Below are 54,788 nucleotides of genomic sequence, written 5' to 3'. Positions count from 1 at the left end.
TGGAAGTGTCTTCGCCGGGCGTGGATCGCCCGCTGTTCAACCTGGAGCAGTTCGGTCGTCACCTCGGCGAATCGGCCAAGGTCACCCTGAAGCTGCCGCAGGAAAACCGCCGTCGCCTGCAGGGTCGCATCGACGCGATCGACGAGGCGCAGGGCAGCATCACCTTCATTGTCGACAACACCGCACTGGTGGTGTCGGCCGACAACATCGACAAGGCGCGGATCATGCCTGACTGGGTGGCGCTGGGGCTGGCCCCGAGCAAGCCGACCGGTCCGGCACCGAAGCGTCCGAAGCCGAACAAGAATTCTTCTTCCAACGAGCCGGCGGCAAAGAAGCCGCGCGCGGAGTGAGCCAATGAGCAAGGAACTGTTGCTGGTAGTGGACGCGGTCGCCAACGAGAAGGGCGTGCCGCGTGAAGTAATCTTCGATGCCATCGAGGCCGCCCTGGCCTCGGCAGCGAAGAAGCGCTATCCCGACGAGGAAGTGCTGACCCGCGTGGTCATCGACCACAAGGATGGCAACTACGAAACCTACCGCCGCTGGGAAGTGGTGGCCGATGACGTAGTGATGGAATCGCCGGATCGCCAGATCCGCCTGATGGACGCGATCGACGAAGCCGAAGGCGTGGACGTCGGCGATTACATCGAAGAGCAGATCGAGAACCCCGACTTCGGTCGCATCGCCGCCCAGGCCGCCAAGCAGGTGATCGTGCAGCGCGTGCGCGAAGCCGAGCGCCAGCAGGTTGTCGATGCATGGGCCGACCGTGTGGGCGAGCTCATCACCGGTGTGGTCAAGCGCGCCGAGCGCGGCAACATCTATGTCGACCTTGGCGGCAACGCTGAAGGTTTCATTCCGAAGGACAAGGGCATTCCGCGTGATGTCCTGCGTGCCGGCGACCGCGTCCGCGGTTACCTGGCCGAAGTGCGTTCGGAACCGCGTGGCCCGCAGCTGTTCATCAGCCGCGCCGCACCGGAATTCATGATCGAGCTGTTCAAGCTGGAAGTGCCGGAAGTCGGCCAGGGCCTGGTGGAAATCAAGGCCTGTGCCCGCGATCCGGGCGACCGCGCCAAGATCGCCGTGCTCGCCCACGACCAGCGCACCGATCCGATCGGCGCCTGCATCGGCATGCGTGGTTCGCGCGTGCAGGCCGTGTCCAACGAGCTCAATGGCGAGCGCGTGGACATCGTCCTGTGGAACGAGAACCCGGCCAACTTCGTCATCAATGCGATGGCGCCGGCCGAAGTGCAGTCGATCATCGTCGATGAAGACAAGCATTCGATGGACCTGGCCGTTGCTGAAGACCGCCTGGCCCAGGCGATCGGCAAGGGCGGCCAGAACGTGCGCCTGGCCAGCCGCCTGACCGGCTGGCAGCTCAACGTGATGACCCAGGACCAGGTGACCGCCAAGTCGGAAGCCGAGCAGGCTTCGGCCCGCCAGCTGTTCATGGACAAGCTGGAAGTGGACGAGGAAATCGCTGGCATCCTGGTCAGCGAAGGCTTCGGCACGGTCGAGGAAATTGCATACGTACCGGTCGGCGAACTGCTGGCCGTGGAAGGTTTCGACGAAGACATCGTCGAAGAGCTGCGCGCACGTGCCCGCGATGCGCTGCTCAATGAGGCCCTGGCAGTCGAGGAAGGCCTGGAGGACGGCCAGCCGGCACAGGACCTGCTGTCCCTGAAGGGCATGGACGAAGCCACCGCATACGCGTTGGCCGGCCACGGCGTGCGTACCAGCGAGGACTTGTCCGACCTGGCCGCCGACGAGGTCATGGACTTCGGCATTGAAGGGCTGGACCAGGAGCGCGCCGCGGCGCTGATCCTGGCCGCGCGTGCCGAGGAAATCGCCCGACTGGAACGCGGCGAATGAGCCGGCAATGAACAGGGCCCTGAGCCGATCAGGGCGTAGAATCCGCGCCACCTCCAGATGCGGGGGGGCGCCCACAAGATCATAGGATCCGAATGTCGCAGCAAACCACCATCCGCAAGCTTGCTGAACTGGTCAATACACCGGTCGAAAAACTGCTGGAACAGCTGGCTGGTGCCGGCATGAAGTTCAGCGGTCCCGACCAGGTCGTGACCAGCTCCGAGAAAGTGAAGCTCCTGGGCTTCCTTCGTCGCTCGCACGGCAAGCCCGAGCAGGCCCCGGAAGAGACTGATCAGTCTGCCAAGAAGATCACCCTCAACCGTCGCAAGCAACAGGAAGTGACGGTCAGTTCCGGTCGCAGCAAGACAACCGTGAACGTGGAAGTGCGCCAGAAGCGCACCTACGTCAAGGATGGTGCTCGTGCGATGACCCCGGACGAAGAGCGTGCCGACATCCTGCGCAAGCTGGAAGAGTCGCGCGCACGCAACCTTGCCGAGCAGCAGGCCCTGGCCGAGAAGGACCGCCTGCGTGACGAGGCCATCGTCCGTGCACGCGAGGAAGAGGTCGCTGCCAAGGAGCGTGCCGAGGCCGAGAAGAAGGCGGCCGAGGAAGCTGCGGTTGCCGCCAAGGCTGCCGAGGCCCTGGCTGCCAGCAAGCCCAAGGTGCGTGCTCCGATCGACGAAACCGCGCCGCGCCCGCCGCGCGCTCCGGCCGCAGCCCCGGCTGCTCCGCGTAGTGCAGCGCCGCCGCGCAGCGACGACCGCAACAACCGCAACGCGCCGCGCAACGAGCGTGGACCGGGTGACCGCTTTGCCGGTCAGATGCACCTGTCCGCTGCCGATCGTGCGCGCCGTGGCAACAGCAACAACAGCAACAACCGTGGTCGCCCGGGCAGCCGTCCGACGTCCGGCCGTCGCGACATGTCGCGCGGCGGTGGCAACTCCGGCCCGCATGCCTTCGAGCGTCCGACCGCACCGGTCGTGCGTGAAGTGGCGATCGGCGACACCATCACCGTGGCCGACCTGGCGCAGAAGCTCGCGCTGAAGGGCGGCGAGGTGGTGAAGGCGCTGTTCAAGATGGGCGTGATGGCCACCATCACCCAGTCCATCGACCACGACACCGCGGCACTGGTCACCGAAGAGCTGGGCCACAAGGCGATCCGCGCCAGCGACAACGACGCCGAAGACGCGCTGTTGGCATCGGCGGGTGAGAACAAGGGCGAGGCCGTGCAGCGTCCGCCGGTGGTCACCATCATGGGCCACGTCGACCACGGCAAGACCTCGCTGCTGGATTACATCCGTCGCACCAAGGTCGCCACCGGCGAAGCCGGCGGCATCACCCAGCACATCGGTGCGTACCACGTTGAAACGCCGAAGGGCGTCATCAGCTTCCTGGATACCCCGGGCCACGCCGCGTTCACCTCGATGCGTGCCCGCGGTGCCAAGCTGACCGACATCGTGGTGCTGGTCGTGGCTGCCGATGACGGCGTCATGCCGCAGACCAAGGAAGCGATCCAGCACGCCCGTTCGGCGGGTGTGCCGCTGATCGTGGCGATCAACAAGATCGACAAGTCCGGCGCCGACCCGATGCGGGTCAAGAACGAGCTGCTCTCCGAGCAGGTCGTGGCCGAAGACTTCGGTGGCGACACCCAGATGGTGGAGATCTCGGCCAAGACCGGCCTGGGCATCGACGATCTGCTGGAAGCTGTTTCGGTCCAGGCTGAGCTGCTGGAACTGAAGGCGGTCGACGAGGGTCGTGCCAACGGCGTGGTCATCGAATCGTCGCTGGACAAGGGCCGTGGCCCGATCGCGACGGTGCTGGTGCAGCAGGGCCGCCTGAAGAAGGGCGATTACCTGGTGTGCGGTATCCAGTACGGCCGCGTGCGTGCGCTGTTCGACGAAACCGGCAAGCAGCCGGAGTTCGCTGGCCCGTCCATCCCGGTGCAGGTCCTGGGCCTGTCCGGCGTGCCGGAAGCCGGTGACGACTTCGTCGTCGTCGACGACGAGCGTCTGGCCAAGGACGTTGCCCAGCAGCGTGAGACCAAGCGCCGCGAATCGCGCCTGGTCGCCACCGCTGGCAGCCGCATGGAAGACATCATGGCGACCCTGGGCAAGGGCGAGGGCCAGCAGGTCCTCAACCTGGTCATCAAGGCCGACGTGCAGGGTTCGGTGCAGGCGTTGAGCCAGGCCCTGGTGGCGCTGTCCAACGACGACATCCGCATCAACGTGATCCACTCCGGCGTGGGCGGCATCACCGAGTCGGACGCCAATTCGGCCGCCGCTTCGAAGGCCACCGTCATCGGCTTCAACGTGCGTGCGGATGCTTCGGCCCGTCGCATCATCGAATCCAACGGCGTGGACCTGCGTTACTTCTCGATCATCTATGACGTGATCGATCAGGTGAAGCAGGTGGCCTCCGGTCTGCTGGGCGTGGAGATCCGCGAAGAGATCATCGGTATCGCCGAGGTCCGCGACGTCTTCCGCAGCTCCAAGCTGGGTGCGGTCGCCGGCAGCATGGTCATCGAGGGTGTGGTCAAGCGCAACAAGCCGATCCGCGTCCTGCGCGACAGCGTGGTGATCTTCGAAGGCGAGCTGGAATCGCTGCGCCGCTTCAAGGAAAACGTCGAGGAAGTCCGCAACGGTACCGAGTGTGGTATCGCGGTGAAGGCCTACAACGACGTCAAGCCGGGTGACCAGATCGAGTGCTTCGAGCGTATCGAAGTGCCGCGCACCCTGTAATGCTGCAACGGACCGGCCCTCACGGGCCGGTCTCGTTTCATCCCGTAAACTGTAGTGCCTGACCTCGGTTGGGCCACAATCGAATCAAGAGCCTGCCGCGTGCCCAAGACTTTCCATCGAACCGACCGTGTCTCCGCCCAGCTGCGCCGTGAACTCGGCACCCTGGTGCACAACGCCGTGCGTGAGCACGGGTTGCCCTCGGTGAGCGTGTCCGACGTGGAAATCACCCGCGACATGGCCCACGCCAAGGTGTTCGTCACCGCGCTGATGCCGGAACGTTCGGTTGAAGCCATGAAGGGCCTGAAGGAACTGGCCTGGGGCCTGCGCATGGAGCTGGCGCGCGCGATGAAGCTGCGGCATGTGCCGGAGCTGCATTTCCATTACGACGACTCGGTCGATCGTGGCGAGCGCATCGACAACCTGCTGCGCGACCTGCCCGATACCGTGGCCGCCGAAAAGCGCCGCGAAGGCGACGAAGAATAACCGCGCGACGCCGGGCATGCCCGGCGTTGTTGCATTCCGGCTGCGCGATGTCTGATGCAGACCGCGCTGCGCGCTCGCCGGGCATGGCCCGGCGCTACCCGTACCTGTCATGACCCGAATTCAGTTCCGCCGCCTGGATGGCATCCTGCTGCTCGACAAGCCGACCGGCATGAGCTCCAACGCCGCGCTGCAGGTCGCTCGTCGCCTGTTCCGTGCGGAGAAGGGCGGCCACACCGGCAGCCTTGACCCGCTGGCCACCGGCCTGTTGCCGCTGTGCTTCGGCGAGGCCACCAAGATCGCCGGCCTGCTGCTGGGCTCGGCCAAGTCCTACGACGCCGAGATCGTGCTGGGCCAGACCACCGATACCGATGATGCCGAGGGCCAGGTGCTGCTCGAGCGGCCGGTGCCTGCGATCAGTCCCGAGACCCTGCAGGCGGCAATAGCGCCGCTGCTGGGCGACATCCTGCAGCGTGCGCCGATCTATTCCGCGCTCAAGCAGGGCGGGGAACCGCTTTATGTGAAGGCCCGCCGAGGCGACGCCATCGAGGCGCCCGAGCGCCAGGTCAAGGTCCATGCCATTGAGATACTGGAGCAGCAGCCCGAGCGGCTGCGGCTGCGGGTCACCTGCGGCTCGGGCACCTATATCCGCAGTCTGGCCCGTGACCTTGGTGAAACGCTGGGCTGCGGGGCGCACATCAGTGCCCTGCGTCGCTTGTGGGTGGAGCCGTTCCACGAGCCGGCGATGGTCACCCTGGAGCAGCTGAGGGCCCTGGTGGAAGCGCAGGACGAGACCGCCATGGACGCGCTGCTGCTACCGCTTGCAGCCGGTCTGTCCGAGTATCCCCGGGTCGATCTGGACGCCGAGCAGGTCCAGCGTTTCTGCGTAGGCCAGCGCCAGCGCAACCCTTCCTGGCCACGCGGTCTGGTGGCCGTATTTGGTCCCGGATCGGTGGCGCAGGGCCTGGGCCAGGTCGATGATGGCGGTCTGCTGGCCCCGCAGCGCCGCTTCAACCTCTGAACGGGGAGGCCCGGTTCAGCCCCGGACCTTGTTCCAAAGCCCCCTGGCCGTTACAATTTCGCGGCCGTTTTACGGCAGCCTGCCGAAGGCGGGTTTCATCCATTTGTTGGTTCACGGCGAGCCAGGCGGTGCGCGAAAGCGCGTTCCTGCCGGCCACGCATCACAGAGAAAAAAAGACATGTCGATCGACACCCAGAAGGTCATTGAAGACAACAAGCGCAGCTCGGCTGACACCGGCTCCCCGGAAGTCCAGGTTGCACTGCTGACCGCCCGCATCGAACTGCTGACCGGCCACTTCAAGACCCACAAGAAGGATCACCACAGCCGCCGTGGTCTGCTGCAGATGGTCAACCGCCGCCGCAGCCTGCTCGACTACCTGAAGAAGAAGGACGTCGAGCGTTACAAGGCCCTGATCGAGAAGCTTGGCCTGCGTCGCTAAGCAACGAATCCCCCGCGGCGCAGCGATGCGCCGCGGTTTTGTTTTGTAGCACAGCAATACCTTTTTCAGATCGGAACGACCGGTCATCCGTTGGCGGCAAGGGTCGCCCTCGGTCCATTCGCAGACAGCATCCCCAAGGACACCCTCCGTGGCAAAAATCACCAAAACCTTCCAGTACGGCAAGCACACCGTCACGCTTGAGACCGGCGAAATCGCCCGCCAGGCCGGTGGCGCCGTCATCGTCAAGTTCGACGACACCGTGCTGCTGGTCTCCGCCGTTGCCGCCAAGAGCGCGCGTGAGGGCCAGGACTTCTTCCCCCTGACCTGTGACTATCAGGAGAAGTTCTACGCCGGTGGCCGTATCCCGGGTGGCTTCTTCAAGCGCGAAGGCCGCGCGACCGAGAAGGAAACCCTGATCTCGCGTCTGATCGATCGTCCGATCCGTCCGCTGTTCCCGGAAGACTACAAGAACGAAGTCCAGATCATCGCCACGGTGATGTCGCTGAACCCGGACATCGATGGTGACATCGCTGCCCTGATCGGTGCCTCGGCTGCGCTGTCGCTGGCCGGCACCCCGTTCAAGGGTCCGATCGCCGCCGCCAAGGTGGGTTACAAGAACGGTGAGTACATCCTCAACCCGACCGTGACCGAACTGAAGGATTCGGAGCTGGAGCTGGTCGTTGCCGGTACCGCCAACGCTGTGCTGATGGTGGAATCCGAAGCCGCGCTGCTGTCCGAAGACGTGATGCTGGGCGCCGTGACCTTCGGTCACCGCGAAATGCAGAAGGTCATCAACGCGATCAACGAACTGACCGTGGAAGCCGGCACCAAGCCGTCGACCTGGGTCGCCCCGGCCAAGAACGACGTGCTGATCAGCGCCCTGCAGGAATCCATCGGCCCGCGTCTGGGCGAAGCCTTCCAGGTGCGCGACAAGCTGCAGCGCCGCGACGCCATCTCGGCGATCAAGAAGGACGTGGTCGAGTCGCTGGCTGGTCGCGTGGCCGCTGAAGGCTGGAACCCGGCCGAGCTGTCGAAGGAATTCGGCGAGCTGGAATACAGCACCATGCGCAACTCGGTGCTGGACACCAAGGTCCGCATCGACGGCCGTGCGCTGGACACCGTCCGCCCGATCGCAGTGAAGACCGGCATCCTGCCGCGTACCCACGGTTCCTCGCTGTTCACCCGCGGCGAAACGCAGGCCATCGTGACCATCACCCTGGGCACCGCCCGTGATGGCCAGGTCATCGATGCCGTCTCCGGTGAGTACAAAGAGAACTTCCTGTTCCATTACAACTTCCCCCCCTACTCGGTGGGTGAGACCGGCCGCATGATGGGCCCGAAGCGTCGCGAGATCGGCCACGGCCGTCTGGCCAAGCGCGGCGTGCTGGCAGTGATGCCGTCGCTGGAATCCTTCCCGTACACCATCCGTGTCGTGTCGGAAATCACCGAATCCAACGGCTCCTCGTCGATGGCATCGGTCTGCGGCTCGTCGCTGGCCCTGATGGACGCCGGCGTGCCGGTGAAGGCACCGGTTGCCGGTATCGCCATGGGTCTGGTGAAGGAAGGCGATCGCTTCGTCGTCCTGTCCGACATCCTGGGTGACGAAGATCACCTGGGTGACATGGACTTCAAGGTTGCCGGTACCGCTGAGGGCATCTCCGCCCTGCAGATGGACATCAAGATCGAAGGCATCACCGAAGAGATCATGAAGCAGGCTCTGCAGCAGGCCAAGGCTGGCCGTCTGCACATCCTGGGCGAAATGGCCCACGGCCTGACCGCTCCGCGCGAAGAGCTGTCGGACTACGCGCCGCGTCTGCTGACCATCAAGATCCACCCGGACAAGATCCGCGAAGTGATCGGCAAGGGTGGTTCGACCATCCAGGCCATCACCAAGGAAACCGGCACCCAGATCGACATCCAGGATGACGGCACCATCGTCATCGCTTCGGTCAATGCCATCGCTGCGCAGGCTGCCAAGGCCCGCATCGAGCAGATCACCTCGGACGTCGAGCCGGGCCGCATCTACGAAGGCAAGGTCGCCAAGATCATGGACTTCGGTGCATTCGTCACCATCCTGCCGGGCAAGGACGGCCTGGTGCACGTGTCGCAGATCTCCAGCGACCGCGTCGAGAAGGTCGGCGACGTGCTGAAGGAAGGCGACGTGGTCAAGGTCAAGGTGCTGGAAGTCGACAAGCAGGGCCGTATCCGCCTGTCGATGAAGGCCGTCGAGGAAGGCGAAGGCGCCACCGCCGAGTAATCGACGGTGGGTGTCAACCTTGGTTGGCACGCCTCGATTCCGGTAGGTGTCAACCTTGGTTGACACGCCGAAATGAAAAAGCGGGCTTCGGCCCGCTTTTTCTTTGCCTGTCGTCCCGCAGGCCGCACCGGCCGCTATGCTTCGCGCATGGACAGCCTGCGTCTGCTCGACCTTGAAATAGATTTCCCTGCACAGCGGGTCACCCGCGCAGGTGTCGCGTTGCCGCTCCATGGCCTGAGCTGGCGCCTGTTCGAAGTGCTGCTGGAGCGTGGTACCGACATCGTCGATTTCGACACCTTGGCCGAACAGGTCTGGGCACCAGCGGTCGTGGGCGAAGATGCGATCAGCCAGCGGGTGAAGCTGCTGCGCAAGGCGCTGGGCGACGACAGCCGCCGCCCGCGGTATATCCGCTCGGTACGTGGGCGTGGCTACCAGCTGTGCGCTGCGCCGGTCGCGCTGGAGCGGACCTCGCCGCCAGCTGCACGCCGCAAGTGGCCTTGGCTGGCCGGCGGTGCCGCCGCCGTTGTCGTACTGGCCACTGTTCTACTGTGGCCCGCTACGCCATCGCCGCCGGCCGCGCAGGCCTTGCTGCAGCGCGCCGAGTACTACGCCAGCATCGGCCAGGCCGGCAACAACGAGCGTGCCATTGCCCTGTACCGGCAGGCACTGCAGGTGGATCCCGAATCCAGCAGCGCACGACGCGGGCTGTCACGTGCCTTGTCCGCGCAAGGGTGCCTGTTCAATGGCCCGGCTGCGCAGGTAGACGAAGCCCTTGCCCTGGCGGACGCCGAACTCCGTCGCGCTTTCGATGACGGTGCGGCGCACGCATTGCGCGGCTATGCCTACGACTGCCTGGGGCGGATGGGCGATGCCATTGCCGATTACCAGCGCGCCATCCAGCTGGATCCCGCTGATGAGCGCACGCGCGCATCGCTGGCCTATCTGCACCAGGAGCAGGGCCATCTTGTTCTTGCGCTGCGCGACAATCTCGCGCTGAAGGCGCCTGAGCGCCTGCGTTTCCGCGACGTGCAGGTGGCACGTGAACTGGAGCTGCTGGGCTTCACCCAAGCGGCGGAACAACGGCACGCGCGGAACTTCCAGCTGTACCCCGACAACGTCTTTGCCAACATCGCCTGGCCGCGCAGCCTGTTTGCAGCCGGTGCATCCGGGCCAGCCAGACAGGCGCTGTCCGAAGCGCTGTCGCGCGGCACTCCGCATCCACAACTGCTGCGGCTGCAGGGCGAATTGGCGCTGCAGGCCGGGGATCGCGCCGCCGCCGCCGCTGCCTTCGAGCAGGGGCGCCAACTGCGTCCGCAGCAGTCGTTCGGGCAGACCCTGGCCATGCTGTACGCAGTGCCGGGCCCATCACCGGAAGGGATTGGCAACCGCCTCGCATCGCTGCAGGTACAGGCCGGTGATGGCTGGTCCGACGCCGCTCTGGAGCGGGCCCTGCTGCTGCAGGCGTCAGGCAACACCGCTGCCGCGATGGGGGCGCTGCAACAGGCGGTCAACGACGGCTTCCGCGATGCGGCGTGGCTGCGCGCCACGCCGCTGTTCGCGCCCTTGCACAACACTTCGGGATGGGCGGCTCTGCTGGCGCGCATCGATGCCGACATCGCACGCCAACGCAGCCGGGTGCTGGCTGCCGACTGGCGTCCCGCCGATCTCTCGGGCCTCAGCGCAGCGCCGGCAACAGGAACTCGGTGAGAATCCGTCGCGACTGTGGGTGGGCCAGGCTGCGGTTGTAGGCCTGGCTGGTGATCACCGCCACGGCGCGATGCTGCGGTAGCACGAAGACATAGTTGCCACCATTGCCGGACATTGCCCACACCGTCTGTGGCTTGCCGTCAACCGCCAGTTTCAATCCCCACCATTGATAACCGTAGTCACTGCCATCGCCGGCCTGTGCCTGCGGTTGGATCATGGCGGCGATGTAGTCGGGCGGCAGAAGTTGTCGGCCCTGCCAGCGGCCGCCATCGAGTACCAGTTGGCCCAGCCTGGCCAGATCGCGGCTGCGGTAGCGCGTCCCGCCACCGCCCATGCCGATGCCCTCGGGCGACCGGTTCCAGTGGCTTGCCGTGATTCCCAGTGGTCGCTCCAGCACGCGTGCTGCGTAGTCTGCCAACGGCTGGCCGGTCGCCTGTTCCAGCACCGCGCCGAGTACGAAGGAATTGGCGGTGCAGTAGGCGAAGGCGCGCCCGTGCGGGCTGTCCGCCGGACGCTGCATCCATGGTGCAAATCCTTTGACCGGCAACCCCAGGGTGAAATCGAGCCAGCGTTCGGTCACGTACATGCGCTCTTCGTTGCCTGCCGAGAACGCATTCTCGTCATCACACTCCCACAGGGAACTCATGGTCAGCAGGTCTTCCACTGTGGTCTGGCGCAGACGCGGATCCACCGGGTGGAGCGCGGTGTAGGCGGGGAAGTAGTCATAGATGCGGGCGTGCACACCCGGCAGCTTGCCCTCGCCGATGGCGGCCCCCACCAGCAGGGCGGTCACGCTCTTGCTGGCCGAACGCACGTCGTGCAGGGTCTGCGCATCGGCGCCGTTGAAGTAGCCCTCGTAGACGACCTTGCCGTCCACCCGCAGCAGCACGCTGCGGATCTGCTTCAGTTCATCGCTGGCAATGGCGTGTTCCAGTGCCTGCAGGCGCGCAGGGTGGGGTGGGGCGGCGGTGCAGGGCAGGCTGAGAAGAGATGCCAGCAGGCCGGAAATGGCCAGGAGTGAACGCATGATCGGGCTCCATCGAAAGGAGCCCGATTGGGCCAGAGCACCGGCTGAAGTGCTGGAAATTTCCCTGAAGAATTCTGAAAGCCTTGCGCTGCAAGGCTCGGCGCTACACGGGCTGTTCTTCTTCTTGCCCCAGCCACCACACCTGACCGGGCTCCGGATCCGGAAGCGGATGCTCGCGCTGTTCAATCGCCTCCAGCACGCGCCCCCTGCCGGCTGCCGTCCATACCGCCATCAGCTTCTCCACCGCGGTCCGGCCCTGTGCGGCGATACCGAGGTTGCGTTCGCTTTCCCAGCGATCGTCATCATCACGGGTCTCGTCATCGCCACGGTCGTCATCGTGCTGGTGCGGCGTGCCATAGCTGCAGCGCAGGCACAGGTGACGCACCGACTCGGTCCAGTCCTCGACCAGGCCGATGCCCGGCAAAGTCAGCGCACGCAGCGCGGCAATGTCCTCCGGTCCATCGCACTGCACGAACACGGCATGGGTTGCCATGTCCGACGGCTGCAGACGCTGCATGGCGTTGAACACCGGTACCTGACGCTCACCATGGCTGCGATGCCCGGTGGATGCGCCGTCATGCAGCACGATGTCGCCGAAGCGGAACCCGCTCTCAGGCAGCGGTACGTTCTCCACCCGTGCACGCACCGGATCCAATCGGCGCATGTACACGGTCTCGCCGCTGGACCATGGATTCAGGCGGACACAGGCAACGCCGAAATTGCCGTCGATCGGGCCTTCGCCTTCGGGGACTGCGATGCCGCAACGGGTCCATTGCCGGCGCGCCTCGGCCCAGTCACCGGTGCCGGTGGCAGCAATGCCGGCATTCCATGCGGTGGCCTCGTCGAATGCATCGCGCAGCTGTTCCGAGCGCAGGTTGTCCTGCAGCGATGCCGGCCAGTCGCGCAGGTACTTGTGCGCCAACCCGCGCATGTAGTGCAGATTGGGCAGTTCGGGTGTGAGTTCGATCAGCTCGCCGAACAGGGCAGTGGCTTCCGCCAGGTCGCCAGCGTCGAACGCCGCATAGGCACGCGCTTCCATTGCCTGCAGCTTTTCGAGGGTTTCGTCGTCCAGCAGTTCGTCGTCTGCGTCGTGGTCTGCGGTCATGTCCGTGTGCCATTGAAGATCCAGCGCCACCTTAGCTCAGGCAGGTCGTGTGTTGTCCTGCAGCGAAGTGCTTTCGACGTTGCGCAGCCACGACCGTGTCAGCTTCCAGTGGCCGGCCACTGTCCAGCGGACGACTTGCACGGACATCCGCACCCTGGGCCGATCTGTTTGCTAACGTGGCTGCGCCTTCGACCCGGGAGTTTCCATGTTCCGCCAGACCTTGGCCGTACTTGCAGTGCTGATCGCCGGTACCCTGCCCATTGCCGCACAGGCGCAACCCGCGCAACCGCCGATCTTCGGTGCGTACTACCCCGGCGGTTCGGCCGAGCGCTATCCGGTATCGAGCATCCCGGCCGAACGGCTCACCCATCTGTTCTATGCGTTTTCCACCATCAAGGACGGGCGCTGTGCGATCGGAGCCGAGGCGCCTGCCAACTTCGCCGCATTGGCCGCGCTCAAGCGCCGTCATCCGCATCTGCGCACGTTGATTTCGATCGGTGGCTGGGGCGCGGGCGGATTCTCCGACGCTGCGCTGACCGAGGCCAGCCGCAGGCGCCTGGTCGACTCGTGCATGGCGTTGTTCTTCGAGCGTCATGCCGGCAGCTTCGATGGCGTGGACATCGACTGGGAGTTCCCGGTCAGCGGTGGCCCGAAGGAACTGGCGCACCGTCCGCAGGACCGTGCCAACCTGACCAAGCTTGCGCAGGCCTTCCGCGTGGCGCTGGATGCTCGCGGCAGAAAAGCGGGGCAGCCGATGCTGCTGACTGCGGCGCTGGCGGCAGGTCGTCTGCAGACCGACGGTCCGTACGATCCCGTCGCCAGCTACGATCTGCCGGCGCTGGCCAAGGTGTTCGATTTCATCAACCTGATGAGCTACGACATGGGCACTGGCTTCTCGTCGGTCTCGACCTTCAATGCCCCCCTGCATGAAATGCCTGCCGACCCGTTGGCGCCGGAGCTGCGGCGCTGGAACAACGTCGCCGGTGCCGTGCAGTACTACCGCGAGCATGGCGTACCCGCGAGCAAGCTGGTGCTGGGTGTGCCGTTCTATGGGCGCGGTTTCAAGGTCACCGGCGAGTCGGCAGATGGCCTGTACCAGGCCTACAGCGCTCCGGCCGATGCCGGTGACTGGCGGGTGATCAAGGCGCGCTATCTCGACCAGCCGGGCTGGAACAAACACTGGCAGCCGCAGGCGCAGAGCCCTTGGCTGTACAACCCGACCGAGAAGATCTTCATCAGCTATGAAGACCCGCGTTCGATCGGGTTGCGGGCGCAGTTCGCGCGCGAGCAGGGCCTGGCCGGTGTCTTCATGTGGGAGCTGACCGGTGACGACGAGCAGGCCAGCCTGCTCAACGCCATGCTGGCTCCGTGGCAGAAGGCCCGCGTCGGCGACTGAGCGTGCTGTCAGCGCCGGGCAAGGGCCGGCGCTGCAATCCGATCATCGATGGCGGGTGGTCAGTTCGCCCACACGCTGTTGGGGTCACCGTTGCGGGCCCGCCGCTGGCTCGCATACGCCAGGCGGGCAAAGCCAAAGGCCATCGCCAGTGCCATCGCATCGATCCAGAACAACGGCCAGTGGCCGCGTGCGGCGGCCAACCACAGCCAGTCACCGTTGAGGGCGCCGTGTGCCACCGGCACCAGCGCGGTGCTGATCGCTGCGGCCCACAGCAGCTCGCGCGCCGCCTGTGCCGGGCGGCGCAGGGCTGCCCACAGCGCACACGCCGCCCAGGTCACGAAGCAGGCCCAGCGGATGCCGTGGTCGACCTGGGCAGGGGCGACCCGCTCCAGCACCAGTGCGGCTACGAAGGCCACCGAGATCGCCACGCACAGGCCGATGCAGACACCCACCGTGGCCCGCGCCATGTTGACGGCCGCGCGTGACTGCTGCGGCTGACGGCGCTTGCGGCGCGACTCGATCCACAGCAGGTTGCCCGAATAGAACAGGAAGGCGCCGCCGAGGCCGAGCAGGAAATACAGCCAGACCACCACGCCGTTGCCGAACTCGCCGAAGTGCAGGGCATAGGCCGCACTGAGCGTGGCGTGGTTGGCATCGCGTTGGCCGGGCAGCTGGCTGGCCAGCACGCGGCCGCTTTCGACATCCAGCGCGACAGCGCCGAGCGGGCCGAGCGTGCCGCTGGCCTCGCCGGTGATCTCGATGGTCGCGTTGGCATCACCGCCATTGGCCAGTTTCAGGTAGGCCGGTTCGAAGTTGGCCACGCCCTGCGCACGCGCCACTTCCAGCGCCCGTGCATGAAGTTCGCGCAGGCTGCCCGGTGCAGCAGGGATACCACTGGCCTCGCGCAGCGGCGCGGTGTCCATCGCCGTCGGTACCGCCTGCAGTGCCTTGCCGTCGTAGATCAGGGGATTGAGTACGGCCATCTGCATGAACACCAGGCAGAGCAGGGCGCCGGTCACCGCGAACATCAGATGGAACGGCAGGCTGAGCACGCCGATCACGTTGTGCGCGTCCTGCCATTGCTGCTTCAGATTGCGGCCCGGGCGCAGCGCGAACAGATCGCCCAGCAGCTTGGGCAGGTGGATTACCAGGCCGCTGAGCAGGGCCATGCCGTACAGCAGGCTGACGATGCCCATCACGTAGATGCCGGCCACCGGCAGGCCCAGGCTGTAATGCAGCTCGTTGACCAGTTCGGCCAGCCCGGTCTGCGGTGGCGTCGGGCTGCCGCCGGTCTGTCCCGGCCATGCATAGCGCCAGCTGCCGTCTTCGGCCTGCCAGTAGGCCAGCGGCTGCGGATGATCGGCGCCGGGGAAGGTCATGCCAACGTGGCGACGCGCTTCGGCGTGGGTGGCCAGTACATCGTCGAGCAGGTACTGCGCGTCATCCAGGCCGGCCGGCAACGCGGTTGCTGCACCAGGCGTCTGCCACAGCGGGAGATCGTGGTGGAACAGGGTCAGCGCGCCGGCATAGAACGCCACGAACAGCCCGAAGCCGGCGACCAGGCCAACCCAGGTGTGCAGGGTGGTGAACGTGCGCAGGGTCTGTGAACTGAATTTCATGCGGTCGATCTCATTGCACCGCGCCGGTCAGGCGCAGCAGGCCGAGTACGGCGAAGCCGAGGGCCGCGCAACCGGCCAGGGTCAGCCAGGCGCGCAACGGGCTGCGGAAGCTGAAGGCCCACAGCGCGGCCAGCATCCACAACGGGACGAATGCGATCAGGCTCGGCACGAGGGCCTTCTGCCAGGGGCCCGGCGGCAGCCATGCCACCAGGCCGGTTGCCGCAGCGGCAAGGAAGAAGCCGGCGAAGATGCCGGCCAGTGCGCGCGGCCACATCAGCGCGGCTCCACATCGGGACGGTGCCACGCTGCCAGTGCCGGCAGCAGCATGGCGGCCAGCATCCAGGTGCACAGCATTGCCACCAGGCCGGCGGCAAAGCCCAGTTCGGCCATCCACAGCCACAGCGCGGCCACGGCAGCGACCAGGCCGATCTGGCGGCCCAGGCGCCCGGCACGGCGCAGGCGTGGCCAACGGCAGTGCGGGGAGGCGGCATAGAAGGCCAGCGCGGAGAACATCGCCGACAGCATGCCGAGGCTGCAGAAGCCAAGGGTCGACAGGCCAACGGTGATCATTGCGGGCTCCGAGCCCGGCACTCGGCCGGTGAACGCGGGGCACGGGCGGGACCGGCAGGCGCCGGTCGGGGCGGGTGGCGCATTGCAGGGTCCTGGGGGAAGCGGGCAGGTCGGCACGGAGGCTGGCTGCGCGCACATGGTAATCATTGCGTTTTCACGCCGCCAGCGAGCGCCATTCAGGCGCCGCTTGGGCTTTGTCGGCCACTGGTTTAAGATCGTGGGCAACCACATCCTGGAAACCAAGGTGGCCCGCGCACTGCGCCGGCCGAGCGTGCGACATGAGCACTACCACCGCCCACTGTTGACCTGCCCCGAAGGCCCTGCATTCCAGGCGCCCTCGTGGCGCTTTTTTATTGCCCGGGCGTTGGCCCGGGAGCGCTTTCCAGCCCGCCCGGCGGGCCCCGCATGAAGCCATTGCAATGATCACGATTACCCTTCCCGACGGCAGCCGCCGCGAATTCGAACATCCCGTCAGCGTCATGGACGTCGCCCAGTCGATCGGCGCCGGCCTGGCCAAGGCCACCATCGCCGGTTCGGTGGATGGCGTGCTGGTCGATGCCAGTGACGTCATCGACCACGACGCCTCCCTGCGCATCATCACCGCCAAGGACGAGGAGGGCGTGGAAATCATCCGCCACTCCAGCGCCCATCTGGTCGGCCATGCGGTCAAGCAGCTGTACCCGGACGTGAAGATGGTCATCGGCCCGGTGATCGCCGAGGGCTTCTACTACGACATCTATTCCGAGCGCCCGTTCACCCCCGAAGACATGGCGGCGATCGAAAAGCGCATGGGCGAGCTGATCGCGCAGGATTACGACGTCATCAAGAAAGTGACGCCGCGCGCGGAAGTCATCGAGATCTTCAAGGCCCGTGGCGAGGACTACAAGCTGCGCCTGATCGAGGACATGTCGCCTGACATCCAGGCGATGGGCATGTACTACCACCAGGAATACGTGGACATGTGCCGCGGCCCGCACGTGCCGAACACGCGCTTCCTGAAGGCCTTCAAGCTGACCCGCATTTCCGGCGCCTATTGGCGCGGCGACGCGCAGAACGAGCAGCTGCAGCGCGTCTACGGCACCGCCTGGGCCGACAAGAAGCAGCTCGATGCGTACATCAAGCGCATCGAAGAAGCGGAGATGCGCGACCACCGTCGCATCGGCAAGCAGCAGGACCTGTTCCACCTGCAGGAAGAGGCCCCGGGCCTGGTGTTCTGGCACCCGAAGGGCTGGGCGCTGTGGCAGGTGGTCGAGCAGTACATGCGCAAGGTGTACCGCAGCACCGGCTACGGCGAAGTGCGCTGCCCGCAGATCCTGGACGTGTCGCTGTGGCAGAAGTCGGGCCACTGGGACAACTACCAGGACGCGATGTTCTTCACCGAGTCGGAGAAGCGTACCTACGCGCTCAAGCCGATGAACTGCCCGGGCCACGTGCAGGTGTTCAACCAGGGGCTGCACAGCTACCGCGATCTGCCGATCCGCTACGGTGAGTTTGGCGCCTGCCACCGCAACGAGCCCTCCGGCGCGCTGCACGGCATCCTGCGCGTGCGTGGCTTCACCCAGGACGACGGTCACGTGTTCTGCACCGAAGACCAGGTCGAGGCGGAAGTGACCGCGTTCCACCAGCAGGCGCTGGCGGTGTACCAGCACTTCGGCTTCGAGGAGATCCAGGTCAAGATCGCGCTGCGCCCCGAATCGCGCCTGGGCGATGACGCCACCTGGGACAAGGCGGAGGGCGCGCTGCGCTCGGCACTGTCCAGCTGCGGAGTGGAATGGCAGGAACTGCCGGGCGAGGGCGCCTTCTATGGCCCGAAGATCGAGTACCACCTGAAGGACGCCATCGGCCGCACCTGGCAGCTGGGCACCATGCAGGTCGATTTCATGATGCCTGGCCGTCTGGGCGCTGAATACGTGGACGAAAACAGCCAGAAGAAGCATCCGGTGATGCTGCACCGGGCCATCGTCGGCTCGATGGAGCGTTTCCTGGGCATCCTGATCGAGCACCATGCCGGCCAGTTCCCGGCCTGGCTGGCGCCGACCCAGGTGGTGGTGGCCAATATCACCGATGCGCAGGCTGAATACGTGTCTGCCGTGACCAAAAGCCTTGCGGATCAAGGCTTCCGCGTCAGCGCCGATTTGCGTAACGAGAAGATCGGCTATAAGATTCGCGAGCACACGCTGCAGCGCGTGCCGTACCTGCTGGTCATTGGTGACCGCGAGAAGGAAAACGGCGCTGTGGCGGTGCGTACGCGTTCTGGCGAAGATCTCGGCAGCATGAGCCTCCAGGCTTTCACCGAGCGGCTCCAGGCCGAGGGCGCGTAAATAAAGGTCCGGCCCGTGCGCATTGGCGCCCGGGCCGGGTTCGACACCCTTGGGAGATCGCAATATCAGTACCCCTGACAACAAACAGAACCGCAAGAATCAGGAAATCCGTGTGCCGCGCGTCCGCGTGATCGGCAGTGACGGAGAAATGATCGGCGTGTTGACGCGAGACGAAGCGTTGTCCATGGCCGAAGATGAAGGCCTGGACCTGGTCGAGATCCAGCCGCAGGCAGACCCGCCGGTGTGCAAGATCATGGACTTCGGCAAGTTCAAGTTCGAAGCCCAGAAGAAGGCCAGCGAGGCCAAGAAGAAGACCAAGCAGGTCGAGATCAAGGAAGTGAAGTTCCGTCCGGTTACGGACGAGGGCGACTACCAGATCAAGCTGCGCAAGATGCGCGGTTTCCTTGAAGAAGGCGACAAGATCAAGGTCAACATCCGTTTCCGTGGCCGTGAAATGAGCCACCAGGAACTGGGTCGCGAGATGGCCAGCCGGATCGAGGGTGATCTGGGCGAGGACATCGTCATCGAATCCCGTCCGCGCCTGGAAGGGCGTCAGATGGTGATGATGATCGCGCCGAAGAAGAAGACCTGAGGCCTGACGGGCTGCCTCGCGGGGCGCCTGGCGGCTGAATGGATGAAGGTGAAGGGGCGCCGCTGGCGTCCTTTTGCTTTTCCGGGACCGGCGCAGCCGGGTTGCGGATGAAAAGCTGTATGGGGGCTGGTTACAGGGCGGTTTTGCCTGTATCATGCCCGGCTCGACCCACCCAGGACGGGTCGTACGCCGATCATGGCAGGACGGAAAGAGCGGCCCAGGCCGCCGCCAGATCAGTCAGAAACCAGGGTCATATCCCATCAAGGACATTGCAATGCCCAAGATCAAGACCAACCGGGCGGCGGCCAAGCGTTTCCGCAAGACCGCCTCGGGCAAGTACAAGTGCGGCCACGCCAACCGTAGCCACATCCTCACGAAGAAAGCGACCAAGCGTAAGCGTAACCTGCGTCAGACGAATCACGTCCGCGCAGAAGACGCAGGCCGTCTGGACCGCATGCTCCCTTACCTCTGAGGAACTGAAAAATGGCACGAGTTAAGCGTGGCGTACAGGCGCGTCGCCGCCACAAGAAAATCCTTGATCTGGCGAAGGGCTACTACAATGCCCGTCGCAAGGTCTTCCGCGTCGCCAAGCAGGCGGTCATCAAGGCACAGCAGTACGCCTACATCGGCCGTAAGCAGAAGAAGCGCAACTTCCGTTCGCTGTGGATCACCCGCATCAACGCGGCTGCCCGCATCAACGGCCTGAGCTACAGCCGTTTCATGAACGGCCTGCTGAAGGCTGGCATCACCCTGGACCGTAAGGTTCTGGCTGACATCGCCGTGCACGACGCAGCTGGCTTTGCTGCACTGGCCGAAAAGGCCAAGGGCGCACTGGCGGCATAAGTCCTTCCCGATGCCGTTGCCGTTCACGGAGAACGGTGTCAGGTAGAGGCAATGCATGGGGAAGGGCGCAAGTCCTTCCCCATTCTTTTTTGTGCCGGGCGCAGCCGTGCAGAAGGCGGGCGACCGGCAAGCGGTTGCGACGGCGCGGCCCTTCGTGCATCGCGATGGCAGACCGACTGGAGTTCCGGCTACCCATGAGCGACATCCAATCCCTCACTTCCCAGGCGCTGGCCGACGTGGCCGCCGCGCAGAGCCCGGACGCGCTGGAACAGCTGCGCGTGGCCCTGCTTGGCAAGAGCGGCAGCATCACCTCGCAGCTCAAGCAGCTCGGTGCGCTGCCGGCCGACGAACGCAAGGCGGCCGGTGAGGCCATCAACCAGGCCCGCGATGCGCTGAGCAGCGCGCTGGGCGAGCGCAAGGCAGTGCTGGAAGATGCCGCACTCGATGCGCGCCTGGCCGCCGAGGCGATCGACATCACGTTGCCCGGCCGCAGCGGCGAACGCGCCGGCCTGCACCCGATCACCCGCACCCTCGAGCGCATCACCGGCATCTTCGGCCGGCTGGGCTATGAGTTGTCCGAAGGGCCGGAGATCGAGGACGACTGGCACAACTTCGAGGCGCTGAACTTCCCGCCGCACCATCCGGCGCGAGCCATGCATGACACGTTCTACTTCGGTGACGGCCGCCTGCTGCGCACGCATACCTCCGGTGTGCAGGTGCGCTACATGGGCGAACACCAGCCGCCGCTGCGCATGATCGCCGCCGGCAAGGTCTATCGCAGCGACAGCGACCAGACCCATTCGCCGATGTTCCACCAGGTCGAAGGCCTGCTGGTCGACGAGCACTCGACCTTCGCCGATCTGAAGGGCACGTTGTCCGAGTTCGTGCGCGCGTTCTTCGAGCGTGATTTCGAGATGCGCTTCCGCCCGAGCTACTTCCCGTTCGTCGAACCCGGCGCGGAAGTGGACATCGCCTGGCAGCAGCCCGATGGCAGCACCCGCTGGCTGGAAGTGCTGGGCTGCGGCATGGTTCACCCGAACGTGCTGCGCAACGTCGGCATCGATCCGGAGCGCTACACCGGCTTTGCCTTCGGCCTGGGCGTGGAGCGTTTTGCGATGCTGCGCTACGGCGTCAACGACCTGCGCGCGTTCTTCGAGAACGATGTGCGGTTCCTGAAGCAGTTCGCGTAAGCCACAACCATGTCGTGCCGGGCCATGCCCGGCTGCACTTGAATCCGAAGCCCAGGCGCATGCGCCGGGCCCACCAGGGTGACCCCATGAAATTCTCCGAAAACTGGCTGCGCAGCCACGTTCCGACCACTGCCTCGCGCGATGAGCTGAGCGCGGTGCTGACCGCCATCGGCCTGGAAGTGGAAGACGTGGCCGCGCTTGGCGATGGCCTGCAGCACGTGGTCGTCGCGCGTATCGTCGAAGCCGAACGCCATCCCGAAGCCGACCGCCTGCAGGTGTGCAAGGTTGATGCGGGACAGGCTGAGCTGCTGCAGATCGTCTGTGGTGCGCCGAATGCGCGCCCGGGCCTGGTCGCGCCGCTGGCGATGGTCGGTGCGCAGATCGGTGAATTGAAGATCAAGCCGGCCAAGCTGCGCGGCGTCGAATCCAACGGCATGCTGTGCTCGGCCAAGGAGCTGGGCCTGGACAACGATGCTTCCGGCCTGCTGGAACTGCCGGATGACGCGCCGGTCGGCCAGACCCTGGTGGAGTACCTCGGCCTGCCGGACGCCAGCATCGAGATCAAGCTGACCCCCAACCGCGCCGACTGCTTCAGCATCCGCGGCATCGCCTATGACGTTGCTGCAGCCACGCGCAGCGAAGTACTGGATTTCATCGCAGAGCCGATCGCCGCCCACGGCAGTCGCGAGCTGGCGATCCAGCTCGATGCAGGTGCCGAAGCGCCGCGCTATCTCGGTCGTGTCATCGAAGGTGTCAACGCTGCGGCGAAGACTCCGTTGTGGATGGCCGAGCGCCTGCGCCGCAGTGGCGTGCGCCCGGTGTCGCTGCTGGTCGACATCACCCAGTACGTAATGCTCGAGCTGGGCCAGCCGATGCACGCCTACGATCTGGGCACCCTGCAGGGCACAATCGGTGTGCGTCGTTCGCGCGCCGGCGAAAACCTGAAGCTGCTGGACGGCCGTGATGCTGCGCTGGACGACAGCTTCCTGGTGGTCACCGACGCTGATCGCGCGGTCGGCCTGGCCGGCCTGATGGGCGGCTTCGATACGCGCGTTACCGATGCCACCACCGCCGTGTTCCTGGAAGCGGCGCACTTTGCGCCGGCCGCGATCATGGGCCGTGGCCGCAAGCTGGGCCTGCATACCGATGCCGGCCACCGCTTCGAGCGTGGCGTCGACCCGGCGCTGCCGCGTACCGCCATCGAATACGCCACCCGCCTGGTGCTGGACCTGGCCGGCGGTATCCCGGCACAGGTGACCGAGGCGGTGCGTGAGGCCGACCTGCCGCAGCCCGCGACGATCCTGCTGCGCCGCGCACGCATCACCCGCGTGCTGGGCATCACCATTGAAGACGCCGAAGTCGAGCGCATCCTGCGCGCGCTGGGCATGCAGGTGGCGATCGCTGGCGAAGGCTGGCAGGTCACTGCACCGAGCCGCCGCTTCGACATCGCCATCGAAGAAGACCTGATCGAGGAGCTGGCCCGGATCCACGGTTACGAGCAGATCCCGACCACGCTGCCGGGTGGTGCATCGCGTGTTGCGATGCCGACCGAGACCCAGCTGGACACGCTCAGCGTGCGCCGCCAGCTGGTTGCCCGCGACCTGCAGGAAACCGTCAATTTCGCCTTCGTCGACGACGCACTGCTGAGCCAGTGGCAGCTGCGCGACAACCTGGTGCCGTTGGCCAACCCGCTGTCGGCCGAGCTGGCAGTGATGCGTCCGGCGCTGCTGCCGGGCCTGGTCGCCACCCTTGGCCGCAACGCCGCCCGCCAGCTGGGCCGCGTGCGCCTGTTCGAGATCGGCCGGGTGTTCGCCCAGCAGGCCGGCGACGCGTCGCTCGGCGAAAGCCGGCCGGCACCGCTGGAAACCTCGCGCGTGGCCGCTGCGGTCTGCGGTGAAGCGCAGGCAGTGCAGTGGGGCCTGCCAACCCGCAAGGTCGATTTCCATGACCTGAAGGGCGACCTGGAATCGCTGGCCGCTGCCAGTGGCGCGGTGCTGGAGTTCCGCCCGTCCAGCCGTGCCTACGGCCATCCGGTGCGTTCGGCCGAAGTCTTCCGCGACGGCTTGGCGATCGGCTGGATCGGTCAGATCCACCCGCGCCTGGCCAAGGCGATGGACATCGACGTGGATGTGTACGCCTTCGAGCTGGATCTGGAGGCGCTGTCCGCCCGTGCGCTGCCGCGCGCCGGTGAACTGTCGCGCTACCCGGCGGTGCGCCGCGACCTGGCCTTCCTGGTGCCTGAACAGGTGGCCTGGAGTGACCTGGCCGCGACCATCCGCCAGGCTGCCGGCCCGTTGCTGCGCGAGCTGAACCTGTTCGACCGCTACGTCGGCCAGGGCGTCGAGCCGGGATTCAAGAGTCTCGCTATGGGCTTGATTTTGCAGGACAAGTCGCGCACTCTGACGGACCGCGACGTGGAAGCGGTAGTGGCCGAGGCGGTCACTGCCATCGAGCGTGAACACCACGCCCGGATCCGCGGCTGAGCGGGCAGCACTCGGGGGTAGCAGGCAATGGCATTGACCAAGGCGGAGATGGCGGAAAAGCTGTTCGACGAAGTCGGTCTGAACAAGCGGGAAGCCAAGGAATTCGTCGACGCGTTCTTCGATGTGCTGCGTGAAGCATTGGAACAGGGACGTCAGGTGAAGCTGTCGGGCTTTGGCAATTTCGACCTGCGGCGCAAGAACCAGCGCCCGGGTCGCAACCCCAAGACCGGCGAGGAAATTCCGATTTCCGCCCGTACGGTGGTTACTTTCCGTCCGGGCCAGAAGCTCAAGGAGAGGGTGGAAGCTTATGCTGGATCCGGGCAGTAACCGCGAACTTCCGCCGATTCCGGCCAAGCGCTACTTCACCATCGGTGAAGTCAGCGAACTGTGCGACGTCAAGCCGCACGTGCTGCGCTACTGGGAAACCGAGTTTCCCAGTCTCGAGCCGGCCAAGCGCCGTGGCAACCGTCGTTACTACCAGCGCCACGACGTGCTGATGGTGCGGCAGATCCGCAGCCTGTTGTACGAACAGGGCTACACCATCGGCGGCGCGCGCCTGCGCCTGGATGGTCCGGATGCACGCGAGGAATCGGCCTTGAGCAACCAGATCATCAAGCAGGTGCGGATGGAACTGGAAGAAGTGCTGCAACTGCTGCGTCGCTGACCCATTTCCGCCGTAATCCGCTATACTTCACGGCCCGCTGCACTGGCGGGTACATCGCAGCATCAGTCGGGGCGTAGCGCAGCCTGGTAGCGCATCTGCCTGGGGGGCAGAGGGTCGTCGGTTCGAATCCGGCCGTCCCGACCACTGTGATGAAACAGACAAGCCTGCGCAGCGATGCGTGGGCTTTTTTGTTGCGGCGTTGTATCCTGCGCGCACTCGTACTACCGCGGCTGCTGAACCCGGTACTCACGAGAATACGATCATGGAAACGCAAAGGAACCGCGCCTGGAGGCGCTCGCAGTCGCGCCACCACGGCGGCGACCACACGGCACCACTGCCGATCTTCAAGCCGGAAAAGAACTGGAAGCTGATGTATACGCGTGGCGACAAGCTGCTGCGGGCGCGCCAGCTGGGTTTCACCTATCCGGTCCTCAGCCCGAGACAACTACTGGATCAGGAATGTTGAACCTGCTGTTTGTCTGCAGCCGCAACCAGCTGCGCAGCCCCACCGCCGAAGCGATGTGGCAGCGCCGGCCGGGTATCAGTGCGCGCTCGGCCGGCACCAGCCCGCACGCGCGCCGGCCCATCAGCCCAGCGGATATCCGCTGGGCTGATGTCATCTTCGTCATGGAGCCCAAGCACCAGCATCGGCTGCAGGCGAATTTCGCGCGCCTGCTTGAGCACACGCCGCTGCACTGCCTGGACATCCCCGACGACTATCGCTGCATGGATCCGGCGTTGATGGCGCTGCTGGAAGCGAAGGTTGCGCCTTACCTCACATCGTCAGTGTCGAAGCGGTAGATCAGCTCCGGATCGCCTTCGTCGAGGCCGTGCACGATCCCGCACTGCACGAAGCCTGCGGCTGCCAGCAGCCGCTGCATGCTGGCATTGGACTGGTTGGTCGAGCTGAAAAGTCGGGTGCCCGCGCTGATCGACGTGGCATGCAGAAGCAACGCACGGCCGATGCCGTGTCTGCGCAGCGGCGCGGCCACCATCAGCATCTCGATGAAGGCCTCACCGAAGAAGTGCCGATGCTGGACCCGGTAGCCAGCCAGCGTGCCATCGAGCTCGACAACGTGCATGTGGCCGTCCGTCAGCCACTGGCCGATCTGCGTGGCACGGCGTGGGTCATCGGCCGCAACGCTGTCCAGGGCGATCAGTGCCGGAAGATCCGTGCACTCGGCCGCGCGTACCCGAAGTGCTGGAGCCTGCAGGGTCATCGCCGACGGCTGCCCAGCAGCAATCCGCTGCCGCTGACCAGGCAGGCCAGAAGCGTGAGCAGCGACAGCGGCAGGTGGAATTCATCGCGACCGGCCGCAGCGAAGCCGGCATGGATGAGGGCGGTGCCGATACCCAGCACGCCGCACAACAGCGCGTAGCGGCGCGCAGAGCCCAGGCCGAGCACCACCTGGCGATAACCGTGCAGCAGTACGCCGATGGCAAGCAGATTGAACAGCAGGAATCCCTGGATGCCGCCGGGCACCTGGAACATCCGCCATTCCTGCCAGAACGCGGCATCGATCTGATGCAGCAGCAAGGACATCATCGTTGCCAGCTACCAGCGTTCCATGCGGTGTTTCCTGCTGTGAGAGCCTCATTCTAGCGAGGATGGGCGCGCAGCCATCGTACTCAGTAGACGCGGAATTCGGCGCGGCAACCGTCGCTGACCCATACGCCGCGTCGGTCCCAGCCCCAGTTGCGGTCCTCGGTGCAGGTGGTGACCGACTTCTGCTTGACCAGCCGCACGTCATGACGGACGCGGATGCGGCATTGTTTCTCCTTGTTTTCGTAGGATTCGCAGACCAGGCGCTCGCCATCGCGATCACGATCACGGTCACGGTCACGGTCACGTCCAGGCCAACGGCCTCGCCCACGCTCTTCGGCGACGAATTCGGCGCGGCAGCCGTCGGTAACCCACAGCATGCCGCGGCGCTGTCCCCAGTTGTCGTCTTCCACGCATCGCGTCACCGACAGCTGCCGCGCCAGTCGCGCACGTCCTTCGAACGGGCACTGCTGGGTCTTGTTGAAGTGTGATTCGCAGGTCGTGCGCGGCGATGACTCGCTGTCGTAATCCTGGGCCGAGACCGTGGTTGCGGCCAGCAGCAGGGCAAGCGCAGAACCGCCCAGGGGCAGTAGCAGGCGAAGGCTCATTGAAACCTCGGGTTGGGAGTGGGACGCAAGAATGGCGCACGTGCGGCGCTCTGCGACGACCGGGCCCTGCGCCGGCTCAGGACGGATTTATAAGTGTCCGGCGGCGCATGCAGGGCGTTACATCCCGTATCATCCCGGGCACATCCGATTGCATCGGTTTACAGTTTTTTACACGTTCCAGCGCTTTCGAACGCGACCTTCGGGCCTCGCCCGTGGCTGCTGGCGCGGGTGCGGACAAGGATGTGCGGACCACGACGACCACAGGGGGTTGCGTTGATCAGCAGTATCGTCATTCATCGGTCGGCCGGCACAGGCGCGGTCGAAGTGCAGGTCCTGGACACGACGTTCAAGGGCAAGCGTGTTTTTGTTGCCTGGGGCCTGCGTGGCCTGGAGTTGACCCGCCAAGCCGAGCCGGAAGATACGGTCGCGGCCCGGCGTGCCTTGCGGCTGGTTTCCCGCCAGGCCGACGGGCCGCGCAGCAGTGAGATTTTCATCGCCAACCAATCGGGCGTGGCAATCAGCGTCTACCGGATGCTGACCGAAGCTCGCAGCGGCGACGCCGTGTTCTTCCTGTGCGATTCGCCACCGGTGGTGGAATGGCTGGTCACTTCGCTGGAAGTGCAGCCCGAACCGACTGCGTGACCGGGTGTACGGCGATGTGCGTCATGCCAACGCCGCGTCTACCGCCGCGCGCGCATGCAGGGTCGTGGTGTCGAACAGCGGCACCGGGCTGTCTTCGGCACGCACCAGCAGCATGATCTCGGTACAGCCCAGGATGATCGCTTCGGCACCGCGGGCAACCAGGCGTTCGATCACCTCGACGTACACCCGCCGTGATCGCTCGTTGACCACGCCGGCGATCAACTCCTGGTAGATGATCGCATGCACATCGCGGCGGTCGTCGGCCTCCGGAACCAGTACGTCCAGGCCGAAGCGCTCGCTCAGCCGGCCACGGTAGAAGTTCTCTTCCATGGTGAAGGCCGTGCCGAGCAGGCCGACACGCTGCAGACCGGCCTGCACGATCGCGGTGGCGGTCGGGTCGGCGATATGCAGCAGGGGCAGCGGGCAGGCCGCCTCGATCTCACCAACAAGCTTGTGCATGGTGTTGGTGCAGATCAGCAGCAGTTCGGCGCCACCGGCCTGCAGCCGCTGGGCCGCATCGACCATCTCGTTGCCCAGCGCATCCCAGTCACCGTCATGCTGCAGCTGTTTGATGCGGGCGAAATCCAGCGACCACATCAGCAACTGCGCCGAGTGCGCACCGCCCAACCGCGCGCGTACCTCTTCGTTGATGAGGCGGTAGTACTGCGCCGAACTTTCCCAGCTCATGCCACCGATCAGGCCAAGCGTCTTCATGGGTCTCTCCGTGCCGGGGAGTGCCATTGCAGCACATCGCAGGCCGGGACACCGCGTGCCGGCGCGGCCGGGGCGCGCAATCGCAGATGGGCCCGCCGCAGCAGCTGCCGACACGGCTGATCGGCGTGATAATGGGCCACGACAGGCAGAGGGCAGGGCGATGGGCGAATGCTGTGGCTGCGGCAAGACGCTGGATGTGGCGGCCATGCAGGCGCGCCACCGGCGGGTGCTGTGGATCGTGCTGCTGATCAACCTGGCGACGTTTCTGATGATGGTCGGCGCGTCGTGGTACAGCCACTCGTCCGCGTTGCTCTCCGGTGCGCTGGACAACCTGGGCGACGCCGCTACCTACCTGCTGAGCCTGCTGGTGGTGGGTGCCGGCGTGGCGGCCAAGGCGCGGGTTGCGTTGTTCAAGGGCGCGCTGATCCTGGCGGCGGCGGTGGCAGTGGCGGTACAGATCGGATGGCGGCTGGCGCATCCGCAGGTTCCCCTGTTCGAAAGCATGGGCCTGGCCGCGCTGCTGAATCTTGCCGCGAATGGCTTCTGCCTGTGGCTGCTGACGCCGTATCGCAATGACGACGTGAACCTGGCATCGGCCTGGGAATGCGCGCGCAACGATATCTTCGAGGGCATTTCGGTGGTGCTGGCGGCGGCGTTGGTCGCGCTGTTCGGTGCCGGTTGGCCGGACCTGCTGGTCGCGGTCGCACTGCTGGTCGTGTTCCTGCGCTCGGCGCTGCGGGTGCTGCGCATCGCGATGGCCGAACTGCGTGCGTCGCGCGTTGCCAGCGGCTGAGTCGCAGCAGCTGTAACCGTCGAATCGACCCTGGACTGTGCATGGTGGTGACAGCCGCTGCGCACTATCCTTGCAGGGATTATTCCGGTGGACGAAGTGATGGCCCTGCATACCTGGTGGTGGTTCCTGGCGACAGTGTTCGTGCTGTGCGGCACGCCGGGTCCGAACATGCTGCACATCCTGGGGCGCAGTGTCGGCCTGGGCTTCCGTCGCAGCGTGCCCGCCATGGCCGGTTGCCTGCTGGCGATGCTGCTGGTGCTTGCGGCGTCCGCGGCCGGCCTGAGCGCGGTGCTGCGCTCGTCGCCGATGCTGTTCGATGTGCTGCGCTATCTGGGTGTGGCTTACCTGGCCTGGTTGGGCATCAAGGCCTGGCGGGACAGCTGTCGGCAGGCGCCGGTGGCGACAGACGTCGATGCAGCGCTGGCGCCGGTGCATGGTGCCTGGGCAGTGTTCCGTGGTGGTCTGCTGGTGGGGCTGAGCAATCCCAAGCTGCTGCTGTTCGCCGCCGCGTTCCTGCCGCAGTTCGTCGACCCCGCGCGTGGCCAGGCCGTGCAGTACACGGTGCTGGTGGCCACCTTCGCTACCTGCGAACTGTTCTGGTACGTGATGTACGCGGCGGGTGGACATGGGCTGCGCCGTTGGCTGGCAAAGCCCTTTGCGCAACGCTGGTTCGAACGCCTGGTTGGCAGCGTGTTTCTCGCCTTCGCAGTGGCGCTGCTGCGCTTCCGGCCGCGCTGAACCGGATCGTTTCACGCCGCGCCTGCGACCTGTTCACGCGTGTGGCATCGCGGCCTGCCTAACCTGATCGCACCTTCAGTATTCCCGTCAGGGAGAGGATCGACATGATCAAGTGGGCCATCATTTTCGCCATCATCGGCCTGATCGCCGGTGCGCTGGGTTTCGGCGGTATTGCCGGCGCCGCGGTGGGGATCGCCAAGTTCCTGTTCTGGGCCGGCATCATCATCGCCGTCGTACTTTTTGTGCTCGGCATGACCGTCGCGAAGAAGGTCGCCTAGCCCGGCAGTTCGTACAGCGGCGCGCTCAATGCGCGCTGCTGTGCGAGAACAGGTTGATGACCAGTACGCCGGCACAGATCAGGCCGATGCCGATCAGCGCCGGTGCATCCAGGCGCTGCTTGAACACCAGCAGGCCGATCAGCGAGATCAGCACGATGCCGACGCCGGACCAGATGGCATAGGCAATGCCGGTGGGGATCGACTTCATCGTCAGCGACAGCAGGTAGAAGCACACACCGTAACCGGCAAGCGCGCCCAGCGTGGGGCCGAGGCGGGTCATGCCTTCCGATGCCTTGAGCAGGGAGGTGGCGATCACTTCCAGCACGATCGCGCCGGCCAGGTAGAAATAGGGGTTCATCGCAGTCTCCCGCTCATGCCGGTTCGCACAGCTTCAGTGCCTCCAGGGCCATGGCCTGGGCGTTCTGGCGTTCGTTTTCATCCAAGGGCCGCCCATAGGCGGTGGCCCAGTACCCATCGGCAACGCAACGCGCGGCATACAGCCGCGGATCGCAGGCTTCATCCGGAAACTCGGCCAGCATGCCGCGCAGCCACGTTCGCCAGTAGACCAGCAGCGCCGGCTCCAGCATGTTGCCCATGGTGAGCCCGATGTCGTTGATCTGCTCCTGCTGCAGCAGATGTTCGAAATTCACCTGCACATAGGCACGGCTGAAGCCGCCATGGCGCGGCGGGGACTGCCGCAGCACCTCGCGCACTCTGTCCTCGAAGTCGGCGATGAGCGAGGTCAGCGTCGCCTCGACCAGGTCCTGCTTGCTGCCGAAATGATGGAACAGCGCGCCCTTGCTGACACCAGCCGCGTCGGCGACGTCCTGCACGGTGAGGGCCGCCAGCCCATTCTGGCCGATGGTATGGGCGGTCGCGTGCAGCAGTGCCTGGCGCACGCTGTCGGGCGCCTTGCGGCGGGAGCGGGGAGGGGATTCTGGCATGGGGGACGAAACCGACTGGACGGTATGATTGTAGCGCGGGGGCGATGCGCCCGACGCGTGCGATCAGTTCAGCAGGTCACTGCAGATAGAACGCGATGCCGGTGCCGAGCTGCAGGTCGGGGCTGTTGCGATTGAGGCCGAGATCGAAAGAGGCGTCCAGCTGCACGTTCGGCCGCAGCATCCAGGTCAGGCCTGCGCCGGCGATGGCCTGGTCGGGTTGCTGCCTGGCGTGGGTAAAGCCGGCTTCGAGATAGGTGCCCAGCCGCTCGGTCACGCTCAGCGCGAGGCTTGGCGACCAGGTCGTGCTGCGCTGGCCTGCGCCGCGCTGATGGCTGCCATACAGCGCACCGCTCCAGCGGTCGTTGAAGGTGTGTTCGACGCTGGCGGCCAGCGCGTACTGGCGGCCATCGCTGAAGGCGGCATCGCCACGTGCGATCACACCGCTTGCCAGCAGCGCCCAGGCCGTGCGCTCGGTACTGCCAGGACCTGCCCATTTCACTCCGACGGTGCTGTCGCCGGCGCCGCGCTGCTGCGTGCGTGGCATGTCAGGGCCACGTTCGCGCTGGCGCTGCCACGGTGTGGACGCCAACTGCAGTTCCCAGCCCGGCGCCAACCCGGTGCGCAGCAACAGGTCGCTGGACAGCGAGGTCGTACGCAGGCCGTCGCGATCACGATCGCGTTGATAGCTGGGCAGGCCCACTTCGACGGCAAGGCCGCCACGCGGCACCGTGTCAGTGCCGAAGCCGAAGCCGATGCCGGGACGGTCGAAGCTGGGAGGTTCTGCGGCCAGCACCGGGGTGCTGGCCAGCGACAGGACGATCAACAGGGTGTGGCGCATGCGGGTTCCGTTTCGCAGGGATGCTTCAGCATGCGCGGCGATGCCGTGCGCGCGGCGTGAGCCGCGCCGTTCAGTCGCTGATGCGGGCGAAGCGTCCCTGCGGGCCGTGCTCGCCGGGCACCTGTTCAATGAACATCGGATAGGGACGCACCCACAGTCCGCCTTCGCCGTACAGGGCGCGATAGAGCACCATCGGCTGCAGCGTTTCACTGCTGCGGACGATGTCGATCACCTCGTACTCGCCACCTTTGAAGTGGCGGTAGCGGCCAGGTGTCAGCGGGGGCAGTGGGGCCAGGTCGGTCATCGTCAGCACCCGTTACCTGCGCGCCGGCGTTGCCGGGGTGGCGCAGTAGGCGTCGATGGCTTCGGCAGTGTTGGCCAGGCCCTGCGCTTGCGCCAGTTCCCATGGGCGCTCGCAGCGCTGGCTGTGCTCGCACCACTGATAGCCGGCCGAACCGATGCATCCGTGTGCATCGCGGTCACCACCAACCACGGGCGTGGCGGTGTCATGGGTGACCGGTTTTTCCGGGCTGGCACACGCGGCCAGGGCCAGCAGCGGGATCAGGAACAGGACTTTCATGGGTGCGGCTCCGTGCCGTAAACCGACAGTTTGTTCGGTCCCCGCAGCAGCGGCAAGCATCGCTGGACAATCCTCAGCTCAGCGATGCGCGGACCAGTTCCTCGATCAATACCACGTAGCTGGCGGCAAAATAGAACTTCAGCAGCGTCGAACGCTGCAGTGGAAGCGAGGTGCGCATGTGGAAGGGGCCACTGTTGATGACGATAGTGTGAAGCGCGGCTGACTTCGTGACAAGGGTCACGGAATGGATTTCCTAAATGGCCTCAGGGATGTGATGGGCGGCGCTTTCTGAGGTGCCGGTAGGGAGTTTTCGGATAAATCCGATAGGTCTTCCCCTGGGCGCTGGCTAGGCTGGTCGGGCATCGGAGATCGGCCTTGCGCCGGTCCCGGATTTCCCAGAAACGCAGGAGCCCACCATGGTCATCACTGTCCAATGCACCGCCCAGCGCTGGTCCATCCTGGATCCGCAGACACGCGCGACCGAAGAGTTCAGCACCGGTGCGGCCGCCTTCGACGCCGCTGCCTCGCGGGCCAGCGAACATCACTGCCGTACCGGCCAGCACAGCACCGTGCGCGTGGAAGCACTGGGCACCGCGGTCGACGCGCTGCACTTCGGCCGCTGAGCCGCCGACGCCGCAGTCAGTTGCGGTTGGGTTGGTTGAATGGGGGAAAAACCGCCGTCGCAGCTCCCTCTGTGCGCCACGCCCGGAATCCCCGATGCTTGCCTCCACCGTATTCACCTGGAGACGAGGGATGGGCAAGGGACTCACTTGGCGCACCGTGGCGTGCACCCTGTTGCCGATGATGGCTGCCGCTGGCGGCGTGCAGGCGCAGAACTATGGCTACGACGATCGCTACGACGATCGTGGTGGCAATGGCATCGTGCGCTGCGAATCGATCAAGAACCGCAGCAACGAGTGCCGGCTGGAAGGGCGCGCGCGCATGATCCGCCAGTTGTCCGGCTCCCCCTGTGTGGAAGGTGAGACCTGGGGCCAGTCCCGTTACGGTGTCTGGGTTACCCAAGGCTGCCGCGCCGAATTCGTCGGTGAATACCGGCGACCGGGCGGTGGCGGCGGTGGTTGGGGCGGTGGTGGTGGCAACGGCTGGGGCGGAAGCCAGTGGGGTGGTGGCGGCCAGGTGATTGCCTGCCATTCCAATGACCGGCGCCAGCAGTACTGCGATGCACAGGTTCGTCGCGGCGTGCGTCTGGTACGGCAGGAATCGCGCAGTGCCTGCATCGAAGGCCAGAGCTGGGGCTGGGACCGCCGTGGTATCTGGGTCAGCAACGGCTGCAGGGCCCAGTTCCAGGTGAATTGAGAGGCCGATGCAATCGGCTCAAGATCAGAGAAATCTGATAGCGATCACACTTCTTTCCTCGTATTGTCGACTCCCGGGACGCCTTGCGCGTCCCGGTTCGCACTGGCCATCCCTGTCGCGCCTGGTGCGGTCATTCTCTCGTCGTCGATACGCTGTTCAAGGAGTGAGCAACGCATGTTGATCCGACTGCAATGTGAGCAGCGCCAATGGCGCGTGCTGCACCCGGACAAGCCGGAACCGATCGAGTTCCGCGATGGCGTCCGTGCCTTCGATTTCGCCGAAACCCTGGCCCGCCTGCATTTCACCGATACCGGTCAGCGCGCCTCGGTGCGGGTGGAGTCCAGCGGGGCATTCGTCGAAGCGATCAGCTACGGCTGACAGCGCCGTTCGCCGGCAGGGTCTGCGGCATCCACGCATGGCGTGGATCTACTTTTACCCTGGTAGATCCACGCCATGCGTGGATGAGGGGCCTGGGGAGCCACGCATGACGTGGCCCCGTAACCCTGGCGGCGCTCAGCCCGCCGCGCTCAGTGGCGGGTTACCAGCGGCCAGTTGCGGCCAGCGCTTGAGCAGGGCCGCACGGATGCCGGCGGCATCGATGCCGGCCTCGGCCAGCAGGTCCTCGCGGCTGGCGTGATGCTGGAAGGCATCGGGCAGGCCCAGGTGCAGGATCGGGCGCAGCACGTCCTCGGCATTGAGCAGTTCGGCCACGGCCGAACCGGCGCCGCCCGCCACCACGTTGTCCTCGATCGTCACCAGTGCGTCGTGCTGGCTGGCCATCGCCAGTACCAGTTCGCGATCCAGTGGCTTGACGAAACGCATGTTGACCACGCTCAAACCCAGTTCGCGACCGACCTGTTCGGCGGCGGCGACGGTGCTGCCGAAGGCGAGCAGGGCGACGCGGTTGCCCTGCAGGCGCAGCTCGCCCTTGCCGATCGGCAGGGTCGACAGATCGCTGCCGGCATCCACGCCGGTACCGCTGCCGCGCGGGTAGCGCACCGCCGCCGGGCCGGGGTGCTGCAGGCCGGTGCTGAGCATCTGCCGGCACTCGGCTTCGTTGGACGGAGCCATCACCACCATGTTCGGCACGCAGCGCAGGAAGCTGAGGTCGAGGTTGCCGGCGTGGGTTGCACCATCGGGGCCGACGACGCCGGCGCGGTCGATCGCGAACAGCACGTCCAGATCCTGGATGGCCACGTCGTGCACCAGCTGGTCGTACGCGCGCTGCAGGAAGGTGGAATAGATCGCCACCACCGGCTTGCCGCCCTGGGTGGCCATGCCTGCGGCCAGGGTCACCGCGTGCTGCTCTGCGATGGCCACGTCGAAGTAACGCTGCGGATATTCCCTGCTGAAGCGCACCAGGCCCGAGCCTTCGCGCATCGCCGGGGTGATGCCGTACAGACGCGGTTCGGCGGCGGCAGCGTCACACAGCCAGTCGCCAAACACGTCGGTGTAGGTGGGCTTCTTCGCGCCGGTCTTGGCCACCAGGCCCTTGTCCGGATCGAACGGGCCCACCGCGTGGTAACCGATCTGGTCACCTTCGGCCGGCTCGTAGCCCTTGCCCTTGGTGGTCATCACATGCAGCAGCTTCGGGCCCTTGGAGGCACGCAGCGTCTTCAGCGCGGACAGCAGCGCCGGCAGGTCATGGCCGTCGATCGGGCCGGTGTAATGGAAGCCCATTTCCTCGAACATCGTGGACGGCACGAACATGCCCTTCCAGTGTTCTTCCCAGCGCTTCACGAAACGGGCGGGGTTGTTCTTCTTGTCGCCGAGGATCTTCTTGCCGCCTTCGCGCAGCGCATTGAGCGTGCGGCTGCCGGTGGCGCGGCCGAGCATCTTGGTCAGCCCACCCACTGCCTCGGAGATCGACATGTTGTTGTCGTTGAGGATCACCAGCAGGTTTGGTTCCGGCTCCATGCCACCGGCGTGCATCAGCGCTTCGAACGCCATGCCGGCGGTCATCGCGCCGTCGCCGATCACGGCCACGACCTTGCGGTCGTCACCTTCGGTCTGGCGCGCGATGGCCATGCCCAGCGCTGCCGAGATCGAGGTCGAGGAGTGGCCAACACCGAAGGTGTCGTATTCGCTCTCTTCGCGCTTCGGGAACGGCGCGACGCCATCCTTCTGCTTGACGGTGTGGATCTCGTCGCGGCGACCGGTCAGGATCTTGTGCGGATACGTCTGGTGGCCGACGTCCCAGACCAGCTGGTCAACCGGGGTCTGGTACAGGTAGTGCAGGGCCACGGTGAGCTCGATCACGCCCAGGCCGGCGGCGAAATGGCCGCCGCTTTTGCCCACCGATTCGATCAGGTAGGCACGCAGTTCATCGGCAACCGCCGTCAGTTCGGATTCGTCGAACGTGCGCAGGTCATCCGGTGTCTGGATGCGCGCGAGGCGGGGATAGCGGGCAGAGTCGATCATCATGTTCGCACTTGTTCTGAACGCCCATTTTCGCCCTCAAACGGGGGTGGGGCAAGCAAACGCCGCCGTCCGTGACAGGACGGTGAGGGTTGCATTCCCGGCAGTTCAGGTGCAGAGCTTGGAACGCTTGGGCAGCTGGGCCCTCAGGAACGCCATCTGGTCGGCCAGGATGTTGCGGTTGGACAGGATCAGGTGCTCGATCCAGCTCGGCCGGTAAGGCACTGCCAGCAGCGGCATGCCGGCCTGTTGCGGGGTGCGGTCACTCTTGCGCGAATTGCAGTGGAAGCACGCGGTGACTACGTTTTCCCAGGTATCCAGGCCGCCTTTGGACAAGGGCATGACGTGGTCGCGGGTCAGGGTGGGGCGTCCGAACTGCTGTCCGCAGTAAAGACAGAGATGGGCATCGCGGGCGAACAGGGCCGGGTTGGTCAGGTTCGGTGTCGGGTCCAGCGCACGTGAGCGGGCATGGCCGCGCGCGGCAATGATCGGGTGCAGGTCCATCCCGCTCTGCATGCCACTGCGACGATTTGTCCCACCGTGGATGTGCAGGCAGGGGTCGCCGAGGGTCCAGGCGACGGCATCGCGGGCGTAGAGGCAGGCTGCGTCCTGCCAGGTGATCCAATCCAGGACCCGCCCGTGACCATCAAGTGAGAGCAACCGGACCGTGCCGGGGCGATGCAGCGTCGTGGCGTTGGGCGATGCTTCGGCGCCCGGAGCAGAAAACGGAGCTCCGGCTTCGATCAGACCCAAGCGTGTAGTGTCTGTCTCCATCGGGAAAACAGCTTATACCTGAATGTTGACGATTTGTGNNCACAAATCGTCAACATTCAGGTCCACGCATTCCATCTAATCCCCGCACCTGTCGGTGCGCCCCCTTTAACAAAAGGGGGCTTTTCTCCAGATGGATTTCGGGGGTTTCCATCCACGCATGGCGTGGATCTACGTGTCGACCAAGGTCGACACCTACCAACAGCCGCGGGGAGTTGTCGAAGGCGGGGTGGGTCCGGTTGCGGGGGCGTGAGCGCCATGGATGGCGCGACCGAGGCTACAGGGACGTACTTGCGCCGTCCCCCGCAATTGGACCCACCCCGCCATCCCGCAGGAAACCAGCTGTTGCTGTTGCTCCAGCTGTTGCAGTTGCCGGCCAGCGGCCGGCACTACCGCGGGTGCCGGGCGCGGCCCGGCTCAGGCGCCGAAGCGTTCGTCGTCCATTGCCATCAGCGGTGCGGCACCCGCCTGGATGGCGGCGGCGTGGCTGAGGGTGCGCGGCAGCACGCGGGCAAAGTAGAAGCGCGCGGTCTCGCGCTTGCCCTGGGCGAATGCTGCGCCGTGCGCGCTGGCATCGGCGGCGGCAACGCTGCGTGCCCACCAGTAGGCCAGCACCACATAACCCGAATAGAACAGGTAGTCGTAGCTGGCTGCGCCCAGTTCGTCCGGGTTGGCGGCCGAACGCTGCAGCACGTCCATCGTCAGCTTGCCCCACTCGGCGGCCTTGGCGCGCAGCGGGCCGATGAACTCGGCCAGGCTTTCGTTGCCTTCATTGGCCTTGGCGAACGCTTCGATCTCGGCCAGCATCAGCTTCAGGCCGGCGCCTTGGCTGGACGCGGTCTTGCGGCCGATCAGGTCCAGCGCCTGGATGCCGGTGGTGCCTTCATACAGCGTGGTGATGCGGGCATCGCGGGCCAGCTGTTCCATGCCGTGCTCGCGGATGTAGCCGTGGCCACCGAAACACTGCAGGGCGTTGTAGGTGTTCTCGATGCCCCATTCGGTCTGGCAGGCCTTCGAGATCGGGGTCAGGAAGCTCACCAGGGTGTCAGCGCGCTCACGTTCGCCGGCATCTTCTGCATGGTGGGCGACGTCGATCAGGGTGGCGGCGTGCAGCGCCAGCAGGCGGCTGCCTTCCACCAGCGACTTGATGGTCAGCAGCATGCGGCGCACGTCCGGATGCACCAGAATCGGGTCGGCCGGCTTGTCCGGGAACTTGGCGCCGCTGAGTGAACGCGACTGCAGGCGCTCGCGGCTGTACTTCAGCGCGTTCTGGTAGGCGCGCTCGGACAGACCGATGCCCTGCAGGCCGACGCCCAGGCGAGCAGTGTTCATCATGGTGAACATCGCCTGCAGGCCCTTGTGCGGCTGGCCGACCAGGTAGCCCTGGGCGCCATCGAAATTCATCACGCAGGTGACCGAGCCCTTGATGCCCATCTTGTGCTCGATGGAGCCGCAGCGCAGCGCGTTGCGTTCGCCGACGTTGCCGTCGCGGTCGACCTTGAACTTCGGGGTGACGAACAGCGAGATGCCCTTGGCGCCCGGCGGCGCGTCGGGCAGCTTGGCCAGCACCAGATGCACGATGTTGCCGGTCAGATCGTGCTCGCCGGCGGTGATGAAGATCTTGGTGCCGGTGATCGAATAGCTGCCATCGGCGTTCGGCTCGGCCTTGGTCTTGAGCAGGCCCAGGTCGGTGCCGCAATGCGGCTCGGTCAGGCACATGGTGCCGGTCCAGCGGCCTTCGATCAGCGGCTTCAGGAATGCCTCGTGCTGCCAGGCTTCGCCGTGCTGCTTCAGCGCTTCGATGGCGCCGTGCGACAGCAGCGGGAAGTTGCCCCAGGCGAGGTTGGCGGCGTTGATCATTTCATTGAGCGGCACGCCCAGCGTGTGCGGCAGGCCCTGGCCGCCCAGTTCCGGCGACGCGGTCAGACCGGTCCAGCCGCCGTCGACGAACTGATCGTAGGCCTGCTTGAAGCCGGGCGGAGTGGTCACTTCGCCGCTGGCCTGGTCGAGCACGCAGCCGATCTCGTCGCCCACGCTGTTGAGCGGGGCCAGTACGCTGGCGCTGAAGCGGCCGGCTTCTTCCAGCACGGCATCGACGACGTCAGCAGTGGCGTCGGTGAAGCCAAGACGGGCGAACAGCGGCTCGACCTTCAGCACATCGTGCAGGCCGAAACGAAGGTCGGAAAGCGGGGCGGTGTAGCTGCTCATCGGTGCGTCTCGATTTGATCAGTAACAGGGGGTGCGGCGCGATGCGTCGCGGCGGAAAGCGGAGATCAGCGCAGTACGCCGGGCAGGCCCGGGGCCTGGTTCAGCGTGCTGCGGCTGTTGATGTCGAAGGTGCGCTGCTTCTTTTCCTGCGGCGTGGCCGACACCGTGCCCTTCAGGCTGTAGGCAAGGGTGCGGTTGCTGGCCAAGGCGTCGGCGATCACCAGGCGTGCGGCCGGGCTGGGCTTGAAGTTCACGTTGATGACATCGGCGGAAACGCCGCCGATGGAGATGCCCGGCTTGGCGGACAGGGGGCCGGCATCGGTGTCGCCGATGGTCAAGACCAGCGCGACATCGTCGAAGCTCATCGGCATCGAACTGTAGTTCTGCAGACGCAGGGCGACGGTCCAGTCGCCATTGGCCTGCACGGTCAGCTGCTGCAGGCTCGCGGCCGGTTCCGAAACACGCTTGACGATGCCATCGCCGCAAGCGACCAGGGCCAGGGTGCACAGGACGATCAAGACGGTACGGAAGCGGTGGAGCATGGGCGCAGGTCCTCTGAAGGCGGTGCGTGGAGTAAGCATACTACGGCGTATGGTGGAATGGGTCGCCTGCGGCGACCGGCCACAGAGGGTAGCGCGTGAAGATGCACGCGAGGCGTGCGCGATGCCGGATTGCGGACGTAGCGTGCCCCGGTTGGGCGGCGCCTCAATCGGCGGGGGTGTCGCGCAGGGGCGCCATCATGCGCAGCGGTGCGAGGTCGTAGCCCATCGCTTCGGCCTTTGCCTTGAGCCGGTCGAACAGGGCGCGGTCCATCTCCGGCAGGCGCGCGAGGATCCACAGATACTTGTGGCCCGGTTCACCGACCATCGCCCACTGGTAGTCGGGGTCCAGCGCGATCACCCAGTAGTCGGCCCAGACCAGGGGCACCCAGCTCAGCCAGTCGGGAACGAAGCGCACCTGTAGCTGGCCGGGCTGTCCCGCAACGGGCCGCGCCACGCCTTCGGCGACAACCCGCTCGCCATCCGCCTTGCGGCAGGCATTGGTGACGCTGATGCGGCCATCGCGGCGCAGCCCGTAGTTGGCGGTGATCTCGCCCACGCACTGCTTCTGGAACGACACCGGCAGATGTGCGATCTCGTGCCACTGCCCGGCGTAGCGATCGATGTTCAGTTCACTGACGGCGCGCACGGGCTCGGCAGCGAGTGCCGGTGCGGCGAAAAGCAGCAGGCAGGCGAGCAGGGCAGGGCGCAGGTGCATTGATCGGCTCCGGGCAGGAGTCTGGAGCGTAGGGTGCACGGCACGCGGAGGTGTGAATGTTTCGTCAACCGGTGTGGCCGCGTCCGCGCAGGATCGATGCGGCGCGATCCACGTGCCGCATGGTCGGAAAGTCACAGACAAAAAAAAGACCTGCATTTCTGCAGGTCTTCGAACATGGTGGCCGAGGACGGAATCGAACCGCCGACACGGGGATTTTCAATCCCCTGCTCTACCAACTGAGCTACTCGGCCATGTAGAAAAAAAAGACCTGCATTTCTGCAGGTCTTCGAAAGTGGTGGCCGAGGACGGAATCGAACCGCCGACACGGGGATTTTCAATCCCCTGCTCTACCAACTGAGCTACTCGGCCACTTGTTTCGTTGCAGCGATGTCGCTGCCGAGGACGCGCATATTACGGACGTAGGACAGGTTCGGCAAGCGTTTTGGAAAAAAACCTTCACATTGGTGTCTGCGGCCGGCGGAAGGCGCTGCAAGTGGTTGATCCTGCGTTGAGCCGGCCTGATGGGAATGCCGGACGCGGAAAACAGCGGCCCGCCGCTGACGCCAAAGCTGACGGGGCAAGCAATGCAGCGGCGGAGTGGGGACGGTGCCGATGGAACGCTGTTTTCATGGCACCCACGAGGGCAGGGCACGGCGTACTGTCGCGGTTCCCTCCCCGACGCTGCCCGCAGCAGAGCCATTGGACATGTCCGATTCAACCACCCGCATCGTGCTCGCCTCGCGTCCGCAAGGTGCGCCGGTCGCCGCCAATTTCCGCCTCGAACAGGCGCCCCTTCCGGCGCTGGGCCCCGGCCAGGTGCTGTTGCGCAACCGCTACCTGTCGCTGGATCCGTACATGCGCGGACGCATGGATGATGGCCCGTCGTACGCACCGCCCGTGGCAGTGGATGCGGTGATGGAGGGCCAGACCGTGGCCGAAGTGCTGCAGTCGCAGGCGCCTGGCCTGGCGGTGGGCGACCTGGTGCTGGCCCCTGGCGGCTGGCAGACCCATGCCGTGGTGGCGGGTGATGCGATCAGCCGGCGCCTGGATCCGGCCGGGCTGCCGCTCAGCACGGCGCTGGGCGTGTACGGCATGCCGGGGTTCACCGCGTACTCCAGCCTGATCGAAATCGGCAAGCTGCAAGCCGGTGAGACCCTGGTGGTGGCTGCTGCCAGCGGACCGGTCGGTGCCACCGTGGCGCAGCTGGCCAAGCTGCAGGGTGCGCGCGTGGTCGCCATCGCCGGTGGCGAGGCCAAGCGTGCGTACCTGGAAACACTGGGCGTGGATGTGGCGCTGGACCACCGCGCCTCCGATTTTGCCGGGCAGCTGCGTGCTGCTGTACCGGATGGCATCGACGTGTATTTCGAGAACGTGGGCGGGCATGTGCTCGACGCCGTGCTGCCGCTGCTCAATGATTTCGCGCGCATTCCGGTGTGCGGCACCATCGCCACCTACAACGCCCGCGGCGTCGCGCAGCCTGGGCCGGATCGGCTGCCGGCGCTGTTCAGTCAGATCCTGCGCCAGCGGCTGACCGTGCGTGGCTTCATCGTCCACGACTTCAAGCATCTGTGGCAGGATTTCGAGCGCGACATGCCGCAGTGGCTGCGCGATGGACGTATCCAGTACCGCGAAGACGTCGTGCAGGGGCTTGAGAATGCACCGGAAGCCTTTTTTGGCCTGCTGCAGGGGCGCAACTTCGGCAAGCTGGTGGTGAAGCTGGATTGAGCGATTGCTTCATTGAGGGCACCGGAACGGAACCGGTGCCCTCAATCTTCGACGCGCGCCGTTCGTGGGCTTACGGGGCGAAACGCAGCTGTTTGGCGTCGCGGATCTGGATCTGGGTCTGGTAGTAGTACTTGTCGCTTTGCTGGCCGTTCGAATCGATGAAGGCGATGCGTACCCGACCCGCGGTACCGCGCACCAGCAGGCGCCGGTTCTGCAGCTGTTCGAGCTTCATGCCGAACGCTTTTTCCAGTTCCGGGCGCAGCGCGGCATCGATGTTGAGCGTGATGTTGAGTGGATGGCGGTAATCGCGCTCGCTGTTGAGGTAGATGCGCTCGCCTTCGGTACCGGTGGCCTGCACGGTCAGCACGAAAACGCCGGAGATGCCGCGAGAGGGATCATCCTGCGCCGCACGCACCGCTTCGTAATTGCCGATATAGCCCGGTGGCGGCATCGGTTGCCGGTCAAGGCGATGCGCGCAGCCAGTGGCGAGCAGCAGTGGAATCAACAGGGCAGGGCGATACATGGCGCGTCCTTGTGCGAGGTGATCCGCCGATTGTGACCACGCGACGATGACGATCACAAGCACTGCAGGAGCGTGATGGCTGCACGCGTTGTTCGCGGGCAGCCGACCACCGCATCACGCAGGCGCGGATAGCGTTGTCTGCGTCACGCCGGCCTGTTGCCGGCGCCATGGGAGCGATTCATGACCGAACACGACAAGAAGACCTCGAATGCACACGAAGGCGTGCAGGAGAGTCGCCAGGACCGGCAGCAGGATGAAGTGGCCAAACAGCGTCCCGGCCAGCACGACCAGAAGGTGCACGATGCACATTCGCGTGCACCCGTGCGCAAGGACGGCGGGCAGGACCCAGCCTGAGCGGAAGGCCAAAACAGAAAGCCCCGGCAGTGCCGGGGCTTTCTGTTTTTCATATGGTGGAGCCAAGGAGGATCGAACTCCTGACCTCGTCATTGCGAACGACGCGCTCTCCCAGCTGAGCTATGGCCCCAAGGGGATGTTGCATCCCGTGGGCAGCGGAGCTGGCGCCACGTGACGGACCTAGCATAGCGCTGCCAGGTGCCGGATGCCAAGGGGCACGCAGGGACGTAGCGGAATCGCCGCTGCGTCCCTCTGCGGCCCGTCGTTTCAGGGCAGCAGGGCCGCCGCGCGCTGGATCGCGATGTCGGTTGCAGCCGACACGCCATGCAGGTGGATGCAGGCGTGGATCATCCCCGGCAGGCGCTCCAGCGTGCAGTCCACGCCCGCCTCCCGCAGGTGCGCGGCGTACTGTTCAGCTTCGTCGCGCAGCGGGTCGAACTCACAGCTCAGTACCGTGGCCGCTGGCAGCCCGCGCAGATCGCGGGCATGCAGGGGCGAAGCAAGCGCCTGTCGGCGGTCACCGTCGCCCAGATAGGCCTGCCAGCAGCGCTGCATCAGTTCGGCGCTGAGGTAGTAGCCGTCGGCGAACTCGCCGTAGGTGCTGCTGGCCATGGTGGCATCCAATGCCGGATACAGCAGCAATTGATGCGATGGCAGCGGCAGTCCCTGATCGCGCAGCAGCAGGCAGCACGCTGCGGCGAGATTGCCGCCCGCGCTGTCGCCGCCGATGACCAGGCGTGCTGGATCAAGCCCCAGGTCTGCGGCATTGGCCTGCAGCCACAGCCAGGCGTCGACGACGTCGTGCAGCGGCGTCGGGAACGGATGCTCCGGGGCCAGGCGATAGCCGACGGCAGCGATGACATGGCCGCTGGCATTGGCCAAGGCCCGGCAGGGGCCGTCATAGACCGCCAGCGAGCACTGGAACCAGCCACCGCCGTGGGCGAACAACAGGGCCGGGCGCGGTTCCGTGCTGATGGCCGCGGGCGTGTACAGGCGCACGACCAGCGCATGGCCGTCGCGCGCGCTGATGACGTGCTCCACGACATGCGATACCGCCTCGGTGGCGCCCTGCAGCGTGGGCAGCGCCTGCTCGCTCAGTGCGCGCAGTTCCAGCAGATCGTCCGGCAGCGGTTGCGCCGCCACCGCATCCACGAACGCCCGCAACGCAGGTTCAAGCGACATGGTCAGCCTCCTGCAGGAACGGCAGCAGCTGGGCGAGGAAGGCCTGCGGTGCTTCTTCCATGATGAAGTGGCCACAGCCCGGAACGACGCTGCCGCGCAGATCATCGGCGTGCGGCTGCAGGGTCAGCATCGGGGCGTTGCCGGTGGCGTGCTCGGCGCCGATGGCCAGCACCGGCATCGTCAACCGGCGTTGTGCGCGGACCTGGTTCTGGCGGATGGTTTCCGGAATCGCGCGGTACCAGGCAAACCCAGCACGCAACGCGCCGGGGCGGCTGTAGGCGGCGATGTAGGTTTCGCTGGCTACCGCATCACGCCGGTACGACCAGCGGTCGAACATGAAGTCCAGGTAGGCGCGTTCGCGACCGCTGATGAGTGCCTCGGGCAGATCGGCCACCTGGTTGAACATGAAGTGCCACAGGAAGATGTTGTCGGCTGGCGCGGCGAAGATGCCCGGCTCAGGTGCCAACCCGGGAATCACCGCTTCGGTCACGGCCAGGCGCTGTACCGCCTGCGGCTGGTCGCTGGCCAGCGCATAGGCGATCCACATGCCGATGTCATGGCCGACCACCTGGTAGCGCTCGTGGCCGAGGGCCTGCATGGTCTGGTGCAGTACCGCGGCGGCACTGCCGGTGTCGTAACCGTGTGCGGGACGATCGGATTCGCCGATGCCGGGCGGGTCGACCGCGATCGCTTCGAAGCCGGCCTCGGCCAGCGCATGCAGCACGTGGCGCCAGGCGTACCAGGTCTGCGGCCAGCCCGGGATCAACAGCACCGGTTGCCCGCTGCCGGCGGAGACGCAATGCACGCGCTGGCCGTCGATGCGCAGGTAGTGGTGGCGCAGGGTATCGTCGCCGGAGGTGCCAGCGGTGGGGATGTTCTTCATGGGGATGTTCCTGTGGGGGCTCAGGCGATGCCGAGCATGTGCTGCATCTGGGCGCTGCTGATCGGCGCGCCGGCGAAGTCGTCGAAGATCTTGTCGGTGACCGGAATGATGTGGTCGCGGATGAAGGCGGCACCTTCGCGTGCACCGGCTTCCTGGTCCTTCAGGCAGCACTCCCATTCCAGCGTTGCCCAGCCGGCGTAGTCGTACTGCGCCAGCTTGGAGAAGATCGACTTGAAATCGACCTGGCCATCGCCCAGCGAGCGGAAGCGGCCGGCGCGTTCGGTCCAGTCGGCGTAACCACCGTAGATGCCCTGGCGGCCATTGGGGCGGAACTCCGCGTCCTTGACATGGAACATGCGGACAAGCGGATGGTAGATGTCCAGGAACTGCAGGTAATCCAGCTGCTGCAGCACGAAGTGGCTGGGATCGAACAGGATGCGGCAGCGCTCATGCTGGCCCACACGCTCGAAGAAGCGTTCGAAGCTGGTGCCATCGTGCAGGTCTTCGCTGGGATGGATTTCGTAGCAGAGGTTGATGCCGTTGTCCTCGCAGGTATCGAGGATCGGCCGCCAGCGTCGTGCCAGCTCATCGAATGCGGCGTCGATCAGGCCCGGCGGACGCTGCGGGAACGGGAACAGGTAGGGCCAGGCGAACGAGCCGGAGAAGGTGCCCATGTCCTGCAGGCCGAGCCGGCGCGAGGCGCGGGCGGTCAGATGCAACTGCTGCTGTGCCCATTCGCTGCGTGCCTGCGGATTGCCGCGCAGCGCCTCCGGGGCGAAGCCATCGCACAGTTCATCGTAGGCCGGATGCACGGCCACCAGCTGGCCCAGGATGTGGGTGGTCAGCTCGCTGACCTGCAGGCCGTGTTCGGCCAGGGTGCCACGGATGTCGTCGCAGTAGTCCTGGCTGTCGGCGGCGGTGGCCAGGTCGAACAGGCGCGCGTCCCAGGCCGGAATCTGCAGGGCCTTGAAGCCGTGGCCGGCGGCCCACTCGGCGATGCCGGCGAGGCTGTCGAACGGCGCCTGGTCGCCAGCGAACTGCGCCAGATGCAGGCTGGGGCCTTTGAGGGTTTGCATGTGTTGCTCCAATTGTTTGTCGGTCGACAAAGAATAGGCGCGTGCATCGGGATGGTCAACACCCGCGTTACACTGCGCGCCTCAGAACGGCAGGCAGGCAGATGGCAGGGCGACCGCGCGAATTCGACAGGGACCAGGCATTGCGCAAGGCGATGCTGCTGTTCTGGCAGCATGGCTATGAGGGCACCTCGATGTCGGCCCTGGCCGAAGCGCTTGGCATTGCCTCGGCGCGCATCTACGCCGCGTTCGGCAGCAAGGAGCAGTTGTTCCGCGAAGCGGTGGCGCTGTACGAGGAAGGCGAGGGCGGCTTCGCGCCGCGCGCGCTCGAGCAGGCGTCACTGCGCGATGCGATCGGTAGCATGCTGCGTGATGCCGTGTTGACCTACACCCGTCGCGGTCGTCCGCATGGCTGCCTGGTGGTGTCCTCGGCAAGCAGCGTGTCACCGGATGGCGAGGGCGTACGTGACTGGCTGGCCAGCCATCGTCGCCAGCGCACGGCGGCGATCATCGCGCGGCTGCAGCAGGCGCAGGCGGACGGCCAGCTGGCGGCCGATCTGTCCGTGCAGGCCCTGGGCGATCATTTCGCCACGGTGCTGCATGGCATCTCGGTACAGGCGCGTGACGGCGTCAGCCGCGAACGTCTGCTGGCGATGGTCGAGGTTGCGCTGGCGCCGTTGCCGTGAGATCCGGGGTCAGATCCGTTTCCCCTTGGGAAACGGATCTGACCCCAGGCGGTGCTGGCTGACTGTGCCGAAACCGCTTGTTTCACCGGGTTCGGGTGCCGCGCAACGAAATTGTAACAATTTGGAGGATAATGGCCGCTTGCGCAGTTTTCCTCCTATTTGCCGCCCGGTCAGCGCAGGCCGCACGGACGCCTCCTCAGAGCTTTCGATGCCTTCCCATTCCGATTCCCGCCGTTCGTCGGGCATGTCGTCCTCCCTCGTTTCCTTCCGTCGCCATCCGCTGGCCCTGGCCTGTGCAGGCCTGGCCCTGGCTGCCAGCTTCGGTGCTGCCGCGCAGGACAGTGCGCCGACCCCGACCGGGCTGGACACCATCACCGTGACCGCCGAGCACCGCGAGCAGAACCTGCAGGAAGTGCCGGTGTCGGTAGGCGTGGTGCAGGGCGAGCGCATGCGCGACTTCACCGCCGGCGGCGACGACACCCTGCTGGCGCTGTCCGGCCGCGTGCCGAGCCTGTATGCGGAAACCACCACCGGCCGCATCTTCCCGCGCTTCTACATCCGCGGCCTGGGCAACATCGATTTCTACCTGGGTGCCTCGCAGCCGGTGTCGATCATCCAGGACGACGTGGTGCTGGAACACGTGGTGCTGAAGTCCAACCCGGTCTATGACGTGGACCAGGTGGAAGTGCTGCGCGGTCCGCAGGGCTCGCTGTTCGGCCGCAACACCACCGCCGGCATCGTCAAGTTCGACACCCTCAAGCCGACCCAGGACTACAGCGGCCGCGTCAGCGCCAGCTACGCCTCCTACAACAGCGTGTCGATCGACGGTGGCTTCGGTGGCCCGATCAACGACATCGCTTCGTTCCGCGTGTCGGCCCTGTACCAGCACCGCGACGACTACGTCGACAACACCTACACCGGCCCCAGCGCCGACGGCACGGCCAGCCCGAAGAAGAACGCCATGGGCGGCTTCGACGACCGCAACGTGCGTGCGCAGCTGCTGCTGACGCCGAGCGACCAGTTCTCGATCCTCGCTTCGGCCCACGCCCGCGATTACGAAGGCACCTCGACCCTGTTCCTGCGCAACGCGCTGACCAAAGGCTCGAACAAGACCGACGTGCCGCGTGACCAGGTCGCCTACGACGAGGCCGACAACAACCCGCAGGCGTACAAGACCTACGGCGGTTCGGTGAAGGCGCGTTATGACTTCGGCGCGATCGACTTCACCTCGATCACCGCTTACGAAACCACCTCCGGCTACAGCCGCGGTGACACCGACGGCGGCGCCGCGGTCAACTTCCCGGTCAATGGCGTGCCGAACGGCTATGGCCAGTCGATGGGCCAGATCCGTGACCTGGACCAGTGGACCCAGGAATTCCGCCTGGCCAGCCACGATGACAGCGCCCTGCAGTGGCAGGCCGGCGCGTTCTACTTCAACGGCAGCGATACCACCGACTTCTACCAGCGCGCCTGGTTCCTGAAGGGCGCGGCGCGCAATCCGAACAACTGGGTGCGCCTGCGCAACAAGAACACCTCGTGGGCCGGCTTCGGTCAGCTCAGCTACGCCTTCACCGACAAGTTCACCGTCACCGCCGGCCTGCGCCAGACCCGTGATGAGAAGCACACCCGTCTGTTGAAGACCGCCGACACCGCCGCGGGTGCAGTCACCTACAAGGGCCGCACCGACGTCAAGATGACCGACACGACCCCGAGCTGGGATCTGAGTGCGATGTATCAGATCACCCCGGACGTGAGTGTCTATGCGAAGGTCGCGCGCGGCTTCCGTGGTCCGACCATCCAGGGCCGTTCGGCAGTGTTCAATGCTGACTTCACCACCGCCGATTCGGAGACGATCCTGTCCTGGGAAGCCGGCGTGAAGAGCAGCCTGTGGGACAATCGCCTGCGCTTGAATGCCACCGCGTTCACCTACACCGTCAACGACATCCAGCTCAACGGCAACGATTCGGACGGCAACGGCGTGCTGTTCAACGCCGACAAGGCCAAGGCCTACGGCTTCGAAGCGGACATGGAGCTGCGCCCGATCCCGAACCTGACCCTGAGCGCCGGCCTGAGCCTGCTGCACAGCGAGATCAAGGACAAGCGCGTGTATGCGCAGGTCTGCGCACTGAACGGCAAGGTGGTGTGCACCGTCGATGACCCGACGATCAAGGTCGGTGCCAACACCTTCGCCCAGATCGATGGCAATCCGCTGCCGAACGCGCCGAAGTACAACATCAACCTGGCCGCGCGTTACGACTTCCCGCTCAGCGATGCGGGCACGATGTTCGTATCCACCGACTGGAACAAGCAGGGCTACACCAGCTTCGTGCTGTATGACAGCCAGGAGTTCAATTCGAAGGGTGACTTCGAAGGCGGCCTGAAGATCGGCTACTCGGGCAACTACGGCGCGTATGAAGTGTCGCTGTTCGCGCGCAACATCACCAACGAGAAGAACCTCAAGGGTGTCATCGAGAACTACATGGCGGCGGTCTACAACGAACCGCGCACCGTGGGTGTGTCGCTGAACATGAACTGGTAAGACGCATCGGTCGGTACCGCACGCGGTACCGACACCTTTGCACTACCCTCCAGACGCCCTGCCTGTGCAGGGCGTTTGCCGTTGTGGGAACTGACACGCGGAATCGACGCCCCGCAGGTGCAGGGCGTCGTGACGGGTCTACTTGGCGGCAGGCGTGACAGCAGGGGCCAGTTCGGCGAACAGGCCGCCGAGCACACCCATGGTGGCCGTGTCGGCGCCCATGTCTTCGGCGGCGTTGGCAATGGCGATCACGCCACTGTTCTGTGCGGGGAACAGCACCACCCAGGCCAGCCAGTTGCCATCGGAGCCACCGTGCACCAGCACCGGGCCCTGGCGGCCGGCGATCGACGGCTGTACGCCCCAGTCCAGACCCGAGGGGCTGACCGGTTGCGCGCTCTGCATCAGCGTGTAGGACGCCGGCGTCAACAGCGTGCCCTTGCCGTGGCTGCCGGCGAGTTGGTCGATGGCGAACAATGCCAGGTCCTGCAGGCGCATGTGCAGGTTGCCGGCGGCGGTGTAGATCGGCGGTACGCCATCATCGGCTTTCTGCGGCGCGCGGGTGACGGGCTTGCCGCCGCGGTGGCCCAACGGCTGCCCTGCCGTGGTCGGCCCGAAGCCGGCACCGGTCATCTTCAGTGGCTGGAACACCTCGCGTTGGATCAGCGTCTCCACGTCCTTGCCTGTGGCGCGCTCGGCGATCACGGCTGCGATCAGGAAGCCGCTGTTGCTGTAAGCGAATTCCGTTCCCGGCGGGTGGACCGGTGCCTCTGACAGCGCGGCCTTGATGTAGGCCTCGCGCTGCACCGGCAGGGCACGCGTGTCGGTGAAGAAAGCATCCAGAGCGGCGCCATCGGTGAGGTTTTCCGGCAGGCCCGCGCGGTGCGACAGCAGCTGCACCAGCGTGACGTTGCGGTAGGCCGGCTGCATCTGTGCCGTGAGGTCGGGCAGCATCGTCGACAGCGGCGCATCCCACTTCAGCACGCCCTGTTCGACCAGGCGCGCGATCATCGCCACGGTGATCGGTTTACCGGTCGAGCCGATCATCCAGGCATCGCCCGTGCTGACGGCCACCTTTTCATCATTGCGGCGTACGCCGCTGACGGCCTGCTCGGCGATCTTGCCGTCGCGGATCACCAGTACTCCCATGGCCGGCGTCGTCGTGCCCTGTAACGCCTGAGCGATGCGTGCCTGCAGGTCATCGGCGGCGCTTGCACTGGCAGCGACGCACAGGAGTGAAACGCCCAGCCATCGGCGCAGGTGGCGCATGGGGCGGGAGGGGAAAGCTGCGGTCCGTTCGGAGATGATCGTGTGCATGGGAGTCCTTTGCGCAGCAGCGTGGGCAGGACCTGCGCCGACGGCACCGGTCCTGCGGGGTGCGTCGTCCACTCGTGCCTTGAACAGGCGTACAAGGTGACGTGCGATTCACTCTTGCATGCCGTCGACGCAGGCGTATGTGTCTGCAGTCATGTACATGAACTGCGCGGCGCGATCCTGTTGGCGGGCGTACAGGATTATCGGACCGCCGCATGCGGCAATCTGCGTCAGATGGGCTTCGAAGAGCGATAGCGCGACGTGTCGCACGCTGCAGGCACGTGCCCCGCGATCTCATGGCCATGCCCGGGCGTGCCGTCGCCGCGCTGCATGCGCGACGACGGCTGGATGCTCAGGCGGCGGGCAACAGCGGTGCCAGCACCGGCTCCAGTTCCTGCTGGCGCCATCCGGCCAATGCGGCAGGCCACTGCCGATGCTCCAGATAGCTTTCCAGATGCTTGCGCGAGGCCAGTACGCCGTCGGCCAGGCCGAGCTCGCGGCTGCGTTCGGCTACGGCATCCTGCAGCTTCTTCAGCAGCTGCTTGCTGGCATCGCTGGCCTGCATCGCCAATGGTGCATCGGCTTCGTCGGCCAACGGCGTATCCAGCGCTTCCCATACCGCAGCGGCAAGCTTGCGCGGCGCCTTCGGGAACTGTTCGAACAGCTTGCTCAATGCAGCCGCGTCGGCTGGCGGCGTGCGTGCAAGGGTCGCGGCCAGCTCGTTGTCCAGGATCCAGCTGCGCGGACGGTCGCTGGCGCGCGCCTGCACGTCGCGCCAGCGCAGCAGGCGCAGCAGGCGGCGCTGCGCGGGCGCGTCCAGGAACTGCGCCGAGCGCATGCCCAGGTGTGGCCAGCGGTCCTCGTCATTGGCGACGCTGGCCAGCAGGCGCTCGCCGTCGTCGTGCAGCCACTGCTGGCGCCCCAGCGATTCCAGCTTGGCGGAAATCGCGTCATGCATCGCGAACAGATGCTCGACGTCGTCGGCGGCGTACTTCAGCTGTGAGTCCGACAGCGGCCTGCGCATCCAGTCCGAGCGGGTTTCGCCCTTTTCCAGTGCCACGCCGGTGATCTCCTGCACCAGCTTCTGGTAGCCCATGCCAGCACCGATGCCGGCCAGGGCGGCGCCGATCTGGGTGTCGAACAACGGGCGCGGCAGCACGCCGCAGGTCCACTTGAACGCCACCAGATCTTCGCTGGCGCTGTGCATCACCTTGGTGATGGATTCATCGGCCAGCCACGGCGCCAGCGCCTCGGGCATGCCGGGAATCAACGGGTCGATCAGCAGGATGTCCTCGCCGACGGCCATCTGCACCAGCGCCAGCTGCGGCCAGAAGGTGCGTTCACGGATGAATTCGGTATCCAGGCCGATGCGGGTCGGCCGCTGCTGGCGGTATGTGTCCAGCTCGGCGGGGGTGGTGATCCAGGTTGCCACAGGTCAGGGCCTACTACTCGTGTTTGCTCAGGCAGGGGAGAATAGCCTAACGTCGGTCCGCATCCGTGCCGAAGGAGGCTCTGCTTGCGTTTTCTGCTGTCGCCCGTGCTGTGTACCGCCTTGGCCGTGGGCCTGGCCGGTTGCACGCCGTCGCCCCCTGCGCAGACCTCCGATGGCACCGCAGGCCAGCCGGCCGATCCCGCGCCAGAGGCCGGTCCGGCGCCTGGTAGCGGGCAGGGCACGGTGACCATTGCCGGTGACGATGCGGCCGAGGACATCCAGCAGTGGACGCCGCCGCGGGTCGATCGCCAGGGACGTACGCTGGCACAGCTGCGCCGGGCGGCCGATCAGGCATTCGCGCGGGGGCATCTGTACGAAGATGGCGATGCGGCAGTGCCGCTGTGGCTGGCGGTGCAGGAAGAGGAACCCGACGACCGCCAGGCGCGCCTGGGCCTGCAACGTGCGAAGCAGCGCCTGCTGCAACAGGCCGATGCGTTGCTGCAGCAGCCATTGCGGCAGCGTGAAGCGCTGGCCGAAGCCGGGCGGCAGGCGCTGGTACTGCTGACCCTGGCGCCGAAGGACGAGAAGGTGCGCGCGCTGCAGGGCAGGGTGGAGACGGCGCAGCGCGTGGTCGCCTACAACCGCGCGGGCGAAGACGATCTGCGTGCCGACCGGATAGGTGAAGAGGGTGATGGCGCCATCGGCAACTTCCGCGAGGCACTGGCGCTGGACCCGAACAACCGCCGCGCGCGGCAGGGCCTGGCAGCGGCGGAAAGCGGGCTGATCCGGCGTGCCGAGGACGCCGCGCGCATCCGTGATTTCGCCAGTGCCGGCGCCTGGTTGGCAGAAGCCAGCAAGGTGCGGGACTCGTCACCCACCATCGCTGATGCGTTCGAGCGCATCGAGCAGATCCGCGCAGCAGCGCTGGTCCAGCTGCGCGATGGCGGACTGCATGATCTGACCACCCCGCAGGGATTGAAGCCTGCGCGCGAGAAGCTGGCCGAAGCGCTGCGCATCGCCTTGCCGGGCGACGCGGTGGTGGCGCAGCTGCGCGAGCGCATCGAACTGGCCACCCACTACGGCAGCTTCCGGCCGGGGCAGGTGTTCAGCGACGCGCTGCGTGATGGCGGCCGTGGACCGCAGATGATCGTGGTGCCGCACGGTGGATTCCAGATGGGTGCCAGTGATACCGAGCCGGGCGCAACCGATGCGGAGCGACCGTCGCACTATGTGCGCTTCGAGCGCGGTTACGCGATGGCGATCACCGAGATCACCGTGGGTGATTTCGAGCGTTATGTGAAGGCGACCAACGCCCGCCCACGCGCAACCCGGCGTGGACATTCGGTGGTCTATGACGAGCGCAGCGGCAATTTCATCCGTCGCAGCGGCGTGGACTGGCGATCCGACTATGACGGTGGGCGCGCACTGGGCAATTCGCCGGTGATGCACGTCAGCGTGCGTGACGCGGAGAACTACGCGACCTGGCTTTCCGAGCAGACCGGCCGCAGCTACCGCCTGCCCAGCGAGGCCGAGTTCGAGTACGCGATGCGTGCCGGCAGCAGTGGCCGCTACCCGTGGGGCGATGCCGGGCTGCCACCGGAAGGCAGTGGCAATTACACCGGCAGCAAGGACGTTTCACCGTCCGGAAGGCATTGGCACAACGCCTTCGTCGGCTACGGCGATGGGCGGTGGGGGCCGGCACCGGTCGCCAGTTTCCAGGCGAACGGCTTCGGGCTGCATGACATGGGCGGCAATCTGAGCGAGTGGGTGGCCGACTGCTGGCATGCCAGCTATCGGCGCGCGCCGGCCGATGGTGTGGCCTGGTTCAACCCGGGCTGCCGTTCACGGGTGATCCGGGGGGGCAACTGGGCCAATGCCCCGGAGCAGACCCGGGCGGCGTGGCGGCAATCGCAGGATTCGGATACCACCAACGCGCGCATCGGCTTCCGACTGGTGCGGGGGATCTGACCGGCGCACCTGGATCGGCGCCGGTTTCACCCGCCGCAGGCAGCGCCGCACTAAGATTGCGCCGTGCCCGCCGGCCGGCGGGGTCAGCCGGAAGACCTGCCGATGCGCAACGATCCTTTTTCCCGCTCGCCGCAGCAGCGGCGTGGCCTGTTCGGCAACATCCGCTGGTGGGTGCTGCTGCTGGCCGCCGGCTATGCGGCGTTCTACTGGTTCTCCAACCGTGCGGTCGACCCCTATACCGGCGAGAAGGTGCTGATCGACAGCAGCCTGGACGCCAGCCAGGAGAAGGCACTGGGCCTGCAGGCCTACCAGCAGATCCTGTCGCAGGAGCGCCCGCTGGGCCCGAACGAACAGGTCTCGCGGGATGTCCGGGCGATTGCCGAGCGACTGATCGCCAAGGTGGACGTGGTGGAGACCGCGCTGGCGCAGGAACACGGGCTGCAACCGGCACACTTCGCGCGCGACTTCGAGTGGGAAGTGAATGTGATTCCGTCCGAACAGGCCAATGCGTTCTGCCTGCCCGGCGGCAAGATGGCCGTGTACACGGGGCTGATTCCGGTCGCGCGCACCCGCGATGCGATGGCGGTGGTGATGGGCCATGAAATCGCCCATGCGTTGCTGCGCCACGGTGCACAGCGCATGGCCCAGCAGAAGCTGACCCAGATCGGCCAGATGGCCGGCGCCGCCAGTGGCATGGATGCACAGCAGCAGCAGATGATGATGTCGGCGATGGGCTACGGCTATCTGTTGCCGTATGCGCGCAGCCACGAGACGCAGGCTGATGAAGTAGGCCTGATGCTGGCGGCGGCGGCGTGTTTCGATCCGCGCGAGGCGGTGCCGCTGTGGCAGCGCATGGGTCAGGCGGGTGGCGGCCAGTCGCCGCCGGAATTCTCTTCGACCCACCCCAATCCGGGTACCCGTATCCAGAACCTGCAGGCGTTGATGCCGAAGGCACTGGAGTACCGGCAGAAGTTCTGCGAGCAGGCCAGGTAAAGGGTGGTTCGGCAGGGCTGCGCCCTGCACCCGCCGAGGCTGGAGCACCAGCCGAAGCAACAGCAACAGCAACAGCGGGCTATCCGTGGGATGGCGGGGTGGGTCCGATTGCGGGAGACGCCGTAAACCCATCCATGGGGGCTTGGCCGCGGCAT

58 protein-coding genes and 4 tRNA genes (1 of these 62 running past the window's edge) are annotated in these 54,788 nt (G+C 65.9%); 33 read left to right on the top strand and 29 right to left on the bottom strand.

All coding sequences use genetic code 11. From position 1 onward, the window contains the following. The 8 genes from rimP to H3005_RS18615 form a co-directional block, all read left to right on the top strand. Positions 1–350 carry the 3' portion of a ribosome maturation factor RimP gene (rimP, locus tag H3005_RS18650; protein ID WP_089236292.1) on the top strand. Its footprint begins 241 nt before the window's first position, so the window shows 350 of its 591 coding nt (coding positions 242–591); the start codon falls outside the window, past its left edge; it ends in the stop codon at positions 348–350. A 4-nt stretch (positions 351–354) separates the two neighbouring features. Continuing rightward, positions 355–1,866 carry a transcription termination factor NusA gene (gene nusA, locus H3005_RS18645; protein ID WP_089236291.1) on the top strand — a complete coding sequence of 504 codons (1,512 nt, stop codon included), beginning with the start codon at positions 355–357 and terminating at the stop codon, positions 1,864–1,866. A 92-nt stretch (positions 1,867–1,958) separates the two neighbouring features. Next, a complete protein-coding gene (gene infB, locus H3005_RS18640) occupies positions 1,959–4,601 on the top strand; it encodes a translation initiation factor IF-2 (RefSeq protein WP_089236290.1) in 2,643 nt (880 codons plus the stop codon). A 99-nt stretch (positions 4,602–4,700) separates the two neighbouring features. Next, positions 4,701–5,084 carry a 30S ribosome-binding factor RbfA gene (rbfA, locus tag H3005_RS18635; protein ID WP_089236289.1) on the top strand — a complete coding sequence of 128 codons (384 nt, stop codon included), beginning with the start codon at positions 4,701–4,703 and terminating at the stop codon, positions 5,082–5,084. 109 nt (positions 5,085–5,193) lie between these two features. Continuing rightward, on the top strand, positions 5,194–6,102 hold the full coding sequence (truB, locus tag H3005_RS18630; RefSeq protein ID WP_191078748.1) for a tRNA pseudouridine(55) synthase TruB: 909 nt from the start codon (positions 5,194–5,196) through the stop codon (positions 6,100–6,102). 178 nt (positions 6,103–6,280) lie between these two features. After that, a complete protein-coding gene (gene rpsO, locus H3005_RS18625) occupies positions 6,281–6,541 on the top strand; it encodes a 30S ribosomal protein S15 (RefSeq protein WP_005410445.1) in 261 nt (86 codons plus the stop codon). 148 nt (positions 6,542–6,689) lie between these two features. After that, the gene (gene pnp / locus H3005_RS18620; RefSeq protein ID WP_100553090.1) at positions 6,690–8,798 is read left to right on the top strand and encodes a polyribonucleotide nucleotidyltransferase; all 2,109 of its coding nucleotides are present in this window, start codon (positions 6,690–6,692) and stop codon (positions 8,796–8,798) included. A gap of 147 nt (positions 8,799–8,945) precedes the next feature. After that, positions 8,946–10,505 carry a winged helix-turn-helix transcriptional regulator gene (locus tag H3005_RS18615; protein WP_191078747.1) on the top strand — a complete coding sequence of 520 codons (1,560 nt, stop codon included), beginning with the start codon at positions 8,946–8,948 and terminating at the stop codon, positions 10,503–10,505. Here H3005_RS18615 and H3005_RS18610 read toward each other — a convergent pair. Together H3005_RS18610 and H3005_RS18605 are read right to left on the bottom strand one after the other, a co-directional pair. Beyond that, positions 10,474–11,532 (bottom strand): serine hydrolase, encoded by a 1,059-nt coding sequence (locus H3005_RS18610; RefSeq protein WP_191078746.1) that lies wholly within the window; start codon positions 11,530–11,532, stop codon positions 10,474–10,476. The two genes, H3005_RS18615 and H3005_RS18610, sit on opposite strands and share 32 nt — an antisense overlap. 103 nt (positions 11,533–11,635) lie before the next feature. Next, positions 11,636–12,637, bottom strand: a complete 1,002-nt coding sequence (locus H3005_RS18605) for a hypothetical protein (protein WP_191078745.1) — start codon at positions 12,635–12,637, stop codon at positions 11,636–11,638. Positions 12,638–12,842: 205 nt separating this feature from the next. Here H3005_RS18605 and H3005_RS18600 point away from each other — a divergent pair, with 205 nt between their 5' ends. Further along, the gene (locus tag H3005_RS18600; RefSeq protein WP_191078744.1) at positions 12,843–14,033 is read left to right on the top strand and encodes a glycoside hydrolase family 18 protein; all 1,191 of its coding nucleotides are present in this window, start codon (positions 12,843–12,845) and stop codon (positions 14,031–14,033) included. A gap of 59 nt (positions 14,034–14,092) precedes the next feature. On the opposite strand, the gene H3005_RS18595 is transcribed toward H3005_RS18600, so the two are convergent. The 3 genes from H3005_RS18595 to H3005_RS18585 are packed head-to-tail and all read right to left on the bottom strand — an operon-like array spanning position 14,093 to position 16,222. After that, a complete protein-coding gene (locus tag H3005_RS18595) occupies positions 14,093–15,652 on the bottom strand; it encodes a PepSY-associated TM helix domain-containing protein (protein WP_099819070.1) in 1,560 nt (519 codons plus the stop codon). A gap of 10 nt (positions 15,653–15,662) precedes the next feature. Next, a complete protein-coding gene (locus H3005_RS18590; protein ID WP_191078743.1) occupies positions 15,663–15,926 on the bottom strand; it encodes a hypothetical protein in 264 nt (87 codons plus the stop codon). Further along, positions 15,926–16,222, bottom strand: coding sequence for a hypothetical protein (locus H3005_RS18585; protein WP_025876254.1), 297 nt, complete (start codon positions 16,220–16,222; stop codon positions 15,926–15,928). Before H3005_RS18585 ends, H3005_RS18590 begins: the two co-directional genes overlap by 1 nt. Before the next feature lie 419 nt (positions 16,223–16,641). Here H3005_RS18585 and thrS point away from each other — a divergent pair, with 419 nt between their 5' ends. The 11 genes from thrS (at position 16,642) to H3005_RS18530 (ending at position 25,116) form a co-directional block, all read left to right on the top strand. Continuing rightward, positions 16,642–18,543: a threonine--tRNA ligase gene (gene thrS, locus H3005_RS18580; protein WP_089236283.1), complete on the top strand. Its 1,902-nt coding sequence runs from the start codon at positions 16,642–16,644 to the stop codon at positions 18,541–18,543. A 49-nt stretch (positions 18,544–18,592) separates the two neighbouring features. Further along, positions 18,593–19,135: a translation initiation factor IF-3 gene (infC, locus tag H3005_RS18575; protein WP_089236282.1), complete on the top strand. Its 543-nt coding sequence runs from the start codon at positions 18,593–18,595 to the stop codon at positions 19,133–19,135. A gap of 274 nt (positions 19,136–19,409) precedes the next feature. Then, positions 19,410–19,607, top strand: coding sequence for a 50S ribosomal protein L35 (gene rpmI / locus H3005_RS18570; RefSeq protein WP_002811096.1), 198 nt, complete (start codon positions 19,410–19,412; stop codon positions 19,605–19,607). An 11-nt stretch (positions 19,608–19,618) separates the two neighbouring features. Next, positions 19,619–19,978, top strand: a complete 360-nt coding sequence (rplT, locus tag H3005_RS18565; protein ID WP_005410435.1) for a 50S ribosomal protein L20 — start codon at positions 19,619–19,621, stop codon at positions 19,976–19,978. A gap of 194 nt (positions 19,979–20,172) precedes the next feature. Further along, positions 20,173–21,168 carry a phenylalanine--tRNA ligase subunit alpha gene (pheS, locus tag H3005_RS18560; protein WP_089236281.1) on the top strand — a complete coding sequence of 332 codons (996 nt, stop codon included), beginning with the start codon at positions 20,173–20,175 and terminating at the stop codon, positions 21,166–21,168. Between the two features lie 86 nt (positions 21,169–21,254). Then, positions 21,255–23,651, top strand: coding sequence for a phenylalanine--tRNA ligase subunit beta (gene pheT, locus H3005_RS18555; protein ID WP_191078742.1), 2,397 nt, complete (start codon positions 21,255–21,257; stop codon positions 23,649–23,651). A 27-nt stretch (positions 23,652–23,678) separates the two neighbouring features. After that, the gene (locus H3005_RS18550; protein WP_005410432.1) at positions 23,679–23,978 is read left to right on the top strand and encodes an integration host factor subunit alpha; all 300 of its coding nucleotides are present in this window, start codon (positions 23,679–23,681) and stop codon (positions 23,976–23,978) included. Further along, the gene (locus H3005_RS18545) at positions 23,959–24,315 is read left to right on the top strand and encodes a MerR family transcriptional regulator (protein WP_005410431.1); all 357 of its coding nucleotides are present in this window, start codon (positions 23,959–23,961) and stop codon (positions 24,313–24,315) included. The genes H3005_RS18550 and H3005_RS18545 overlap by 20 nt, the downstream gene beginning before the upstream one ends. A gap of 67 nt (positions 24,316–24,382) precedes the next feature. Continuing rightward, a tRNA-Pro gene (locus tag H3005_RS18540) sits at positions 24,383–24,459 on the top strand. 118 nt (positions 24,460–24,577) lie between these two features. Then, entirely contained in the window at positions 24,578–24,781 is a 204-nt protein-coding gene (locus H3005_RS18535) for a hypothetical protein (RefSeq protein WP_100553082.1), read from the top strand. After that, entirely contained in the window at positions 24,775–25,116 is a 342-nt protein-coding gene (locus H3005_RS18530; protein WP_191078741.1) for a phosphotyrosine protein phosphatase, read from the top strand. Before H3005_RS18535 ends, H3005_RS18530 begins: the two co-directional genes overlap by 7 nt. Here H3005_RS18530 and H3005_RS18525 read toward each other — a convergent pair. The 3 genes from H3005_RS18525 to H3005_RS18515 form a co-directional block, all read right to left on the bottom strand. Further along, a complete protein-coding gene (locus H3005_RS18525) occupies positions 25,086–25,535 on the bottom strand; it encodes a GNAT family N-acetyltransferase (RefSeq protein ID WP_191078740.1) in 450 nt (149 codons plus the stop codon). The two genes, H3005_RS18530 and H3005_RS18525, sit on opposite strands and share 31 nt — an antisense overlap. After that, entirely contained in the window at positions 25,532–25,858 is a 327-nt protein-coding gene (locus tag H3005_RS18520; protein WP_223880334.1) for a DUF6713 family protein, read from the bottom strand. The genes H3005_RS18525 and H3005_RS18520 overlap by 4 nt, the downstream gene beginning before the upstream one ends. Positions 25,859–25,944: 86 nt before the next feature. After that, positions 25,945–26,466: a DUF3011 domain-containing protein gene (locus H3005_RS18515; protein ID WP_191078738.1), complete on the bottom strand. Its 522-nt coding sequence runs from the start codon at positions 26,464–26,466 to the stop codon at positions 25,945–25,947. A gap of 273 nt (positions 26,467–26,739) precedes the next feature. On the opposite strand from H3005_RS18515, the gene H3005_RS18510 reads away from it, so the two are divergent. Continuing rightward, positions 26,740–27,108 carry a hypothetical protein gene (locus H3005_RS18510; protein WP_223880333.1) on the top strand — a complete coding sequence of 123 codons (369 nt, stop codon included), beginning with the start codon at positions 26,740–26,742 and terminating at the stop codon, positions 27,106–27,108. 21 nt (positions 27,109–27,129) lie between these two features. Here H3005_RS18510 and H3005_RS18505 read toward each other — a convergent pair whose 3' ends face one another. Then, positions 27,130–27,822: an aspartate/glutamate racemase family protein gene (locus tag H3005_RS18505; protein ID WP_180166349.1), complete on the bottom strand. Its 693-nt coding sequence runs from the start codon at positions 27,820–27,822 to the stop codon at positions 27,130–27,132. 160 nt (positions 27,823–27,982) lie between these two features. Between H3005_RS18505 and H3005_RS18500 the strand changes: the two genes are divergently transcribed. From H3005_RS18500 to H3005_RS18490, 3 genes are all read left to right on the top strand, one after another. After that, complete coding sequence (locus tag H3005_RS18500) at positions 27,983–28,615, top strand: cation transporter (RefSeq protein WP_180166350.1); 633 nt, start codon at positions 27,983–27,985, stop codon at positions 28,613–28,615. A gap of 99 nt (positions 28,616–28,714) precedes the next feature. Then, a complete protein-coding gene (locus H3005_RS18495) occupies positions 28,715–29,353 on the top strand; it encodes a LysE family translocator (protein WP_099819122.1) in 639 nt (212 codons plus the stop codon). Positions 29,354–29,457: 104 nt separating this feature from the next. Next, positions 29,458–29,631 carry a DUF1328 domain-containing protein gene (locus tag H3005_RS18490; protein ID WP_025876319.1) on the top strand — a complete coding sequence of 58 codons (174 nt, stop codon included), beginning with the start codon at positions 29,458–29,460 and terminating at the stop codon, positions 29,629–29,631. A gap of 25 nt (positions 29,632–29,656) precedes the next feature. On the opposite strand, the gene H3005_RS18485 is transcribed toward H3005_RS18490, so the two are convergent. The 5 genes from H3005_RS18485 to H3005_RS18465 form a co-directional block, all read right to left on the bottom strand. Then, positions 29,657–29,989, bottom strand: a complete 333-nt coding sequence (locus tag H3005_RS18485) for an SMR family transporter (RefSeq protein ID WP_089236273.1) — start codon at positions 29,987–29,989, stop codon at positions 29,657–29,659. Positions 29,990–30,002: 13 nt separating this feature from the next. Beyond that, the gene (locus tag H3005_RS18480) at positions 30,003–30,575 is read right to left on the bottom strand and encodes a TetR/AcrR family transcriptional regulator (RefSeq protein ID WP_089236272.1); all 573 of its coding nucleotides are present in this window, start codon (positions 30,573–30,575) and stop codon (positions 30,003–30,005) included. A gap of 76 nt (positions 30,576–30,651) precedes the next feature. Further along, entirely contained in the window at positions 30,652–31,413 is a 762-nt protein-coding gene (locus tag H3005_RS18475) for a transporter (RefSeq protein ID WP_191078737.1), read from the bottom strand. Between the two features lie 70 nt (positions 31,414–31,483). Then, positions 31,484–31,717 (bottom strand): DUF1653 domain-containing protein, encoded by a 234-nt coding sequence (locus H3005_RS18470; RefSeq protein ID WP_191078736.1) that lies wholly within the window; start codon positions 31,715–31,717, stop codon positions 31,484–31,486. Positions 31,718–31,729: 12 nt separating this feature from the next. Next, on the bottom strand, positions 31,730–31,993 hold the full coding sequence (locus H3005_RS18465; RefSeq protein ID WP_100553074.1) for a hypothetical protein: 264 nt from the start codon (positions 31,991–31,993) through the stop codon (positions 31,730–31,732). A gap of 416 nt (positions 31,994–32,409) precedes the next feature. Here H3005_RS18465 and H3005_RS18460 point away from each other — a divergent pair, with 416 nt between their 5' ends. The 3 genes from H3005_RS18460 to H3005_RS18450 all read left to right on the top strand — a co-directional run bounded on the left by H3005_RS18460 (position 32,410) and on the right by H3005_RS18450 (position 33,688). Further along, positions 32,410–32,616, top strand: coding sequence for a hypothetical protein (locus tag H3005_RS18460; protein WP_089236267.1), 207 nt, complete (start codon positions 32,410–32,412; stop codon positions 32,614–32,616). A 130-nt stretch (positions 32,617–32,746) separates the two neighbouring features. Continuing rightward, the gene (locus tag H3005_RS18455; protein ID WP_089236266.1) at positions 32,747–33,310 is read left to right on the top strand and encodes a DUF3011 domain-containing protein; all 564 of its coding nucleotides are present in this window, start codon (positions 32,747–32,749) and stop codon (positions 33,308–33,310) included. Between the two features lie 174 nt (positions 33,311–33,484). Then, positions 33,485–33,688, top strand: coding sequence for a hypothetical protein (locus H3005_RS18450; RefSeq protein WP_032978640.1), 204 nt, complete (start codon positions 33,485–33,487; stop codon positions 33,686–33,688). Positions 33,689–33,823: 135 nt separating this feature from the next. Here H3005_RS18450 and dxs read toward each other — a convergent pair whose 3' ends face one another. From dxs to H3005_RS18415, 7 genes are all read right to left on the bottom strand, one after another. After that, entirely contained in the window at positions 33,824–35,731 is a 1,908-nt protein-coding gene (gene dxs, locus H3005_RS18445) for a 1-deoxy-D-xylulose-5-phosphate synthase (RefSeq protein WP_191078735.1), read from the bottom strand. A gap of 105 nt (positions 35,732–35,836) precedes the next feature. Continuing rightward, on the bottom strand, positions 35,837–36,502 hold the full coding sequence (locus H3005_RS18440) for an HNH endonuclease (RefSeq protein ID WP_025876340.1): 666 nt from the start codon (positions 36,500–36,502) through the stop codon (positions 35,837–35,839). A 414-nt stretch (positions 36,503–36,916) separates the two neighbouring features. Continuing rightward, positions 36,917–38,707, bottom strand: coding sequence for an acyl-CoA dehydrogenase C-terminal domain-containing protein (locus H3005_RS18435; RefSeq protein ID WP_191078734.1), 1,791 nt, complete (start codon positions 38,705–38,707; stop codon positions 36,917–36,919). A gap of 65 nt (positions 38,708–38,772) precedes the next feature. Then, positions 38,773–39,249 (bottom strand): LEA type 2 family protein, encoded by a 477-nt coding sequence (locus H3005_RS18430; RefSeq protein ID WP_191078733.1) that lies wholly within the window; start codon positions 39,247–39,249, stop codon positions 38,773–38,775. Positions 39,250–39,412: 163 nt separating this feature from the next. Beyond that, entirely contained in the window at positions 39,413–39,964 is a 552-nt protein-coding gene (locus tag H3005_RS18425) for a lipocalin family protein (RefSeq protein WP_191078732.1), read from the bottom strand. Positions 39,965–40,139: 175 nt separating this feature from the next. After that, positions 40,140–40,215 (bottom strand) — tRNA-Phe (locus tag H3005_RS18420). A 42-nt stretch (positions 40,216–40,257) separates the two neighbouring features. Further along, positions 40,258–40,333: transfer RNA gene (locus H3005_RS18415), tRNA-Phe, on the bottom strand. Between the two features lie 336 nt (positions 40,334–40,669). Between H3005_RS18415 and H3005_RS18410 the strand changes: the two genes are divergently transcribed. After that, on the top strand, positions 40,670–41,689 hold the full coding sequence (locus H3005_RS18410; protein WP_191078731.1) for an NADP-dependent oxidoreductase: 1,020 nt from the start codon (positions 40,670–40,672) through the stop codon (positions 41,687–41,689). Between the two features lie 70 nt (positions 41,690–41,759). On the opposite strand, the gene H3005_RS18405 is transcribed toward H3005_RS18410, so the two are convergent. Next, positions 41,760–42,212, bottom strand: coding sequence for a hypothetical protein (locus H3005_RS18405; protein ID WP_100553066.1), 453 nt, complete (start codon positions 42,210–42,212; stop codon positions 41,760–41,762). Positions 42,213–42,392: 180 nt separating this feature from the next. On the opposite strand from H3005_RS18405, the gene H3005_RS18400 reads away from it, so the two are divergent. Beyond that, positions 42,393–42,566 (top strand): hypothetical protein, encoded by a 174-nt coding sequence (locus H3005_RS18400; RefSeq protein WP_165780992.1) that lies wholly within the window; start codon positions 42,393–42,395, stop codon positions 42,564–42,566. A gap of 54 nt (positions 42,567–42,620) precedes the next feature. Here the strand turns inward: H3005_RS18400 and H3005_RS18395 are convergent. From H3005_RS18395 to H3005_RS18380, 4 genes are all read right to left on the bottom strand, one after another. Beyond that, positions 42,621–42,696 (bottom strand) — tRNA-Ala (locus H3005_RS18395). Positions 42,697–42,833: 137 nt separating this feature from the next. Continuing rightward, a complete protein-coding gene (locus H3005_RS18390; protein ID WP_191078730.1) occupies positions 42,834–43,748 on the bottom strand; it encodes an alpha/beta hydrolase in 915 nt (304 codons plus the stop codon). Beyond that, positions 43,738–44,631, bottom strand: a complete 894-nt coding sequence (locus tag H3005_RS18385) for an alpha/beta hydrolase (RefSeq protein WP_191078729.1) — start codon at positions 44,629–44,631, stop codon at positions 43,738–43,740. Before H3005_RS18385 ends, H3005_RS18390 begins: the two co-directional genes overlap by 11 nt. 20 nt (positions 44,632–44,651) lie before the next feature. Continuing rightward, positions 44,652–45,707 (bottom strand): sugar phosphate isomerase/epimerase, encoded by a 1,056-nt coding sequence (locus H3005_RS18380; RefSeq protein WP_191078728.1) that lies wholly within the window; start codon positions 45,705–45,707, stop codon positions 44,652–44,654. A gap of 101 nt (positions 45,708–45,808) precedes the next feature. Between H3005_RS18380 and H3005_RS18375 the strand changes: the two genes are divergently transcribed. Next, positions 45,809–46,390 (top strand): TetR/AcrR family transcriptional regulator, encoded by a 582-nt coding sequence (locus H3005_RS18375; RefSeq protein ID WP_191078727.1) that lies wholly within the window; start codon positions 45,809–45,811, stop codon positions 46,388–46,390. Between the two features lie 9 nt (positions 46,391–46,399). On the opposite strand, the gene H3005_RS18370 is transcribed toward H3005_RS18375, so the two are convergent. Next, positions 46,400–46,636, bottom strand: coding sequence for a hypothetical protein (locus H3005_RS18370; protein ID WP_165780956.1), 237 nt, complete (start codon positions 46,634–46,636; stop codon positions 46,400–46,402). On the opposite strand from H3005_RS18370, the gene H3005_RS18365 reads away from it, so the two are divergent. Further along, positions 46,599–48,929: a TonB-dependent receptor gene (locus tag H3005_RS18365; RefSeq protein ID WP_191078726.1), complete on the top strand. Its 2,331-nt coding sequence runs from the start codon at positions 46,599–46,601 to the stop codon at positions 48,927–48,929. The genes H3005_RS18370 and H3005_RS18365 overlap by 38 nt on opposite strands. A gap of 138 nt (positions 48,930–49,067) precedes the next feature. Here H3005_RS18365 and H3005_RS18360 read toward each other — a convergent pair whose 3' ends face one another. Further along, entirely contained in the window at positions 49,068–50,243 is a 1,176-nt protein-coding gene (locus H3005_RS18360) for a serine hydrolase domain-containing protein (protein WP_100553060.1), read from the bottom strand. Between the two features lie 349 nt (positions 50,244–50,592). Continuing rightward, positions 50,593–51,672 (bottom strand): ribonuclease D, encoded by a 1,080-nt coding sequence (gene rnd / locus H3005_RS18355; RefSeq protein ID WP_100553059.1) that lies wholly within the window; start codon positions 51,670–51,672, stop codon positions 50,593–50,595. A gap of 84 nt (positions 51,673–51,756) precedes the next feature. Between rnd and H3005_RS18350 the strand changes: the two genes are divergently transcribed. Beyond that, entirely contained in the window at positions 51,757–53,640 is a 1,884-nt protein-coding gene (locus H3005_RS18350; protein WP_191078725.1) for an SUMF1/EgtB/PvdO family nonheme iron enzyme, read from the top strand. Positions 53,641–53,742: 102 nt separating this feature from the next. Continuing rightward, positions 53,743–54,633: a M48 family metallopeptidase gene (locus tag H3005_RS18345; protein ID WP_100553057.1), complete on the top strand. Its 891-nt coding sequence runs from the start codon at positions 53,743–53,745 to the stop codon at positions 54,631–54,633. Positions 54,634–54,788: the final 155 nt, after the last annotated feature.

The sequence above is a fragment of the Stenotrophomonas sp. Br8 genome (assembly GCF_014763005.1).
Taxonomy (GTDB): Bacteria; Pseudomonadota; Gammaproteobacteria; order Xanthomonadales; family Xanthomonadaceae; genus Stenotrophomonas; species Stenotrophomonas lactitubi.
This window is presented reverse-complemented; position numbering and strand designations above follow the sequence as displayed.

Excerpts from the sequence above, each read along its gene's own strand:
- nusA (WP_089236291.1), top strand. The coding sequence starts at position 355 with ATGAGCAAGGAACTGTTGCTGGTAGTGGACGCGGTCGCCAACGAGAAG.
- infB (WP_089236290.1), top strand. The coding sequence starts at position 1,959 with ATGTCGCAGCAAACCACCATCCGCAAGCTTGCTGAACTGGTCAATACA.
- truB (WP_191078748.1), top strand. The coding sequence starts at position 5,194 with ATGACCCGAATTCAGTTCCGCCGCCTGGATGGCATCCTGCTGCTCGAC.
- rpsO (WP_005410445.1), top strand. The coding sequence starts at position 6,281 with ATGTCGATCGACACCCAGAAGGTCATTGAAGACAACAAGCGCAGCTCG.
- H3005_RS18615 (WP_191078747.1), top strand. The coding sequence starts at position 8,946 with ATGGACAGCCTGCGTCTGCTCGACCTTGAAATAGATTTCCCTGCACAG.
- H3005_RS18610 (WP_191078746.1), bottom strand. The coding sequence starts at position 11,532 with ATGCGTTCACTCCTGGCCATTTCCGGCCTGCTGGCATCTCTTCTCAGC.
- H3005_RS18605 (WP_191078745.1), bottom strand. The coding sequence starts at position 12,637 with ATGACCGCAGACCACGACGCAGACGACGAACTGCTGGACGACGAAACC.
- H3005_RS18600 (WP_191078744.1), top strand. The coding sequence starts at position 12,843 with ATGTTCCGCCAGACCTTGGCCGTACTTGCAGTGCTGATCGCCGGTACC.
- H3005_RS18595 (WP_099819070.1), bottom strand. The coding sequence starts at position 15,652 with ATGAAATTCAGTTCACAGACCCTGCGCACGTTCACCACCCTGCACACC.
- H3005_RS18590 (WP_191078743.1), bottom strand. The coding sequence starts at position 15,926 with ATGTGGCCGCGCGCACTGGCCGGCATCTTCGCCGGCTTCTTCCTTGCC.
- H3005_RS18585 (WP_025876254.1), bottom strand. The coding sequence starts at position 16,222 with ATGATCACCGTTGGCCTGTCGACCCTTGGCTTCTGCAGCCTCGGCATG.
- thrS (WP_089236283.1), top strand. The coding sequence starts at position 16,642 with ATGATCACGATTACCCTTCCCGACGGCAGCCGCCGCGAATTCGAACAT.
- rpmI (WP_002811096.1), top strand. The coding sequence starts at position 19,410 with ATGCCCAAGATCAAGACCAACCGGGCGGCGGCCAAGCGTTTCCGCAAG.
- rplT (WP_005410435.1), top strand. The coding sequence starts at position 19,619 with ATGGCACGAGTTAAGCGTGGCGTACAGGCGCGTCGCCGCCACAAGAAA.
- pheS (WP_089236281.1), top strand. The coding sequence starts at position 20,173 with ATGAGCGACATCCAATCCCTCACTTCCCAGGCGCTGGCCGACGTGGCC.
- pheT (WP_191078742.1), top strand. The coding sequence starts at position 21,255 with ATGAAATTCTCCGAAAACTGGCTGCGCAGCCACGTTCCGACCACTGCC.
- H3005_RS18550 (WP_005410432.1), top strand. The coding sequence starts at position 23,679 with ATGGCATTGACCAAGGCGGAGATGGCGGAAAAGCTGTTCGACGAAGTC.
- H3005_RS18545 (WP_005410431.1), top strand. The coding sequence starts at position 23,959 with ATGCTGGATCCGGGCAGTAACCGCGAACTTCCGCCGATTCCGGCCAAG.
- H3005_RS18535 (WP_100553082.1), top strand. The coding sequence starts at position 24,578 with ATGGAAACGCAAAGGAACCGCGCCTGGAGGCGCTCGCAGTCGCGCCAC.
- H3005_RS18530 (WP_191078741.1), top strand. The coding sequence starts at position 24,775 with ATGTTGAACCTGCTGTTTGTCTGCAGCCGCAACCAGCTGCGCAGCCCC.
- H3005_RS18525 (WP_191078740.1), bottom strand. The coding sequence starts at position 25,535 with ATGACCCTGCAGGCTCCAGCACTTCGGGTACGCGCGGCCGAGTGCACG.
- H3005_RS18520 (WP_223880334.1), bottom strand. The coding sequence starts at position 25,858 with ATGTCCTTGCTGCTGCATCAGATCGATGCCGCGTTCTGGCAGGAATGG.
- H3005_RS18515 (WP_191078738.1), bottom strand. The coding sequence starts at position 26,466 with ATGAGCCTTCGCCTGCTACTGCCCCTGGGCGGTTCTGCGCTTGCCCTG.
- H3005_RS18505 (WP_180166349.1), bottom strand. The coding sequence starts at position 27,822 with ATGAAGACGCTTGGCCTGATCGGTGGCATGAGCTGGGAAAGTTCGGCG.
- H3005_RS18500 (WP_180166350.1), top strand. The coding sequence starts at position 27,983 with ATGGGCGAATGCTGTGGCTGCGGCAAGACGCTGGATGTGGCGGCCATG.
- H3005_RS18495 (WP_099819122.1), top strand. The coding sequence starts at position 28,715 with ATGGCCCTGCATACCTGGTGGTGGTTCCTGGCGACAGTGTTCGTGCTG.
- H3005_RS18490 (WP_025876319.1), top strand. The coding sequence starts at position 29,458 with ATGATCAAGTGGGCCATCATTTTCGCCATCATCGGCCTGATCGCCGGT.
- H3005_RS18485 (WP_089236273.1), bottom strand. The coding sequence starts at position 29,989 with ATGAACCCCTATTTCTACCTGGCCGGCGCGATCGTGCTGGAAGTGATC.
- H3005_RS18480 (WP_089236272.1), bottom strand. The coding sequence starts at position 30,575 with ATGCCAGAATCCCCTCCCCGCTCCCGCCGCAAGGCGCCCGACAGCGTG.
- H3005_RS18475 (WP_191078737.1), bottom strand. The coding sequence starts at position 31,413 with ATGCGCCACACCCTGTTGATCGTCCTGTCGCTGGCCAGCACCCCGGTG.
- H3005_RS18470 (WP_191078736.1), bottom strand. The coding sequence starts at position 31,717 with ATGACCGACCTGGCCCCACTGCCCCCGCTGACACCTGGCCGCTACCGC.
- H3005_RS18465 (WP_100553074.1), bottom strand. The coding sequence starts at position 31,993 with ATGAAAGTCCTGTTCCTGATCCCGCTGCTGGCCCTGGCCGCGTGTGCC.
- H3005_RS18460 (WP_089236267.1), top strand. The coding sequence starts at position 32,410 with ATGGTCATCACTGTCCAATGCACCGCCCAGCGCTGGTCCATCCTGGAT.
- H3005_RS18455 (WP_089236266.1), top strand. The coding sequence starts at position 32,747 with ATGGGCAAGGGACTCACTTGGCGCACCGTGGCGTGCACCCTGTTGCCG.
- H3005_RS18450 (WP_032978640.1), top strand. The coding sequence starts at position 33,485 with ATGTTGATCCGACTGCAATGTGAGCAGCGCCAATGGCGCGTGCTGCAC.
- dxs (WP_191078735.1), bottom strand. The coding sequence starts at position 35,731 with ATGATCGACTCTGCCCGCTATCCCCGCCTCGCGCGCATCCAGACACCG.
- H3005_RS18440 (WP_025876340.1), bottom strand. The coding sequence starts at position 36,502 with ATGGAGACAGACACTACACGCTTGGGTCTGATCGAAGCCGGAGCTCCG.
- H3005_RS18435 (WP_191078734.1), bottom strand. The coding sequence starts at position 38,707 with ATGAGCAGCTACACCGCCCCGCTTTCCGACCTTCGTTTCGGCCTGCAC.
- H3005_RS18430 (WP_191078733.1), bottom strand. The coding sequence starts at position 39,249 with ATGCTCCACCGCTTCCGTACCGTCTTGATCGTCCTGTGCACCCTGGCC.
- H3005_RS18425 (WP_191078732.1), bottom strand. The coding sequence starts at position 39,964 with ATGCACCTGCGCCCTGCCCTGCTCGCCTGCCTGCTGCTTTTCGCCGCA.
- H3005_RS18410 (WP_191078731.1), top strand. The coding sequence starts at position 40,670 with ATGTCCGATTCAACCACCCGCATCGTGCTCGCCTCGCGTCCGCAAGGT.
- H3005_RS18405 (WP_100553066.1), bottom strand. The coding sequence starts at position 42,212 with ATGTATCGCCCTGCCCTGTTGATTCCACTGCTGCTCGCCACTGGCTGC.
- H3005_RS18400 (WP_165780992.1), top strand. The coding sequence starts at position 42,393 with ATGACCGAACACGACAAGAAGACCTCGAATGCACACGAAGGCGTGCAG.
- H3005_RS18390 (WP_191078730.1), bottom strand. The coding sequence starts at position 43,748 with ATGTCGCTTGAACCTGCGTTGCGGGCGTTCGTGGATGCGGTGGCGGCG.
- H3005_RS18385 (WP_191078729.1), bottom strand. The coding sequence starts at position 44,631 with ATGAAGAACATCCCCACCGCTGGCACCTCCGGCGACGATACCCTGCGC.
- H3005_RS18380 (WP_191078728.1), bottom strand. The coding sequence starts at position 45,707 with ATGCAAACCCTCAAAGGCCCCAGCCTGCATCTGGCGCAGTTCGCTGGC.
- H3005_RS18375 (WP_191078727.1), top strand. The coding sequence starts at position 45,809 with ATGGCAGGGCGACCGCGCGAATTCGACAGGGACCAGGCATTGCGCAAG.
- H3005_RS18365 (WP_191078726.1), top strand. The coding sequence starts at position 46,599 with ATGCCTTCCCATTCCGATTCCCGCCGTTCGTCGGGCATGTCGTCCTCC.
- H3005_RS18370 (WP_165780956.1), bottom strand. The coding sequence starts at position 46,636 with ATGCCCGACGAACGGCGGGAATCGGAATGGGAAGGCATCGAAAGCTCT.
- H3005_RS18360 (WP_100553060.1), bottom strand. The coding sequence starts at position 50,243 with ATGCACACGATCATCTCCGAACGGACCGCAGCTTTCCCCTCCCGCCCC.
- H3005_RS18345 (WP_100553057.1), top strand. The coding sequence starts at position 53,743 with ATGCGCAACGATCCTTTTTCCCGCTCGCCGCAGCAGCGGCGTGGCCTG.